Source organism: Macrococcoides caseolyticum (assembly GCF_002902665.1).
GTDB classification, from domain to species: Bacteria; Bacillota; Bacilli; order Staphylococcales; family Staphylococcaceae; genus Macrococcoides; species Macrococcoides caseolyticum.
In genome coordinates this window covers 1-48,000 of the sequence record NZ_PPRM01000002.1, presented here as the reverse complement: position 1 = coordinate 48,000, position 48,000 = coordinate 1, and the positions used below count along the sequence as shown (strand labels likewise).

The following is a 48,000-nucleotide window of genomic DNA, read 5'->3' as shown; positions in this document are numbered from 1 at the left end:
ATAAAATATAGAGTAAAAATTGAACTTTGAAAAACTGCAGTAATTTAAAAATGGTATAGAAATCTATATAATTTTTTAAAAACTGAGCAAAATATAATAAAAAATATCTTAAAATTAACGTAATTATTTAAATATTGTAATTTGAAAAATTTATTCAAAGAATTATAATAGATAATGGAGGGATATACATGAAAACGTTCAAAGCAGTTCGATTTCAGCTCGTTGAAGATGAAGCAATTAAGGAATATATGTTATATGACGGCGTAATAATAAACAAAGAGAATAGCGGTACAGGCTGGCTACTTGAAATATTGATAGATGAAATTCATCTGGAGACGATGGAAACGTATATGCATAACGAAACCATTCTTGATACACGTGTAGTTATTACTCGTGCCTCCAATGACCCTGCGATGTTCGAGTCTACAATTAAGGACATCCAGAAGTTGAATGATAAGATTTCTGTAATTTTCGAATGCCATATTTACACGTTAAGACAGACATATGCAGAAAAGCTATTAGAGCAATTAGTAAACGAAGGTCTATCTGGTCAGGCTCTAATCACTGCATTTAATAGAAAGATGCAGTCAAAACCAAAATTAAAAGATGAAAATGAATAATAAATAAACAAAAAATAACACCCAAACGATACAGAAAAACTATCGCTCAGGTGTTTTTATTTTGCTGTTCTAATTTACTTACTTCTCGATGATTGCAAAGCTGATTTCACAGCTACAAGCGAGCTTGTCTCCGACTTTCGCCGTAGCAGTACCTTTACCGATAGGACCTTTAACACGAGTCATCTCAACGGATAAAGTTAACGTATCTCCAGGCGTGACTTGAGATTTAAAGCGACACTTATCAATCCCTGTAAACATCGCAAGTTTTCCCTGGTTCTCTTCTAGTTTCAGCATTGCAACTGCACCGACTTGTGCCAGTGATTCTACTATAAGTACACCAGGCATTACTGCGTATTCAGGAAAATGTCCTTGGAAGAAAGGTTCATTACCACTTACTTGTTTAATTCCCGTACAACGTTTACCCTCTTCCAGTTCGGTAATACGATCAATCAATAAAAACGGATAACGATGGGGGATAATCTTCTTAATTTCATCAAAAGACAATAAAGTTTCCATTAGCTGTCACTCCCAGTAAGTTCTTTAAGATGTTGCCATGTAGAAGGTTTAAATATATCAGTCGGTGAATGGAGAAAGCCATATCCAATCATCATTCCAACAATAAATAATACAATCATGAATGCAAATATAATGAATAGTGTAATATAAATTGGAACTGTGCGATGAACAACTTCTGTTTCTCCGATTTTACTGACCTTTTGTTTATAAATAGGCTGTTCAAACTTCATAATGCATACGCTCCTAGGCTTTGATTAATTGTTTTGTATCACCTGTGCGTTCGATTTCTGCGCCAAGATTGCGAAGCTTCTTATGGAAATCAACATAGCCTCGGTCCAGGTGATGCAGTGCAGTTACTTTAGTATAGCCTTTTGCAATAAGACCTGCAAGAACAAGTGCAGCGCCACTTCGTAAATCTGTAGCAGCAACATCTGCACCTTGTAATGTACTGTTGCTAATATAAGCAAATCGCTTATCCACTTTAATTTGAGCATTCATTTTCTGGAACTCTGTCGCATGCATAAAGCGATTTTCAAATACAGTCTCGTTAACGCTACTATTACCTTCTAATGATAACATAAGCGCCATCATCTGAGCTTGCATATCCGTGGGAAAGCCGGGGTGCGGCATTGTCTTAATATCAATTGCTTTAAGATTCTGTTCTGCAGACAGATGAATTCCTCTCGTATCAATCTCAATATGGCATCCAGCTTCTTTCAGTTTTGCAATAAGCGCATGCATATGCTCATAAATTGCACCTTCAACATACACATCACCACGTGTGATTGCAGCAGCTACTAGAAAAGTTCCTGCCTCAATGCGGTCCGGAATAATCTCGTGCTTCGCTCCAGTCAATGTCTCTACACCATATACGGTAATCGTATCTGTACCAGCACCTTGAATATTAGCACCCATTTGGTTCAAGAAGTTTGCGAGATCTACAATCTCTGGTTCACGTGCAACATTTCCAAGGACTGTCTTTCCTTCTGCTAAAACAGCAGCCATTAAAATATTTTGTGTCGCTCCGACACTCGGAAAATCCAGGTAGATATCGGCACCTTTCAGTCTGTCTTTAACAGTACCGACTAAATAACCATTTTTCTGCTCAATAACTGCTCCTAATGCTTCTAAACCCTTAAGATGTAACTCAATAGGTCTTGAACCAATCGCACACCCTCCAGGCATCGCAACTTCAGCATAACCAAACCTTGCAAGCAATGGTCCAAGCACAAGTACACTAGCACGCATCTTACTTACAAATTCATATGCAGCTTGTGTCGAAAGTTCACCACGTGCATCAACTACTACTTTATTTTGTTCAATATTTTTTTCTACTTTTGCATTTAATCCTTCTAATACTGCTGAGATTGTATCTACATCAGACAAAGCAGGTACATTCGTAAATTCACTAACACCTTCAGACGCTAACAATGATGCAGTCATGATAGGCAATACAGCATTTTTCGCTCCTTCGATTTTTACACGCCCTGATAATCTATTTCCACCTTTTACTATAATTGTATCCATTATTTCCTCCGAATTTCTTAACTTATCTATACAAGTATTTTATAACATTTACCCTACAATTACATTATTTATACATTAAAATAATATAAATATCTGATTTGTATATTTAATCAAGTCAATGAGAAAATTAGTAATAAGATAACCTAAAGACATGCTGATGCCGATAAAGAGAATCTGAATCTCTTTAGTACGATTCTCTTTAAACCACTGCTCTGTTCTTATTGCCTGCAAACTATTAAATACAACTCCTGTAATGCCAATATAAAGCACGATATATGTTAAAGCATAAACATTCATAAGCTACTCCTATGTAAAAAAGGAGCAAGACAATTGTCTCACTCCTTTATTTATTATCTAAATTTCGCGACTTCAATACGGTTAATCGCGCGATGCAATGCACGTTCTGCACGATGGAAATCAACATGGGCTGCTTTATCTTCATTAAGACGTGCTTCTGCACGCTTTAATGATTCCTTTGCACGCTCAATATCAATTCCTTCTGCTTGTTCTGCAGCTTGCACTAACACCGATACTTGTTGTGGACGAATCTCAGCAAATCCTTCAGTTACAGCAATGTAGTCTTTATCATTGCCTGGCTTCGTCACACGAACAGCACCAATCTTAAGTGGTGCGACTGTAGGAATATGTCCAGCCATCACACCCATTTCACCTGACTCAGTCTGTAGAACAATTAATTCAGCTTCAGTTTCTGAGTATATTGATCCATTAGGAGTGACTATTTCAATTGCTAATTTGTTCATAGTTTCTTCCTCCTATGTTTATACTTCTACACCCATGCCTTTAGCTTGTTCTAAAACTGCTTCAATGCCGCCTACTAAACGGAAAGCATCTTCAGGAATATGGTCATATTTACCTTCTAGAATTGCTTTGAAGTCTTGAACCGTTTGTTTAACTGGTACGTAAGATCCTTTTTGTCCCGTAAACTGTTCAGCAACATGGAAGTTTTGTGATAAGAAGAACTGTATACGACGTGCACGTGAAACAGTCTTTTTATCTTCGTCAGATAATTCATCCATACCTAAGATTGCAATGATATCTTGTAGTTCACGATACTTCTGTAAAGTTGCTTGAACTTGACGTGCAACTTCGTAATGCTCCTCACCAACTACGGCAGGCGTTAATGCACGAGATGTTGACGCTAATGGGTCAACGGCTGGATAAATACCCATCTCAGTTAATTTACGTTCTAAGTTCGTTGTTGCATCTAAGTGAGCGAAAGCAGTTGCCGGCGCCGGGTCAGTATAGTCATCTGCTGGTACGAATACCGCTTGAATCGATGTAACTGATCCTACGTTTGTTGAAGTGATACGCTCTTGTAATTGTCCCATTTCAGTTGCAAGTGTTGGTTGGTAACCAACGGCTGATGGCATACGTCCTAAAAGGGCAGATACCTCTGAACCTGCTTGCGTGAAACGGAAGATGTTATCGATGAATAATAATACGTCCTGACCTTGCTCGTCACGGAAGTATTCAGCCATTGTTAAACCAGATAATGCAACACGCATACGTGCACCTGGTGGCTCGTTCATTTGTCCGAACACCATGGCTGTTTTCTTAATAACACCTGAATCGCTCATTTCGTGAAATAAATCATTCCCTTCACGTGTTCTCTCACCAACTCCAGCGAATACTGAAATACCACCGTGCTCCTGAGCGATGTTGTTGATTAATTCTTGAATTAATACTGTTTTACCTACACCGGCACCACCGAATAGACCGATTTTACCACCCTTGATATATGGTGCTAATAAGTCTACTACCTTAATACCAGTTTCTAAAATTTCAACTTTTGTTGATAACTCTTCGAATTTAGGTGCTTGTCTATGAATTGGATCACGACGTACAGTACCATCTAATTCAGGTTCTAAGTCAATCTTCTCTCCTAATACGTTAAATACGCGACCTAATGTTGCGTTACCAACTGGTACAGAAATCGGTGCGCCAGTATCAGTGACTTGCGCTCCACGTTGTACACCGTCAGTAGAGCTCATTGCGATTGTACGTACTACATCATCACCTAAATGAAGGGCAACTTCTAATGTTAACTTTGTAGTGTTACCTTCTCCACGTTCGATATCTAAAGTTAAGGCATTGTTTAATGCTGGTAATTGACCATGTTCAAAGCGAACGTCAATAACCGGACCCATAACTTGGATTACGTGACCTACTGCCATGTTTATTCCTCCTAAGTGTTATTCTAATGCGGCTGCTCCACCAACAATTTCAGTAATTTGCTGAGTAATCGCGGCTTGTCTCGCACGGTTATATTGTAATGATAAATCATCGATTAATTCTTTTGCGTTATCTGTTGCATTCTTCATTGCAGTCATACGTGAAGCATGTTCACTTGCTTTACCATCTAAGATAGCACCGTAAATCAGACTTTCTGCATATTGCGGAAGAATGACTTCTAAAATTGCATCTTTATCTGGTTCAAATTCATAGTTAGAGAGTTTCGATTCTCCTGAAACCTCTTCCTTAGATATTGGTAAGATTTTTCGTTCATGAACTTCTTGCTCAAGTACGCTGATAAAATGACTATAATGCATGTAAAGTTCGTCATATTCCCCAGTTTCAAAACGTGATACTGCTGTGTGACTAATATCTTTAATAGATTTGAAAGATGGTTGATCTGATAATCCAATAATTTGCCCTTCAACGTTATAGTCTCTAGCACGTAAGAAATCATAACCTACTCGACCGATAACTAAGATACCGTATTCAGCTGGATTATTATTATGACGTTCCTGAATTTTTTGCGTTACACTTTTTAAAATGTTTGCATTGTATGGACCTGCAAGACCTTTATCACAAGTTATGACTAAGTAACCTGTCTTTTTCACCGGACGTTTTTGAAGCATCGGATGGTTTGCATCTGAATTACTTCCACCAATAGCGGTAACTGCATCCTGCATCTTCTCCATATATGGATAGAAGCTTTTTGCATTCTCTTCAGCGCGACGTAATTTAGAGTTTGAAACCATATGCATTGCCTTAGTGATTTGACTTGTTTTTTTAGTCGAATTAATACGGCCTTTTATGTCTCTTAATGAAGCCATTTTGTCACCACCTTATGATTAATTTCCCGTTCTATACTTCAGACTTGTTGAAGATTTTCTTGAATGCATTAATTGCTTCTACGAATACTTCATCAGCCGGTAAGCCTTTCGTTTCGCGAATTTCCTGGTAAATATGTGGTGCGTTTGAACCCACCCATCCTAGGAATTCATCTTCAAAGCGTGTAATATCCTGAACCGGAATATCATCTAAGTGACCTTTAGTTAATGCATACAGAATTGTAACTTGTTTATCTACTGTCAATGGTTTGTTCTGATCTTGTTTTAAAACTTCAACCGTACGTTTACCACGTTCTAATTTCGCTTTTGTTGCTGGATCTAAGTCAGAACCAAATTGCGCGAATGACTCTAGTTCACGGTAAGATGCTAAGTCAAGACGTAATGTTCCGGCTACTTTCTTCATCGCTTTAATTTGTGCAGAACCACCTACACGTGATACTGAAAGTCCGGCATTGATTGCTGGACGCACACCTGAGAAGAATAAATCTGATTGTAAGAAGATTTGTCCGTCAGTAATTGAAATTACATTCGTAGGTACATATGCTGAGATATCCCCTGCTTGTGTTTCAACGAATGGTAATGCAGTAATAGAACCGCCACCTAAACTATCGTTTAATTTCGCTGCACGCTCTAACAGACGGCTATGTAAGTAGAATACATCCCCTGGATATGCTTCACGACCTGGCGGACGACGTAATAATAAAGATAATTCACGGTAAGCTGCTGCTTGTTTTGTTAAATCATCATATACGATTAATACGTGTTTACCATTGAACATGAATTCTTCAGCCATCGCTACACCCGCATAAGGTGCAATGTATAATAATGGTGCTGGTTGTGATGCAGATGCAGATACAACGATTGTGTAATCTAATGCACCGTGTGCACGTAATGTTTCAACAGCAGTACGTACTGTAGATTCTTTTTGGCCAATTGCAACGTATACACAGATCATGTCTTCGTCTTTTTGGTTAAGGATTGTATCGATTGCTACTGTAGTTTTACCTGTTTGACGGTCACCGATAATTAACTCACGTTGACCACGACCGATTGGTACCAATGCATCAATCGCTTTAATACCTGTTTGTAAAGGCTCATCTACTGATTTACGATCCATTACACCAGTTGCTGGTGATTCGATTGGACGTGTTTTCGTTGTGTTAAGTGGTCCTCGACCATCGATTGGTTGACCTAATGGGTTAACAACGCGACCGATTAATTCTTCACCGACAGGTACTTCCATAATACGACCTGTACGTTTAACTTCGTCGCCTTCTTTAATATCTGTGAAAGGTCCTAAAATTACGACCCCTACATTGTTTTCTTCTAAATTTTGTGCAAGGCCTAATACACCGTTATGGAACTCAACAAGTTCTCCAGCCATAACGTTGTTTAAACCATGTACTAATGCGATACCGTCACCGACCTGGATAACTGTACCTACATCCGTTACTGTCATACCAGACTCGTAATTTTCAATCTGTGATTTAAGTAACGCACTGATTTCTTCAGCTTTGATGGCCATTTATGTCACTCCTCTTAAGAAATTATTGTTTGTGAAACGATTTTTCAAGTTGTGTTAGTTCATTTGCTACAGAGCCATCATAAACAGTCGTACCAATTGTTGCACGTATACCACCAATTAAAGTGCTATTTACTATGTTTTCAATTAGTAATTTTTTATAGCCTGTACGTTTAATGAACGCTTTTCCGATTTCATCAAGCTCTTCACTTGATAAAGCATATACTGACTCAACTTTCATATATTGCTGATTGTTGAACTTGTTATAGTGCTCAGTGTAATAGTCAGCAATTGATGGTAACAAAGCAAGCTGTTTCTTATCAGCAAGTATGCTTAATAAGTTACGTAACGGTTTATCAACACCACTAAATGTTGCTTCAACAAAAGCATGACGTTTCTCACTTGATACTTTTGGATCTTCTGCAAATGCAAAAAATGCTTTATTTCCAGCTAATCCTTCTTTAATTTCAACAAGATCTTGACGTACACTTTCATGTACACCTTGTGCTTGTGCTACTTCAAAAAGACTTTGTGCGTATTTATCCTGGACGATAGCCATTATTTATCGCCTGCCTCTTCGATAAACTCTCTTACTAATTGTTTTTGATCTTGTTCATTGATTTCTTTGTTAATAACTTTTTGAGCAATGAGTACTGATAATTCAGCAACACGATCATTGATGTCTGCAATTGCACGTTGTTTTTCATTTTCAATTTCTACTTGTGCATCGCTAACAATTTTGTTTGCACGCATATTTGCTTCATGAATAATTTCTTCTTGCTGTGTTTTAGCTTGTTTCTTAGCATCTTCCATAATGACAGATACTTCTTGTTGTGTTTTAGCTAATAACGCTTTATTTTCTTCAGCGTAATGCTTAGCTTCTTCGTTTTGACGTTTCGCATTGTCAAGGTCAGCTGTAATACCTGCTTGACGTTCGTCCATAATGTTCTTTAATGGTCCCCATGCGAATTTGCTTAATAAGAATAGCAATAGTGCAAATAATACTAATGTATATGCCGCTGTTCCCCACTGTACGCCAGTATGTTCAGCTGCTTGACCTAATAATAAGAAATTCAAGTATAACGCTCCTTTCATCGCACTTTTCATAAATGAATGGCGAAATCAGAACGACTTCGCCTTTAACGAGTTATATTTTATAATTAACGGTTCATTACCATGAATGCTACTACTACTGCGATGATAGGAAGGGCCTCAACTAAACCTACACCGATGAACATGATAGTCATTAATGGACCACGTGCTTCTGGTTGACGTGCTACACCTTCAACTGTACGAGATACGATTAATCCGTTACCAATACCTGCTCCTAATGCTGCTAAACCAATTGCGATTGCTGCTGCTAATAAATTCATTAATAATTTCCTCCTAAAGAAATATGATAGTTTTTAAAATTTTTATATTAATGGTCGTCTGACACTTTGTGTGACATATAAACCATTGATAACATTACAAAAATATAGGCTTGAATTGAACCTACAAAAATTGAGAAACCTTGCCAGATAAGAGTTGGGATTGCTGCACCTAGCATACCAGCTGCACCAGCTGTACCTAACGTTGCAAGTAATCCGAGCAATACTTCACCTGCGAAAATGTTACCGTAAAGACGCAGACCAAGCGTTAAAGTTGATGAAAATTCTTCGATGATTTTAAATGGCACCATAAACCATACTGGTTGAGCAAAACTCTTTAAGTAATTACCCGTACCGCGCATCTTAACACCATAGAAATGTGTTAATAGTACCATCAATGTAGAAAGTGTTAATGTAACTGTCGGGTCTGCTGTTGGAGATTTCCACCATAATGTGTGACCATTAATAATTGCAAATGGTAATCCCAGCATATTTGCAACAAAGATAAATAATAACAATGTTACAGCCAGGAAATGAAAACGCCCACCTTTATTCCACGCCATGTTACTGTTGATAATTCCTCTTGTAAAGTCAAAAATCCATTCAATAAAGTTCTGTTTACCGTGAGGTCTTACACTTAAATTTCGTGTAAAGAGCATCGCTATCAAAAACACGATTGCTGCTGTCACCGTAAGCATCAACATCGATGAAAGATCAAATATCATTTCATGACCGAATAAATCAAGACTATAGAGGGGTGATTCGTGTCCCATTACTTCACCTCTTCCATATATGTATTATTTTTTCAAACTGTTAACAGAATGTATGATAATCATGACATACGTCAACATCAGGCCGAGTGCGATTCCAAGTAAGTTTATGCTTTCCGGAAATCTTACCCAGAAGAGGCATGCCATGACCGCTATTAAAAAGCGAATCCCCATACCACTCGAAACATAGAGTGCATCACTATTGATTGCTCGCAATAAATTGTGATGCCAGACAAAACTACTAATTGCCGAAGCAGTTGTACCGATGATCAATCCTAATATGAAGCTATTTCTATAGAAAATATAAATAATAGCAAGTAGAATTATCAAGCATAAAAAATACTTTAGATACAAGTTGAAAAATGTCTTAAATTCTGACATATCAGGATAAACTCCTTAGAAAAAGTTTTCACATGAATGAAAACAGTTTCATTCCTAATTTATGATAATATAGGGTAAAATATGTGTCAATGCTATGTGAAAAACTTGAAAATTAAAATTTCACTAAATGTTCACATTTTAGACACATTTAAGCGTTTGATAAAAAGTCTGATAATTGCAAACGCACTTACCTGCTTTCAACTTTAAATGGCGCAGGTTTTTCTTCTGTCAAGCTGAAATAATATTTAATATGTTCACAAATACGTTGTGAAGTTTCACCATCACCATAAGGATTGCTCGCTTTAGACATTGACTGATATAATGCCTCATCAGTTAATAAAGATTTTGTCAATTGATAAATATCTTCTTCTTCAACACCCGCTAACTTTAATGTCCCTGCTTTAACACCTTCAGGACGTTCAGTTGTGTCACGTAGCACAAGCACTGGCTTTCCTAATGATGGTGCTTCTTCTTGCACACCACCTGAATCTGTCAAAATAAAATGACTGCGACTTGCGAAATTATGGAAGTCGATAACATCTAAAGGTTCAATCAATTGAATACGATCGTGATCACTTAAGTGTTCTGCAGCAATTTCACGCACTTTCGGATTTTTATGCATCGGGTAGACAACTTCAACATCTTCAAACTCGTCTACAATTCTTCTGATTGCACTGAAGATATTATGCATTGGCTGACCAATATTTTCTCTTCGATGTGCAGTTAATAGAATCACTCTACGCTCACCCGCATTGTCTAATATATCAGAACGATAATCCGACTTTACCGTTGTCTTTAAAGCATCAATCGCAGTATTACCAGTGATAACAATTCTATCTTCAGGCTTATTTTCATTACGAAGATTCTGTGCTGCATCATCAGTCGGTGCAAAGTGAAGGTCTGCCAAAGTACCTGTCATTTGTCTGTTCATTTCTTCTGGGAATGGAGAGTATTTCTGCCAAGTTCTGAGCCCCGCTTCAACATGTCCAATCGCTACTTCATTATAAAAAGCAGCAAGGCTTCCAGCAAATGTCGTTGTTGTGTCTCCATGTACCAAAATCATATCAGGACGTGCTTCTTTGATTACTTCTTCTAATCCTAAAATGACACGGCTTGTCACTTCAGACAGTGTCTGACCTGCCTTCATAATGTTCAAATCATAATCCGGAGTAATTCCAAATATCTCAAGTACTTGATCCAGCATTTCACGATGTTGTGCAGTCACAACAACAATCGGTTCTAATTCTGGATCATTCTTTAAAGCTAATACAAGAGGGGCCATCTTAATCGCTTCTGGTCGTGTACCAAAGATTGTCATTATCTTCTTCATATCAAGTCTCCTAATTATTTAGTTCCGAACAATCGATCGCCTGCATCACCCAATCCTGGAACAATGTAGCCATGATCATTAAGTTTTTCATCTAGTCCTGCAATATAAATATCTACATCTGGATGTGCTTTTTGTAATGCTTCTACACCTTCTGGAGCAGCAACCAGGCACATGAATCTAATCTTGACAGCCCCACGTTTTTTCAATGAGTTAATTGCTTCTATTGCCGAACCGCCTGTTGCAAGCATTGGATCCACTACAATAAAGTCGCGCTCTTCAATGTCCTGTGGCATCTTTGCAAAATATTCCACAGGTTGAAGTGTCTCGGGATCACGATACAGACCAATGTGACCGACACGCGCTGCAGGAATCATCTTCAACACACCTTCAGTCATACCTAGTCCAGCACGCAATATTGGAACAACCGCAATCTTTTTCCCAGACAGACGTTTGGCTGTCATCTCAGTAACCGGTGTCTTAATCTGTACATCATCCAGCTCAAGATCACGTGTTACTTCGTATGCCATCAGCATACCAACTTCATCTACAAGCTCACGAAACTCTTTCGTGCCCGTTGACTCCTCTCGAATATAACTTAATTTGTGTTGAATAAGTGGGTGATCAAATACATGAACTTTCGCCATACTATACCTCTTTCCTAATCATTATTTATATAATGGATATTTTTCTGTTATTGCACGTACACGAACCTTTGCATCATGCTTCACATTTTCATCTTCTGGATGAGCGAGTACATCCGCAATAATCGATGCAATTTCTTTCATGTCTTCTTCATTAAATCCACGTGTCGTCACAGCCGGTGTTCCGATTCTAATACCGCTTGTAACGAATGGACTTTCTTTATCAAATGGAATTGTATTTTTATTTGTAGTAATGCCGACATCGTCCAGTGCACGCTCTGCGACTTTACCCGTAATGTTAAAGCTCGTTACATCTATACTCATCACGTGATTGTCTGTGCCCCCAGAAACAATACGCAATCCTTTTTCAGTTAAAGCATCCGCTAATGTCTTCGCATTAAGTACTACTTGCTGTTGATATGCTTTAAAATCTGCTGTCAATGCTTCACCAAATGCGACAGCTTTTGCTGCAATAACATGCATCAATGGTCCGCCCTGAATTCCAGGAAATATCATCTTATCAATTGCTTTTGCATACTCTTCCTTACAAATGATCATACCACCACGAGGTCCACGTAATGTCTTATGTGTCGTCGTCGTAACAAAGTCTGCATAAGGGACTGGATTTGGATGAAGGCCAGCCGCTACAAGCCCTGCAATATGTGCCATGTCGACCATCAGTTTTGCACCGACTTCATCTGCAATCGCTTTAAACTCTTCAAAATCAATAATTCTTGAATATGCTGATGCGCCTGCAATAATAAGTGTTGGTTTATGTTCACGTGCAAGCTCTCGAACAACATCATAATCAATTTTTTCTGTTTTCTTGTCTACACCGTATGCAACGAAATTATAATCTACGCCACTAAAGTTCACTGATGAACCATGTGTAAGATGACCTCCGTGGCTTAAATTCATCCCTAGAACTGTATCTCCAGGTTTCAAGGCGACACGATAAACGGCCATATTAGCCTGCGAACCTGAATGTGGTTGTACGTTGACATGCTCCGCTCCAAAAAGTTCTTTAATACGATCACGGGCTAGGTCTTCAACGATATCTACAAACTCACATCCACCATAATAACGACGATGCGGGTAGCCTTCAGCGTATTTATTTGTCAGAACCGATCCTTGTGCTTCCATCACGGCTTTTGATACAAAATTCTCAGATGCAATTAATTCAATATGATGATCTTGTCTCTCAAATTCTTTCATGATTGCTTCAAATACTTGATTATCTTGCTGCTTAATTTCTAACATAATACCCTCCTATTTATATTGAGCGCGTGGCCCACCAATTAATTTCGGACGATGTGTTGCTATCGTCACCACTGCTTCACCAACTTTTTTCGTTGTGGTTCTTATCGGAATCTGTACATGCTTAATATGCATCCCTATAAGCGTCTGACCAATATCAATACCACAGTCTGCCTGTATATGCTCAACTACCACAGCGTCCTTAAAGTGACGATAGGCTGCTGCTGACATGCTACCACCGGCTTGCTTTACAGGAACAACTGTAACCTCATCCAGTCGGTAACGCAGCATAACGTCTCGTTCCATTGTCAATGCGCGATTAATGTGTTCACATCCTTGGAAACAAAAATTTACACCGGTTCTATTATGAACATCATCAAATATTTCGATGAACTGTGCCGCCACTTCGTCAGAGCTATGTGTTCCGATTTTTTCGCCGATGACCTCAGATGTAGAACAACCGATTACACATAATTGGCCCTCTTTAAAGAAATCTTTTGCTTCTAGCTCTGTCATTAACTGTTTAAGACTATCCATTGCAAGACTCCAGGGCTGATACTTTATCAATTCTCTTCTGGTGACGACCACCTTCAAATTCAGCTTCTAACCATGTCTTAACAATTAACAACATTAACCCTTCGCCTATCACACGTTGTCCCATTGCTAATATATTAGAGTTGTTATGTTCACGCGTCACTTGTGCTGTAAATACATCGTGCACTAAGGCACAGCGAACACCTGGCACTTTATTCGCTGCAATACTCATTCCAATACCTGTGCCGCAAATCAAGATTCCACGGTCACACGCTCCATTCACAACACTCTCAGCAACTGGCTTAGCATAATCAGGATAATCTACAGATGTTTCATCTAGTGGGCCAAAATCCATATATTCAATATTTTGGGACTGTAATAGTTCAATGATTTTCTCTTTATACTGAAATCCACCATGATCACTTGCGATTGCAATCTTCAAATAAACAACCTCCCTTAAATATATATATCACTCTATATTATACCGTAATTCATGTATGAGTAAATCAATTATTGGTCTAGCTTTTGCAGCATTTCACGAATATAATAAGAAAGTTCGTTATAAGTTTCTAAATACACCGAGAGATCCCCTCCATAAGGGTCTGATATATCTCCCTTCTCATTCAACGCATATTCCTTTAAAGTATATACATTACTTTCCGGATACATTAACTTAATTTGCATTTTATGACTATTTGTCATCGTCAATATTAAATCCTTTTCACTATCTATCACATCGAACTGATGACTCTCTGTTACAGGTACCAAGTTTTCCTGTTCAATGATTGATGCTGCGTGCTTTGAAATGGGCTGTCCTTCTTGTGCATACAGCCCAGCTGAAGAAAATAAATGGTTAGAATTAAGTGATTTTGCGATACTTTCTGCCATCGGACTACGACAAGTATTCCCTGTACAAACAAATACGATTTCCATATGCCACCTACTTTCTTGTAACCGCTTTATTGATACGATTCATTAACGCATCACTACCATTATAAGACGTAAAGTCAGTAATATATATCTTTTCGATTCCCTCTATACTATCTGCACTGCGCAGTGCATCATATAAATCATACATTGCACCACCACTATCTTCATAAGTAGTACCAAGTTTAAAAAACCTTCCACCATTCACTTTATGCCTTTCACTTAGTGGTGCAATGACCGCTTCATTTGCAGTCAGTTCCAAACTTTCAAAGCGCTCCACTAATTCTAATGGGCTGTCCGGCGCATAATGTCGATATTTCATACCTGGAGCAATTGGTTTGTCTCCCATAATACGTTCATCGCTTATACATCCAGGTACCACCATTTCCAGATCATTGTGTGTAATCGCTCCTGGTCTTGCAATTCTGAATGGATACTGACTGCAGTCAACAACCGTACTTTCTATTCCGACTTCAACTTGTTCACTTTGAACAATGCCAAATATTTTCCCTTTCATATCATGAATCACGTGTTCTGCTTTCGTAGGTGACGGTTTGCCGCTCGTATTAGCAGACGGTGCCGCGAGCAACAAATCAGTCATCTCGATAAGTTGATGCGCAACCTTATGTGCAGGCATACGTACTGCTACCGTGTTTAGTCCCGCAGTAACACTTTCCGCAAGAATGCCTTGCTTTACTGGAACGATAAATGATATCGGCCCCGGCCAGAAATAATCCATCAACTTATAAGCCGCAGCGTGAATATCATGAGTAAACCATTCAAGCTGCGACAGATGATGAATATGTACAATCAACGGATTATCTTGCGGTCTGCCTTTCGCTTTGAATATCGCTGCTACTGCCTCTCTATTTGTAGCATCAGCTGCTAAACCATATACTGTTTCAGTAGGAATTGCAATCGTCTCTCCTGCTTTGAAGCCTGCAATGATTTCCTGTACGTGTGGATATGTGGACAAATCTTCCACATAGTTACGCACATCCCAAACATTTGTTCTCACTTAGTTCACTCCTTTATTTAAAGCTCTTTCATGTAAAAATAAAAAGTTATGCACAAAATGTGTATAACTTTTTAGAATTGTGCATAACTTATTAACACCATTTAAACCATAGCACTCGATCATTGCCATTCATGTCTTTATGTATATTGACGCGTAAATGACTAAAATGTTCGTGAATATACTGTGTGAGTGCCTCCGCCTGACGGTGCCCGATTTCAAATGCAATAAAGGCACCCTGATTCATAACTTCCGGCAGACTTTGAATCATACGTTTATAAAGTACAAGCCCTGCATCTTCTGCAAATAGCGCAAGTTCAGGATCAAAGAGCGCAGTCAAGTTCATCTCTGTCACTTCATCTCGACTAATATAAGGGGGATTAGATAGCAGTGCATCTAGCTTTATCCCTCTTTCAATAATAGGTCGCAGTAAATCACCTTCAAAACATGTCACTTGTGCATCTAAGAGCGCTATATTATGCAGTGCTACTTGCAGCGCTTCCCGACTAATATCTGAAGCATACATCGTACATCCGCTTTCTAGTTGAACCGTTGTTGCGATTGCACCACTTCCGGTTCCTATATCTGCAACAACGTCTGATTGTGATACATGCGCTAAAGCGAGCGCTACAAGTTCTTCTGTTTCAGGTCTGGGAACGAGTACACGTTCATCCACCATAAATTTGCGCTCATAAAACATTTGAAAACCAGTAATATGGGCAAGCGGCTCATGTCGAACAAGCCGCGCAATCCCCTCTTTATATTGCGCACATTCTTCATCACTCAACTGACGTTCACCTAGCATAATATCCATTCTCGAAAGATCAAACAGGTCCATCATTAGAAAGGTCGCTCCAATAGCTGGCTCTTGTGCATTAATAAGCGCTATTTCACCTTCTTTAATGAGATTTCTTAAATTAGAGTACGCCATCATTTAATGCTTCTAGCTTAGACGTTTGTTCTGCAATTGTTAATGCATCGATGATTTCTCCTAATTTACCCTCAACAATTTGATCTAGTTTTTGAATCGTTAAACCGATACGATGATCAGTCACACGATTTTGAGGATAGTTATATGTTCTAATACGTTCAGAGCGATCACCTGTCCCTACCGCTGATTTACGTTGTTCAGAATACTTCGCTTGTTCTTCTTGTAATTTCGCATCAAATACACGTGTTTTAAGTAATTTCAATGCTTTTTCACGGTTTTTAATTTGAGATTTTTCAGAAGATGTTGCCACAATCCCTGTTGGAATATGCGTAATACGTACTGCTGAGTCAGTTGTATTTACGTGCTGACCGCCAGAACCTGACGAACGGTACGTTTCAATACGCAAATCTTCTTGACGAATTTCAATTTCCACATCTTCTACTTCAGGTAATACAGCAACTGTTGCTGTAGACGTATGTATTCGTCCACCACTTTCAGTTGTTGGGATACGTTGTACACGGTGTGCCCCATTTTCAAATTTCAACTTACTGTATGCACCTTTACCGATAATTGTAAAACTGATTTCTTTAAATCCACCATGATCAGCTTCATTCGTTTCCATCACTTCAATCTTCCAGCCTTGTTCTTCTGAAAATCTTGAATACATACGGAATAAATCTCCAGCAAAGATATTTGCTTCATCCCCACCTGCTGCACCACGAATCTCCATAACCACGTTTTTGTCATCCATCGGGTCTTTAGGGATTAATAATAATTTCATCCTTTCTTCTAGTTCAGGAATTTGAGGTTTTAATGTATTGATTTCCTCTTTGATCATTTCTTGCTCATCAGCATCACTTGCTTCACCCATCATTTCTAATGCTTCTTCAAGTTGCTGTTTTACTTCTTTATATCCTCTATACACTTCGACCGTTTCCTGAAGGTCAGCCTGTTCTTTTGAGTATTCTCTTAATTTATCGGTATCACTTACGATATCCGGATCACTTAATAATTCATTTAACTGTTCATAACGCTGTTCTACAATTTCTAACTGATCAAACATAATATTCTCCTTTAAATTTTATTTAGGTACGACATGATGTTCCCTACATCTTGGTTCATAACTTTCCTTTGCGCCAACAAGTATAATTGGATCATCAAACTTGGCAGGCACCCCATCTATTAATCGCTGCGTACGGGAGCTTGGTGCCCCACACACACTGCAAACGGCCTGAAGTTTCGTCACATGTTCGCTAACTGCCATGAGTTCTGGTACTGGCTCAAACGGAACTCCCCTAAAGTCCATATCCAGTCCGGCTACAATCACTCTATATCCTTCTTCTGCAAGCTGTGTTGCAACACCTACGATATCATTATCAAAGAACTGCACTTCATCTATCGCTATAATATCATGCGCCTCTTTCACATGTTCTAATATTTCTGATGAATGATGTACATTTACAGCCTCTACTTTATTGCCGTTGTGTGATACAACTTCTAGCTCACTATATCTATCATCTATAGACGGTTTAAATACAATCACTTTTTGTTTCGCAAAAAGCCCACGTCGCACGCGGCGAATCAACTCTTCACTTTTCCCACTAAACATGCTTCCTGTAACACATTCTATCCAACCTGAATGGTAATGCTCATACATTTGAATGCCACCTTTATAAACAATAATCGATTAATTATATCATAAATTGTTTATAAAAAATAAAAAATCCCACAACCAAAACTGGCCATGGGATCATTTGAATTATTGGTTGCTTGATTTGAATCCGAACTTTTTGTTGAAACGTTCCACACGACCATCCGCAGATGCGAATTTTTGACGTCCTGTGTAGAATGGGTGTGAATCAGATGAGATATCTAAACGAATAACTGGATATTCGTTTCCATCTTCCCATGTCATTGTTTCACTTGAAGTACGTGTAGACCCACTTAAGAATTTAAAATCTGTAGTAGAATCTAAGAAAATTACTTTGTGATAATCAGGATGAATTCCTTGTTTCATTATTTTTCAGCTCCTTTGCCCTGAACCATCCGGAACAGAGTTTATTCGTGAATAATTTTCACGTCAATACTTACATATTATATATGGATTGTGTGTAGAATGCAACTATAAATTTATATGATCGGCTTACCTGTCTTCGCACTTTCAACCATACGTTCTCCTAATTGCTTAAAGAAATCTTCATTAGATTCACTTTGTTTTAAGCGTCTTAAGAAACGTTCAGTGAAGTCCGGACTCTCAGTAAACAAATTACGAAGTTGCCATATCATATCAAGCTCATTTTTATCGAGTAACAACTCTTCCTTACGCGTTGAACTGCGTCGAATATCGATTGCTGGATATACACGTTTTTCAGCTAGCTTTCTATCGAGCATCAACTCCATGTTACCCGTTCCTTTAAATTCTTCATAGATCATATCATCCATGCGGCTACCTGTTTCTACAAGTGCTGTTGATAGTATCGTCAAACTTCCTCCTGCTTCGATATTACGCGCTGCACCGAAGAATGCTTTCGGCTTATGAAGGCTTGCAGGATCAAGACCACCTGACAACGTTCTACCGCTCGGTGGAATAACAAGATTATACGCTCGCGCAAGACGTGTTATAGAGTCCATAAGAATAATAACATTTTCACCAATTTCAACAAGACGCTTTGCACGTTCAAGGAGTAATTCAGCAACTTTCACATGGTGTTCAGGAGGTTCGTCAAACGTTGAATGCACTACTTCGGCCGCTTCAACTGAACGTTCAAGGTCTGTAACTTCTTCTGGACGTTCCCCAATTAATAATATAAAAAGTTTTGCATCTGGATGGTTAACTGAAATAGCATTCGCAATTTCTTTGAGCAACGACGTCTTACCTGCTTTAGGTGGCGCTACAATCATTCCACGCTGGCCGAATCCGATAGGTGTAACCAAGTCCATTATACGCGTAGAGTACGCCGTTTTAGTTGTCTCCAGGCGAATGCGTTCATCAGGATAGAGTGGCGTTAATGCCTGGAAATGTGGACGTTTCTTAACCTCTTCAGCGTTCTGATCGTTAACGAAGTCTACTTGCAATAAACCATAGTACTTCTCATTTTCTTTAGGTTTACGCACTTTTCCAGTAACTTTATCCCCTTTTTTTATTTCAAAACGACGAATCTGACTTGCACTGATATAAATATCCTTTTCACCCTTAGAATAGTTAACGGTTCTCAAGAAACCATATCCGTCCGGCTGAATATCGTCAAGGATACCTTCCATATAATAGTTCCCGTCTTTTTCCATCTGTTTTTCCATAATGGCAAGCACGAGTTCCTTTTTATTGAGTTTACTGTAATTTACAAGACCTAATTCTTTTGCACGTTGTGTTAGAGCTTTCGTTGTCTGATTTTTATAGAGTTCATGAAAAGATTCATATTGTGGACTTGTTCTCATTTTTTCTGGCATAATGACACCCATTTCTATTAAAAATTGTTTTATATATTTATAAGGATTTATTTAGTGGAATTGAAGGAGTTTATAGGGGCAAACAAATTAATTTTAACACGATTTCTATTTATTACAAAAGAATATTACTTATTGTTATATAACAACTTATATACAATATTACATATAAAAACCGAATATTACAGTAAACGAAAAACTTCTCCTGTAATATTCGGACTTCACTTAAATTCTGTCGCTATCTTTAATTACTAATCCTGGTTTTTTCTCTAAGCTATGTCGCCCTTGAATAAAGCGGACCGTTCCTGATTTCGCGCGCATAACAAGTGAATATGTTTCAGCAAATCCACCTTTAAATTGTACACCCTTCATCAGTTCACCATCCGTCACAGCAGTTGCTGCAAAGATTGCGTCGTCACCTTTAACCATATCATCAAGCTTCAGTACAGTATTCGGTTCGATACCCATAGCACGACAACGCGCTTCTTGCTCTTCATCTTCTGGTAATAATATCCCTTGAAAATCGCCGCCTAACGCCTTAATACCTACAGCAGCGATAACACCTTCTGGGGCACCACCAGAACCGAACAATACATCTACACCAGTAAAATCAAACGCTGTATTGATTGCACCAGCTACATCACCGTGTTCAATCAATTTTATACGTGCACCTGCTTCACGAATTTCTTTAATGATACCTTCATGACGTTTACGATTCAATAATGTTGCCGTAACTTCTGAGACATCTTTGCCTTTAGCTTTTGCTACCGCCTGTAAGTTTTCTGTTACAGATTTAGAAATATCAACAACACCTTTACATTCAGGTCCAACCGCAATTTTCTCCATATACATATCAGGAGCATGTAGTAACGTCCCACGATCACCTACAGCAAGTACTGTCATGGCATTCCAGCTACCTTCAGCTACTAAAGTAGTACCTTCTAAAGGATCTACTGCAATATCAATTGCTGGTCCTTCTTTTGTTCCTAGCTCTTCCCCGATGTAAAGCATCGGCGCTTCATCCATTTCACCTTCACCGATTACTACAACTCCGTCCATCGGAATTGTATCAAACACTTCTCGCATTGCCGTTGTCGCTGCATCATCCGCTTCATTCTTAAGACCTTTACCTACCCATTTTGCACTCTTCAATGCTGCCGCTTCAGTTACTCTGACTAATTCCATCGATAAACTACGTTCCATCATCATTCTCCTATCACCATTAATTTTCTTAATTAGTATAACATAATTCGCCATTTTACATACTATTAGTTTGTAATTATATACAGGTGATAAAACCAACAAAAAAGACGAGGCCTAAGCCTCATCTTTCTTTGGAATTTCTAATTCTAGATGTTCCTGCGCCCAGGATTCTATAGGATGCATTGCTTCCGACAGCGAGATACCTTTGTCAGTTAAAACGTATTTAATAGACAAAGGGGTTGTGGAAATGACTTTCTTCTCTACAAGACCCCACTCAGAGAGTTCTGTAAGCTTCAAACTCAAAGCTCTCGGTGTAATGGTTTTTAAATCACGTTTAATATCCGAGAAATGTGCTGCATTATTCTCAGAACGTGATAAATAATTGATCAATAATCCATTCCAACTTCTACCGAGGATTTTAAACGTCTCTTCTAAATATGGACATACTTCCATAATATCACCTCTTTATTTCTCAATTATAACACGATATAAAAAATATATCTAGTATAGAAAGTACAATATTATACTATGGTATATTTTTTATATCAATAATGTACAATAAAGACGGTCAATTGACCGTCTTAATCTTCAATAGATTCTCTCCAAATATCCGCACCTAATTTTTTCAGCTTTTCTACAATACCACTATAGCCTCTATCAATATGACGGACGTTATATACTGTAGTTACACCATCAGCATATAAGCCTGCGATTACAAGACATGCGCCAGCACGTAGATCACTTGCTGCAACTTCAGCTCCAGAAAGATTTGATTTTTGAACAGTTGCTGTCCCGTCAGATTCTTTAATATCACCATTCATTCTCATTAGTTCTTCAACATGCTTAAAGCGCGCTGGATATATCGTATCAGTAACGATACTTTGACCATCTGCTCTAAATAATAACGGCGTAAATGGCTGCTGTAAATCCGTAGCAAATCCTGGGTATACGTTTGTAGTAATGGTTACAGGTTTGTATGTATCTGGTTTCTTAATACGCGCGGAATCTTCACCGATTTCGACAGTAACGCCCATCTCTCTCAACTTTGCAGTTAAAGGCTCCATATGTAGTGGGATGATGTTTTCTACAAGTACATCCTCACCCATCATAGCAGCTGCACACATATATGTACCCGCTTCTATTCTATCGGGGATGATTGTGTGTGTTGTACCATTCAGCGCTTCAACACCTTCAATCTTCAATGTATCCGTTCCCGCACCACGAATTTTAGCACCCATATTGTTAAGGAGCGTCGCAACATCTACGATTTCAGGTTCTTTTGCTGCATTTTCAATCACTGTTTTCCCTTTTGCCATTGAAGCCGCGAGCATAATATTTATTGTAGCACCTACTGATACCACATCCATGAAAATTTTAGCACCCTTCAACTCTTCAGCTTCAAGATACATGCCACCTGCTTCATTCGTAATCCTAGCACCTAGCGCTTCAAATCCTTTAATATGCTGGTCAATAGGACGTGGCCCTAACGGACATCCACCTGGCAGTCCGATGATACACTTCTTAAATTTCCCTAACATTGCACCCATCATATAGTAAGACGCACGTAAGGACTGTACTTTATGGTTCGGTAGAGGCATATTAATCGCTTCTGAAGGATCAATCGTTAAAGTATCTCCATCTAAATCCGTCTTTATATTTAAATCTTCTAGTAAGCTCATCAATGTAACAACATCTGAAATTTCAGGCAATCCTTCTAATTTCACAATATCATTCGCCATTAATGTAGCCGGTATAAGTGCAACTGCACTATTTTTTGCACCACTTATCTGAACAGAGCCATTTAACGGTTTACCGCCTCTGATTTTAATTACTTCCTGTGACATATTCGGGACTCCTTTAATTGTAATCACAAATTATTTATCTTTAATTTTTCATTATTTTATATTATTATAAACTAATTTTACATTTGTATGCAAAGCAAAGCCATAGAAATTTAATATAAGATACATTACAATGTAAAGTCAAGAAAAAGAGCACTCTGAAATCTCAGAGTGCTCTTTTTCTTGACATATATAACTATGCTTTATTAGAAGTTCCAAATTCTTTAATTTTACCAATTACAGTCGCTTTAATCGCTTCACGTGCTGGACCTAAATATTTACGAGGGTCATATACGTTTGGGTCATTATTTAATGTATCACGAACTGCTTTCGCTGAAGCAATTTGGTTTTCGGTATTTACGTTAATCTTAGCAGTTCCTAATGAAATTGAACGCTCGATATCTTTAGTTGGGATACCAGTACCGCCGTGTAATACTAATGGTAAACCAGTAGCATTACCGATTTCTTCCATTTCTTTAAATCCTAAATTCGGTTCACCTTTGTAAGGTCCGTGAACTGAACCTAATGCAGGAGCTAGGCAATCAATACCAGTTTTCTCAACTAATTCCTGACATTCTTTAGCATCAGCATATACAACACCATCAGATACGACATCGTCTTCCTGACCACCAACACGACCTAATTCCGCTTCAACAGATACACCTTTAGAATGCGCATATTCTACAACTTTCTTAGTGATTTCAACGTTCTCTTCGAAAGAATGATGAGAAGCATCGATCATTACTGAAGTGAATCCAGCATCGATTGCTGCTTTACAATTTTCAAAGCTTGAACCGTGGTCTAAATGAATTGCAACTGGAACAGTGATGTTCATATCGTGCATTAATCCTTCAACCATCTTAACTACTGTGTAGAAACCACCCATATATTTCGCTGCACCTTCAGATACACCTAAAATAACTGGTGCATTTTCTTCTTGTGAAGCACCTAAAATTGCTTGAGTGAATTCAAGGTTGTTAAGGTTGTATTGACCAACTGCATAACCACCTTCTTTAGCTTTGATTAACATCTCTTTCATTGAAACTAATGGCATGGATAATATCCTCCTTGTGTGCGTTAGGCACTAATTTTATAGATTTAGTATAGCACTATCGTCCTATATTTGCATTTATAAAGGTAGCTACTTTGTGTATTTTTGCACAATATTCACAACTTCTTCAATAGTAAACGGTTTCATCAGTATTCCTGATGCGCCACGACTTTTAAGTCTTTTAATTTGTTCATCCGTCCGGAAAGCAGAGATTAGGTAAATTGGTCTATCAGTATATTTCCTCATTTCTCTCAAAGTTTCTTCTCCAGACATCACAGGCATCCGTCGATCTAAAAAAATAATGTCATAATCATTTACTATCACCATTTCAAGTCCCTTTTTACCATGCTCTGCTTCATCAGCTTCTATACCTTGAATAGAAAGTATTTCTTTAAATAACAATCGAATATTCATTTCGTCATCAATGATAAGTATTTTCATTACATTTCTCCTAATATGTTATGATAGAGTCAATCATTACTTGAAAGCAGGGTTTATATGTTTAAAATTTTTAATACACAACTTAATGGTATCTTTAAAAAAATAGAAGCGCAAGAAGTAGAAATTGATATTGCAGCACGACTGCTTGCACAAGCTGTTGTCGGCCAAGGAAAAATATACGTTAAAGGATTCGGTGACCTTAAACACTTCGAAGACTTTGCTGTAGAAAGTAAAGAAAAATTATTCGACACAGAAAAATTTATTATTGAATCTCTAATCGATCAGACAGATCGCATTTTAGTGATGAGCGACAGTTATGATGAAGATTGTCATGAATTTATTACGATGCTGAAGCAAAAAGATATCGATTTCGTTCTTGTATGTAATAAAGATGACCGTATAGATGTGATGAACTTTATTGATTTAAGTACACCACGCGCCCTCGTACCAACCGAAAACTTCAGCCGAATTATTACGCCCCATATGATGGCGATGAACTTTATTTATTACGGCATTTATAATGTCATGTATGAAATGTTAGTTGAAGAAGAGGAAGCATAGAATAAATGCCCGAACAGTTGTCTGTTCGGGCATTTTCCTATGAATCTGCATTTATAAGCGTTCGTAAGAGCTTAGACAAAATAATCTTATTGAATCGCCGCTTCAATAAATCCTCTGAATAACTTTTGAGGTTTCATTGGGCGTGATAAAAATTCTGGGTGGAATTGACATGCCACGAACCATTTATGTTCAGGAATTTCAACGATTTCTACTAAACGCCCGTCCGGAGATAAACCTGAGAACACTAATCCTTTTTCTTCTAAGCGCTCACGGAACTCATTATTAAACTCATAACGGTGACGGTGACGCTCATCCACATGTGTCGTTCCATATGCTGCATGTGCTTTTGTACCTTCTTTAAGTTCACATGGATATAAACCTAAACGTAAAGTACCACCTAAATCAACAACATCTTTCTGATCTGGTAATAATGCGATAACCGGGTAAGGAGTGTTCGGGTCAAGTTCTGATGAATGCGCGTCTTTAAGCCCTACAACGTTACGTGCAAACTCAACTGTTGCCAGCTGCATTCCTAAACAAATACCTAAGAATGGCACGTTGTTTTCACGCGCATATTGCGTCGCAAGAATTTTACCTTCAATACCACGTTCACCAAATCCACCCGGCACTAATATACCCTCAGCATCTTGTAAACGTTCTTTATAGTTTGTTACATCTAAATCTTCTGAGTTAATCCAATCGATTTCAATGTCTTTTCCAAATTCGTACCCCGCATGTTTCAATGCTTCAGCAACAGAAAGATATGCATCCTGAAGTGCCACATATTTACCTACTAATGCAATTTTGACTTTGCCTTCTAGGTTACGCACAGTGTCCAAAAGTTTATTCCATTCTGTAAGATCTGCTTCTCCACTTGCTTCAAGTCCTAGACGCTCGATTACAAGATCATCCATATGCTGTGCTTGTAATGCTACAGGAATTTGATATAGCGTATCTGCGTCACGACATTCAATTACTGATTTTTTATCAATGTCACAGAATAACGCAACTTTATCGCGTAGATCTTCTGTCATTTCGTATTCCGTACGCACGACAATCATATCCGGCTGAATTCCCAGTCCACGAAGTTCTTTCACACTATGTTGAGTTGGCTTCGTCTTCATTTCACCAGCCGCTTTAATGTAAGGCAATAACGTACAGTGAATGTACATGACATTCTCACGTCCTAAGTCACTTTTTATCTGTCTGATAGATTCGATAAATGGTAATGACTCGATATCTCCTGTCGTACCACCGATTTCAGTAATAACAACATCCGCTTTCGTAGATTCTCCCGCAAGCAGTAAACGTGACTTAATTTCATTTGTAATATGAGGGATAACCTGAACAGTACCACCTAAATAATCTCCACGACGTTCTTTCTTTAATACCTGAGAATACACACGCCCTGCAGTTACGTTAGAATACTGGTTTAAATTGATATCGATAAAACGCTCGTAATGCCCTAAATCAAGGTCAGTCTCAGCCCCATCATCTGTTACGAATACTTCTCCATGTTGATAAGGACTCATCGTACCTGGATCAACATTTAAATATGGATCAAATTTCTGAATCGTGACTTTCAGTCCTCTATTCTTTAATAAACGCCCTAAACTTGCTGCCGTAATCCCTTTACCTAATGATGAAACAACGCCACCTGTTACAAATATAAATTTTGTCATGTTTACCTCCTGGAAATTAAAATAATAAAAAACGCTCCCATGCACAGTAAGTACATTGGGAGCGTATGTTTTATACGTTCGTCCTTAAATTAAGGAGCCCAAGTAAAATAATAATCATTTTTAAGAAGATTGTCAACTATGATTATTCTTCTTCCTCATCATCGAATTCGTCTTCTTCATCTTCAAATTCTTCATCCGGTTCAACAACAAGGCCTGCCTCATCTAATTCATCTTCCACTTCTTCGTCTTCAGTATCAACATTCTCCTCGTCACCATCAGATGGTAATAGATCAAGTTCGTCTTCCACTTCATCCTCACCTAATAAGGCAATCTTCGTCTTCCTCATCTAAGATATCAAACTTCTGAACTGTTGGTGCGATCTTTTCTTCGATATCATCCACAGAATACCAGTCACGCAGACCCCACATATATTCACCTGTAGATAAGAATCTGCCGTCTGTATTCAAGTCTGTATAGAATTGTACAACACGCGTTTCTACTTCTTCATCAGAATAATTCCCAATCGCTTTAAATTCATCGATTAATTCGTATAAGTTTACTTCTTTACCTTTTTCGCTTAAAGCCATGTAAGCTAAGTCGATAAAAGAATTTTCGTCCATCATTTCTTTAGTATATTCAGAGATTTTCATTATATTCGTCCTTTCAGAACTCTAAAGTGTTTATACTACATCATAACAAATTACTTCCAAAAAGCGCAATAATTATTCAAAATTTCTCTATTAATATTTAATTAACTTTGTTAATACATGTTTATTTGCTGCATCCATCGCTACAAAGTTATTACTTAAATAAAGCGCCGCATCATCATCTGACACATCGACCTCAATTCTATCTACTGATTCAAAATTACGACGAAGGAAAGTAGCGATTTGTCTCAACACATTTTGTTTAATAACATCTACATCTTGATGAATGTTAAACGATACAAGGTGTGCTGTAGTATCTTCAATTGTATATTCAATTTCTCCAACAAACTGACCATCTCTTTCAAGACGAATAACCTCTTCGTCTTTAATAAGTCGCAGCTTTGAAACATAATCGGCACCTAAATCTAGATAATAGAGACGTTCTTTTCCAATCGGACCTTCAGGATTCGTTGCTAAATGAAGAAAACCGGCACGTTCATATAAGTTCCATGCAGCCTGATTCTCTGCATCAACTACTAGGAAGAGTTGGTCGAAATCCGGAAATACACTCTGCACAAATTCAGGAATATTCATCATAATTTCAGTGCCGTAGCCATGACCTTGCAGTTTATTATTAATTGATAAGCTGCGGACATATACTGCATTAATCGGCGTGTCATATCCTTCATGCTGATAGTGCTGATGCAGCACAAAGAACCCTACAACCTCCTCGTCACGATTAAGCACGACACACGGCCTACGATTCGGATCCATCAACCCTTCATCTAATACCTCTTTCGGTAAAGAAGAATAAATCATTTGACGCTCTGTTAATTCGAACTGGTCTAATGCCTCACGATAGTCCTCTTTATACTGTACAATTTTAATTTTAGAACCTAAGAATTCCATTATCTCTTTGCCTCCGTACATTGCAATTTATTTGTTAAATATATTTTACCCATTTTTTAAATATTAGAACATGAAAGTTTATTTTTGACTGCTAAACATCACCCTATATGATAAGATAAAATAAAAAAATGTGAGGTTTATGATGAAAATAGGAATCGATGCAGGTGGTACCTTAATCAAAATTGCCATCCTTGAAAACGATATATTTACATATAAAAAAGAAAAATCTACAGATATCGAACGCGTTGCAGCATGGCTCAACACTGTGCCAGACGCACAAGTAGCTCTAACAGGCGGAAAAGCTACCTATTTAAATAGTCTTATTTCACAGGATGCATTTCAATCAATCGAGTTTGATGCGACATTTAAAGGAATTCAATCCTTTTTAGACGAAAATAACATGCATCTCGATAAATTTGTATTCAGCAATGTAGGTACAGGAACTTCCATCCACTTTGTTGATGAGAATAAACAAATTCGTGCAGGCGGAACAGGTGCAGGTGGCGGTATGATGATGGGACTTTCATACTTACTGACCGGGAAAGAAGATTTTGCAGATATCGTTGCAACAGCTAAAGCAGGTAACCGCGACATTATCGATCTTAAAGTAAAACATATTTATAAAGGTGATAAAACACCGATTCCAGGTGAACTTACAGCCGCTAACTTCGGGAACGTACTTCACAATAAAGATACCGAAAGCTTTACAGATGCAGATAAGATTGCTTCTGTCCTCGGAATCGTCGGAGAAACAGTGACGACAGTGTCTATCCATGCGGCTAGAGAGTTTGGAGCAGAATACGTAGTTTATATCGGTTCTAGCTTTCTAGACAACAAATTATTACAGGATATCGTCGTAAATTATACTAAATTACGTAACTTCAAACCTTACTTTATCGAAAACGGAGAATATTCAGGTGCTGTGGGCACACTTAGATTAATGGATGAAAAATAACGTAAAGGCTGAGCCTTTACGTTATTTTTTAAGCATCTTTATTAAACTTACAAGCATCGGCAACAATGTCGCACTCATTACCGATGCTGCAAATATATTACTTTTCCTAGTCTTCATGAACTTCACTTTTTAAACGTTGTTCAAATCGTTTTGCTTTTTGATCGATGAATGCTTCGTCTTCACCATACCATATACAAATAAAGCGTGACGGAAAACCATTTTTATCTCTATAATCCCCATCATAATAGGCTAGTGGGAATAGGTTACCACTCTTTACTTCGTTTAAAATTGTTTCATAGAATGCTGCATTATCACCATCAGAGTAATAGGCAAGGGACTTTTTATAGTCCCCTTTTAGTACATCATCCAGCAACAATAATGAACTTGATCCATTTTGTCTGAAGTTTAAATCAATCACAAATAGATTATCATCTTTATCTATCAATATATCAAATCCCGCAATCCCTTTATAACCAGCATCTACTCCATTTTCCATAATCTTTCTACCGGCTTCAATTACAGATTCAGGTACATTTCTATCTGTTGTATTACCTCGGTATTTACCGTATTTTTCTACCATCTGAAGCGATGCACCCAAAAATGTGATGCCCTTCTCTTCACTATATGTATATTGTACGCAGTAATTTTTAACAGGTTCAACAAATTGTTCGATAATCAACTGCTTAGTACCATTTGCTGCCTGCACACGTTTTATCGAATTTTCTACATCATCTTCTGTATAACACAGCATCACACCATATCCACCTGCTGTCGGATGTTCATCACCTGACTTAACAACAAAAGGAAGCTTCCATTCACGTACATGTGTTTGAAAATCATCAATTTTTACAATTTCACGTTTTGGAAGATACTCTCCACCAGTCCAGCGATCGATGAGTGATTTGTTATTTAAATCTAGAAATATATCTCGTGGTACAACATAATCATCATCGTCCACAATATCAGTCTCGTGCGCATATTGGAAGAATATCTTTCCTGTCTCGGCATATTCTTTTAAAGCTGTTTCATACTCTTCACGTGTTTCGTAAGTGATGTATGTTTTGGGCATCGCTACTCCAGCTGCGCCAAACAATTCACATGTCTTCTCAGTCACAGTTGCTTTATGAACAATAACAGGCATCTCTGCAATAATTAATTCTCTGGCACTTAATAAATTCGACTGATGTTCTTCAGGCTGTAGCCACGGATTAAAACCATAGCTTGGTCGTGATGTATAAAGTACATTATCACCATATAAATCACGCATCGTAAGTGAAACATTTAATTTATTGATAGTCATAGACTTTCCCCTTCAACACTGTATGTAAATTTTTTATCGCTTTTAATTCATCCGGATTATCAATGAGTTCTAAAGCCATCGTCGCCATAATTTTAGCACCTTGAATCAGTGCATGATCCCCATGTGCACTACCAGCAGCATCTTTAAATTCAACAGTATGCCCTACCAAGCTTGAAGGCCCAATTTTTATATGCGGATGAATTGTTGGGATAACATGACTCACATTCCCTGTATCTGTTGATCCAAAACCAAAATCATCATGTAATATTGTCTCATTATGTTTTTTAGCATGACGTTCAAATAGATCATCTAACAAATCATTTTGAATAAACTCATTTACTCCGTTTTGAATGTGACTCAGTTTATACTCTGCACCCGCAGTAAGTGCAGCACCTTTAGCTACACGCTCAACCTTGCCTGTTAACACATCTAGTTCCTTGCGACTCATCGCGCGCGTGTAGAACCTTGCCTTCGTATAATCCGGAATAATATTCGCGCTCTTACCGCCATCCAGTATTACACCATGTACTTTATCAGATTTTCGAATATGCTGACGAAGCTGTGCAATTCCGTTAAAGAAACTGATCATTGCATCCAATGCATTAATCCCATTGTGAGCATTCTCAGAAGCATGTGCAGTCTTACCGAAGAACTCGACTTCAAATACATCTACCGCTAGTGTAGGCACTGTGCGATATGACTCATGCCCTGGATGTATCATCAATGCAACATCGCAATCAGAGAATAATCCTGCTTTAACATACGACGCCTTTGCACTACCATTCACACCACCTTCTTCAGCTGGTGTACCAAATACTTTAATCGTACCGCCGTGCGTTTCCACATATTCTTTAATGCTCACGCCTGCGAGTACACTTGATGTTCCGATGATATTATGTCCGCACGCATGACCAAGGCCAGGCAGAGCATCATATTCCGCTAAGAATGCAATCGTCGGCCCATCATGTTCACTTTCAAATGTCGCAATGAATCCTGTCTCATGACCTGCGATATCATGCTCAATTGTAAATCCTTCGTTATATAAAGTCTTGATGAGTAAACTAGATGCAAAATACTCTTCATTTCCAAGTTCCGGGCGTTCGTGAATCTGGTGGCTTATTTTAATAAATTCCTCTTTATTATATTCAATATAGTTCAGTACATTCTGTTCGTTCATCTTCATTGCTCCTTAATTAAATTCAATTAAGTCTACTTAGTAAAAAAGACACCCTCAGATAAGGATGTCTTTACGTCTTATCTGTCAGCATAAGCTGCAGGAATTAGCACCTTACATATTGCAGGTTGCTGGACATCAGTGGGCCTGTCCCTCCGTCCGTCTTGATAAGTGTTTAATTGTTATCAATTATATTAGAACTTAAAAGGAGGATTGTCAACAAGATAACTTATTTTTCATGTATCATCCTAGTTTCTGAATCTCACTCAATTCATTCCAGTTCATGGCTTTAACTTCAACTACAGTCAAGAAGATGTCGCGCGCTCTTTTATAGGAAGAGAAATCAAAAGGATAAATTCTTGCAAGCTCCCATTTGAACGTACTATAACGATCCCTCTCACTTGAAAATGTCCGAAAATAATCTCTTAACTTAATACTCTTCAATAATTCTTCATCCGCCTCATTATACACAAAAAGATGAAATTGATGATCCTTTGTGGCATATACTTTATAGCGTTGTTCTTGACAGATTAAATAATATCCAAGTTCTGCTAACTCTAGTGCTTCGATATCACGCTTCACCTCTACTGCAATATCTATCGTCGCACGCGCGTCCATACCTGGTACAGCAGTAGACCCAATATGATGGATTCCACTAATATTTTTTAACTTCTGAAGCACTCTTTTCTTTTCGCCTATGTAAAGGTGCTGCCATATACTATCGTAAGGTACAATCATCACTTGTTTCATCCTTTCCCCTCCTTCTTTAGGTGCATTTTAGAACATTATACTTCTTTGCGCACAAATTCACAAACTATTATATTGAGTAAATAATAAATTCATGCTATTATTAATCCCGAGTTATCTGATAAGAATAATAATATTAGGAGTGTACCGATGAGTTTACCTTTTATGGATATTTTTAAAGAATGGGCATCAGATTATGATGATGCTGTAACAGGACGTAACCCCGAATACAAAGATGTATTCTCAAACTATGATTTCATGATAGAAGAAGCGACAAAATACGTCGGAAAGCGCGTAACAGAATTTGGTCCTGGAACAGGGAATTTAACAAATATGCTATTACAGCGCGGATTGGACGTACAAGCTGTAGAACCAAGTATTGATATGGCAAAGTTAGGTGAAGCTAAGACAGGTATTACGTTCGAACGTGGCGATTTCCTGAACTTCAATGCTAGAGAAACTGATACATTTATTTCTTCTTTTGCTTTTCACCACCTTACGGACAAAGAAAAGAAAGAAGCGATTGCACTTTATAAGCCGCTTCTCTCTGAAGATGGAAATATCATTATATTGGACACAATGTTCAATTCCTTAGATGAAAAAGAACAGATTAAATCACATTATGACGCACGAGGTTATCATAATCTTGTTGAAGATCTGGAAAGAGAATATTATCCATTAAAGGAGACAATGAAAGAGATTGCCAACGACTTGGGATTTGATTATCAGTCCACTCAAATGAATCGTTTCGCTCATCTTCAAATATTAACTAAAAAAAAAATAAAAACTCCTGCTGATTTAATCGGTAATACACCGCTAGTGGAACTTAAGCATTTTCCACTGAATAAAGGAAACCGTCTATTTGCAAAACTTGAGTTCTATAATCTGGGCGGCTCTGTAAAAGACAGACTGGGTGTCAACATTTTAGAACAGGCTTTACTTCGTGGCGATATTCAAAACGGTACAGTTGTTGAAGCTACAGCTGGTAATACAGGTATTGGTCTTGCACTCATCTGTCAGCAACATGGGCTAAATTTACGCGTCTATGTGCCCGAGAAATTTAGTACTGAAAAGCAAAGTATCATGCGTGCATTAGGGGCTGAAATCGTAAACACCCCTACAGAGAAAGGAATGCTCTTTGCACGTGAAGCAGCGCTGAAATTCGCTCAAGAAACCGGCGCATTCTATACAAATCAATTTGAATCAGCAGATAACCCTTCAAGCTATGATAAGCTGGCAGAGGAGATAAAAAGAGATGCTGGCAAGGTTGATGTAATCGTTGCTGGTGCAGGCAGTGGCGGTACGTTCACCGGTCTTGCAAAACATTTCAAAGAGAGTCATCGCGTTATCGTAGAGCCTGAAGGTTCGATATTAAATGGTGGAGAATCTGGTAGTCATCGCACAGAAGGCATCGGTGTTGAAAAGTGGCCCGTATTCTTAGAAAAAGATTTAATCGATGCCGTTGAAACAATTTCTGATATCGATGCCTTTACACGTGTCTCAGAACTGGCACAAAAAGAAGGCCTGCTTGTCGGTTCTTCAAGCGGGGCCGCGCTACATGCCGCACTTAAAACCCAAGAAAATATGACTGATAGCAATATCGTCGTAATATTCCCTGATGCAGCAGAGCGATACTTATCACAACAAATATTTGATATTAAAGGAGAATAGATTATGCAAAAGAAAACAATGATGATCCATGGAGGAAATACAATAGATGAATACACTGGAGCTGTGAATCCTCCAATTTACCAAACAAGCACGTACAAACAAGATGGCATCGGGAATATGCGTCAAGGCTATGAATATTCTCGTTCCGCAAATCCAACACGTACAGCATTAGAATCACTAATCAGAGACCTGGAATCAGGTGATGCTGGCTTTGCATTTGGTTCTGGTATGGCTGCAATATCTTCTGTAATCATGTTACTCAATGCTGGTGACCATATTGTTGTTGGTAGCGATGTATACGGCGGAACTTATCGTGTATTCACAAAAGTCTTCGAACGCATCGGTATTAAATCAACATTCGTTGACACAACCGATATTGAAGCGGTTGAAGCGGCAATCAGCGAGAATACTAAGATGCTTTATATTGAAACCCCTACGAATCCATTACTTAATGTAACGGATATTCGTAAAATGGTCGAAATTTCTAAAGCACACAACTTAATTTCTGTTGTAGACAACACATTTATGACACCTTACTTCCAGAATCCGCTTGAACTTGGTGCAGATATCGTGTTACATTCAGCAACGAAATATATTGGTGGACACAGTGACGTTGTTGCCGGACTTGTTGTTACTCGTACACCTGAGCTTTCTGAAGCAGTTGGTTTTATTCAGAATTCAGTAGGTGGTGTACTTGGACCTCAAGATAGTTTCTTACTCGTGCGTGGTATTAAGACGCTTGCAATTCGAATGGAACAAACCGAACAAACAACATTAAAAATTATCGAATTTCTCAAAAAACAAAATGTCGTAACAAACATCTTCCATCCTTCATTACTTGATGAAGGTAACAAGAAAATTCACGAATCACAAAGCAAAGGTTACGGCGGAATGATATCATTTGATGTAGGATCTAAAGAAAATGCCGAAAACTTAGTAAAATCAACGAAATATTTCACTTTAGCAGAATCATTGGGTGCAGTAGAAAGTTTAATTTCTGTGCCTAGCCAGATGACTCATGCTTCAATCCCTAGAGAACGCCGCCTGGAACTTGGTATCACTGACGGTTTAGTTCGAATCTCTGTGGGTATTGAAGATAGTGAAGATTTAATCGCAGACTTAGAACAAGCATTTAAACAATTAAACTAGGAGTGACACTTATGACTAAAAAAATGAACGTTGAAAGTTTCAACTTAGACCACACAATCGTAGATGCACCATTTGTACGATTAGCTGGTATCAAAGAAGGTATCAATGGTGATGTTATTCATAAATACGATATCCGTTTTAAACAACCGAATAAAGAACATATGGAGATGCCTGCACTTCATTCTTTAGAACATCTGATGGCTGAAAACATCCGCAATCATACAGATAAAGTGGTAGACATCTCTCCTATGGGATGTCAGACTGGCTTCTACGTTTCACTTATCAACCATGATAATTACGAAGACGTATTAACGATATTAGAAAAGACTTTAAATGACGTATTAGCAGCTGATGAAGTTCCTGCTTGTAATGAAGTTCAATGTGGATGGGCAGCGAGTCATTCTTTAGAAGGTGCAAAAGCAATCGCACAGGAAATGTTATCTAAAAAAGACAGCTGGCATGTCATTTATCAGCCTGGAAAAGAACCACAAGCTTAATTCATAAACAAAGAAGTGTCGATTCTAAATATCGACACTTCTTTTTAAAATCTTATTAAATTTGTAGCTGCATATACATCATCATATTCATTTAAAACTTTAAGCTGTTCATCTACAATATCTAAGTGATATGGACCAGTTGTTTCATTAATCTCATCTATCTTATCATGAGAAATATCATCGTTCTTCTTAAAATTAAATGTTACGCTATAGTCTAATTTTTCTCCTGTTCCATAAACAAGTTCACCTAAAACCTTCTCTGTTCCATTCCCTTCAAATAAAGGCTTCAGCTTATTTGGTAATGTAAATCTAAAGCGATAGTGTGGCGTATTATGCATTAAATAATTATATAGTATTCGGTCAATTTTATAATCTAATCTAAATGAAATCCCATGTTCATTATGCGTCGCGACTAGATTCTTTATCATAAAATGCGGCATCATAAAAACTTTATCTGCTACATCAGCAGGTATAGGTTCAGGTTTAATCAGCTCAATATTCTTACTTTGTTTCTTATCCATAGTATCTTGACCCTTCGTTAAAAAATAATAGAGCGCACTGCTTGCTGCAACAAAAACAACAGCACCAATTGTTTGTTTATATTTCATATATACTAGCTCCTTTATGCTTTTTATTCTTATACCCCATATCACTTATGTAATGCATAACAAATGTAAATTTTTACACCTTCATACTAATGTTATTTTACGTTAAATTAATATTGCCTCAATAAATAATGGGTATTATAGTCATAATTGGAGATGATAATATGTTTACGGAGAAAGAACGTATAAATTTGATACTCTCATATGGACTTGAAGACGCAATTGAATTATATAATAAATATAATGATCACGCTTATAAGCATCTGAATCAATATAAAAATTTCAATAAACAACTTAAACAGAAATATCAACTACCAGAAAAGCTATCACTAGCAATCAGTTATATCGAATTATGCTATTGCAATCATCTTCCTAATCACGAAGAAATTTTAGATTTCTTTTACACACTACGCGCTATCGAAAGACAGGTGGTTCAATAATAAAAGGAGTAGGTATCTGAGATACCTACTCCTTTTCCATCTTCTAATTCTTACTTCAATTCTTCCAAATAACTCTTACCAAACTCTGGCAATTCAACACCAAAATTATCTGCAATCGTCGCACCAATTGAAGCGAATGTAGTATGTGATTCTAATTCACGACCACTATCAAACTGTTTACTATACATGAGTAACGGCACATATTCTCTTGTATGATCTGTTCCCGGCATTGTAGGGTCGTTACCATGGTCTGCCGTAATAATAAGTAAATCATCTTCTCTTAATGCTTCTAATAATTCACCCAGCCTATCATCAAATGCTTTAATTGCATTCATATAACCTTCTTTATCACGACGATGTCCATACAATGCATCAAAGTCTACTAAGTTCAGGAAGCTTAGTCCATCAAAGTCAGACTTCACAACTTCTAATAATTTATCCATACCATCCATATTATCTTTTGTTCGGATGGATTTCGTTACACCTTCACCATCATAGATATCATTAATCTTACCGATTGCGATAACATCACGCCCAGCATCTTGAAGTTCATTCATCACTGTACGTCCAAATGGTTTTAATGCATAGTCATGACGATTTGATGTTCTAGTGAAATTCCCTGGTTCACCTACATATGGTCTTGCGATAATACGTCCAATTAAATATTTCGGGTCTTTCGTATATTCGCGAACTTTCTCACAAATTTCATAGAGTTCTTCAAGCGGAATAATCTCTTCATGCGCTGCAATTTGCAGTACTGGGTCAGCTGAAGTATAGACGATTAAGTCACCTGTTTCCATCTGGTGCGCGCCCCACTCATCAATAATCGCTGTTCCTGATGCTGGTTTATTAGCTACGACTTTTCGCCCTGTCATTTCTTCAATAGCTGTAACAAGTTCTTCAGGGAAGCCATCCGGATATACTTTGAATGGCTGATCGATATTCAGCCCCATTATCTCCCAATGACCTGTCATCGTATCTTTTCCGACAGATGCTTCCGATAATTTCGTATAGTATGCTTCTGGTTTGTCGACTTTATTTACGACCGGAAGTGGTGCGATATTCCCTAATCCTAACTTTTCTAAATTCGGTAGTTTGCCTTCAAATCCTTCCAACGTATGTTTTAAAGTATGGCTCCCAGCATCACCAAATTTCTCTGCGTCTGGTGCCTCACCAATCCCAACAGAATCCATTACAATGAGATGTACTCTTTTAAATGTCATGATATCTCTCCTATTCAGTTATGACTTTATGAATTAACACTGGCGCTTCTGCGTGGTCAGAGATTTCAATATTGTCATAAATTTTATTCATTACATCCTCTACATTATCACGGTTTGCATAAATTGTTACAAGTGATTCGCCTTCTTCAACTTTGTCGCCGACTTTCTTGCGTAACATCAGTCCTACTGCAAGATCAATCGTATCTTCTTTCGTCGCACGGCCTGCTCCAAGTAGCATAGAAGCAATGCCTAATTCATCAGCAACAATTTTACTTACTACACCTGTGCGTTTCGCCGGTACTTCAATGACATATTTCGCTTGTGGCAACTTCGTTACATCATCAACTACTGATGAATCTCCGCCTTGATTTTGAAGGAATGTTTTAAATTTATCCAGTGCTTTACCGTTGTTAATTACTTCTTGTAACTGTCCACGTGCATCTTCAAGTGTGTTTGCTTTACCTGCAAGCACGACCATCTGGCTACCTAGTGTTAAAACCAGTTCTGTTAAATCTTCAGGACCTTCTCCACGTAAAGTTTCAATTGCTTCTTTCACTTCAAGCGCATTACCAATCGCATATCCTAACGGCTGACTCATATCAGAAATAATCGCCATCGTATTACGTCCAACATTATTACCGATTTTAACCATCGCAGTTGCTAACATTTCTGCATCTTTATCTGTTTTCATAAATGCGCCCGCACCTGTCTTAACATCAAGTACAATCGCATCTGCACCAGCTGCAATCTTCTTACTCATAATACTTGATGCAATAAGTGGAATACTATTTACTGTTCCTGTAACATCACGTAATGCATAAAGTTTCTTATCTGCAGGTGTTAAGTTGCCTGTCTGTCCGATAACTGCAAGTTTATCTTCGTTTACAAGTTTCATGAAATCATCTTCCGAAATTTCTACATGGAAACCTTCCACCGCTTCCAGTTTATCGATCGTACCACCTGTATGTCCCAGTCCACGACCACTCATCTTCGCAACTGGAATATCAAGCGCAGCAACTAAAGGTCCAAGTACTAAAGTTGTCGTATCACCTACACCGCCTGTTGAGTGTTTATCAACTTTAATCCCTTCAATAGCTGATAAGTCGATTTGATCGCCACTTTCAACCATTGCCATCGTTAAGTGCGCACGCTCTTCATCGTTCATATCCTGGAAGAAAATCGCCATCGCTAAACTTGATGCTTGATAATCTGGAATTTCACCATTCGTATAGCCTTTGATGAAGAACTCAATTTCTTCTTTCGTAAGCGCGTGTCCATCTCGTTTCTTTGCAATAATGTCTACCATTCTCATTATTATTTCCTCCTTTTTGTAAACGCTTTCTTAAAATCTATAAGGGAAAGGGAATTAATAATCCCCTTTAACTTCTTCACCTTTTAAAATTTGTACACCCGCACTTGCACCAATACGTGTTGCGCCTGCTTCAATCATCGTCATAACGTCTTCATAAGAACGCACGCCACCTGAAGCTTTCACACCCATATCCGGACCAACCGTTTTGCGCATTAATGCGACATCTTCTTTCGTTGCTCCACCCGTTGAAAAACCAGTAGATGTCTTCACGAAATCTGCGCCTTGTGCTTGTGCAATTTCACATGCTTTTACTTTCTCTTCATCTGTTAATAAAGCTGTTTCGATGATTACCTTCGTCGTAACATCTCCTGCAGCATCAACTACCGCTTTAATATCTTCAGCTACTAAATCATAGTTCTTATCTTTAAGCGCGCCTATGTTGATAACCATATCAACTTCACCAGCACCATCTGCAATCGCATCTTTCGTCTCAAACGCTTTTACAGCAGGTGTATTCGCACCTAATGGGAAGCCGATAACTGTACATACTAATACATCTGTTCCTTCTAATAAAGATTTTGCATACTTTACGTGTGCAGGGTTGACGCATACACTCATAAATTCATATTCGCGTGCTTCCTGTGCTAATTGAGCTATCTGCGCTTTCGTCGTTTCAGGCTTTAATGCTGTATGATCAATATACTTTGCTAAGTTCATGATTCATCCTCCTTTAATTTCAATTCTATTATATCAGATACTGAACAAAAGTAAAAATTATAAATGAACTTATGTTCAAATTAAAGTAATTTCCTAGCTGTAATACTATCTGTAATGAGCACATTAGGAATATTTCCATTTAATGCACCACGTATTGCTTCAACTTTATGGTTTCCTCCAGCAACAAGTATACTCGTTGGTATTTTACGCAACGTATCGAGCGTAACGCCCATTGTACGATCATCTACCCATCTGTCTGCTATCTTACCATCTTTCGCATAGAATCTCGAACAAATATCGCCTACAGCGCTCTTTTTCAATCGTTTTACTTCATCTTCAGAGAAAAAACCAAGCTTAAAAAGTAACGCCTCATCTCTAACTGTCCCTGTTGTATAAATGGCAACATTACATTTCGGTGCCATCTTTAATATACTTTTAATATGACGATCTGCACTAACCAGCCTCTTTACTTCCTTATTATCAAATATGACTGGAACCGGTAAGTCTCTCGGAATGGAATTAAAGCTACGCGCAAACAAAGACAATGTTTCATGTGAATTAGTCACAACATCAGAATATGAAATTCCACCTTTAAGCTGGATCGTTTCTACACCATTTAAATTCAATGGTTGCATAAGTTCAGCAACGCGAAACATCGTCTTTCCCCAACTGATACCTACAATATCATTATTCTTCACAGTTCGAGATAAATATTCCGCTGCACTTTCAGCTATTGCTTTTATCACTGTTTCATTACGATCATTTGTTACGTCTTTAATGATCACTTCCTTCAGACCATATTTCTCCCGAATTAAATGTGCTAATTCATCACTTTTCTCATACGGATCATGAATGATGATTTCAACAATGCCCATATCTCTAGCATGGTTCAATTGCCTTGATACAGTAGGTCTTGATATATCCAGCTCATTCGCAATTTCTTTTTGTCCAAGATTTTCCTCATAATACATCTTTGCAATCTTTATACATTGCTTCATCTTATCTTCCATTCTCTTCACCTCTACTTCTCAATTCTATATAAAAACACAAAAAAATACACTCCAAACTAATTGGAGTGTACAAATTTAATATATTATTTCAAGAATGATTTAAGCATCCAATTATGTTTCTCAAGGTTAGTAATCATACCTAAGAACATATCTGCCGTCATCTCATCTCCTGCTTCTTCGGCTGCTGCTTTACCTTCTTCTAATTGTTTAATGATCTTATCGAAGTCTTTCGATAAATCTTTAACCATATCCTCAGCCGCTAGATCTTTCTTCGCTTCTTTAACTACAGATAATTCAAGCGATTCTTTCAATGTCGCAATCGGATGCCCTTGAATTGCTAAAATACGTTCAGCTAATTCATCGATATATGTACTAGCTTCATTATAAAATTCTTCAAATTTCATATGTAAGCTAAAGAAGTGAGGACCTTTAACATACCAGTGATAATTATGAATTTTAGTATATAATACTGTCCAGTTTGCTACTTGCTGGTTTAAAGCTGTTACTACTTTGTTATCATTTGATTTTTTTTCCATTATAAATCTCTCCCTTACATTATTTATATTAATTATTATATTATAATTATTATAATTAATAAAGCATTATGTCTTATTTTAATTTATTTGGGTATACTAATTAAAAAAGGAGGACATCATGCTAAAAAAATACATATTGCCGACCATCATAGCAGTTATTGTCTTTTTCATCTTGTTCACAATTGATTATTGGAAAGTACCACTAATAGGTATACTTACTTCTACCCCTTTTATTATACTTTTATGCATTTGCGCATTATTTGCTGCTGTACTAGCTTATATCTTCAGCAAACTTGCCTATAAAGTTGATAATGATCCATCACTCGAACATTATGAACAAGATCGTGCAAGCTTCAAAAAATTCTCAGAAATGAATATATTCTTAATCATTTCTTTTTATTTTGCACTTGGCTCAATTATGTTAATCAGTTTAAACCATGCACCTTTTTATTTAGGGATTATCAGTATCGTAACACTTATTATTGCAATTGCAATGCGCTATTATGGTTATAGTATGATTAACAAACTTTATCCAGAACGTAACCTTCCAGAAAACTTCGAATCAGACTTTGATGATAAACTCATCGACTCCTTAAACAAAGAGGAAATGATTACAATATTTACTGGTCTTTATAACGCATTTAAACTGACAAATATCACGTTACCTGCTGCAATGTTACTTATCACAATTTATGGATATTCAACTGGTATTCCACAACATTTTGCATTAAGTGTTATTGCCGGATGTGCAATTGCAATTAATATTATGTATCAAGTAACGGTAAGAAAATTGATTTAAAAAAATAGCAGTTATCCATTCAAGGATAGCTGCTATTTATTAACTCTTATTTTCCTTCTACTATTAATGGTTGGTCAGGCTTAACAAAGAACCATAGTACAATTGCGAGAACAGCTGGAATAATCATCAAATAGAAAGTTGTATCCCATCCATAATGCTGTACAAGATATCCACCAAGCATTGGACTTAAGAAAGCACCCACGTTACCCCATAAGTTCATCCATCCTGATACAGTTCCAGAGAAGTTTCGGCCAAGGTCCGTTGCTGAAGCCCAGCTCATTCCCATCGATAGACCGACACCACCAAGACATAATGATAAGTAAATTAAGTTCATCATCATATCATTTGTTTGAACAGATAAGAATAATGAAACTGCAAATACGATAAATCCAAAGATTGCAATTAACGCACGTGCTCTAAAGCGTGAGTAGCCTCTAGATATAATCGCATCTGAAATCGTCCCCCCAGCCATAATTAATATAAACATCATTAACCAAGGCGCAGCTGCCAAGAACTTCATATCCTTTAATACGACGTGATATTCCTCTTGTAAATATGTCGGTAACCAAATTAAGAATAAAGTAATGACAAATTGAACAACAAAGTATTGTCCAGCAATCGCGAAGAAACTGAAGCGCTTGAAGAATATTCCCCAAGGCGCGGATTTTTTATCCGTTTGAACAACGTCACGATTTTCGATAATATATGCTTTTTCTGCTTCATTAACCATCTTATGATGCTCTGGTAAGTCTTTAGCGATGATTGCCCAGATTGCAGCAATAACGATACCAATCACACCGAAAATAAAGAATACTGCTTCCCAACCGAAGGCTTGATAAATAGCAATTGTTACAAACGGTGCAATAACAGGACCGAAGTATGATCCTGCTAACAATGCACTTGACGCACGACCTTTTTCACTTTTAGCAAACCAGTATGTATTAAATACTGCATTCGAAGGATACATTGGTCCTTCACCTATACCAAACAAGAAACGCATCGTGTATAGTAATCCATGATTTTTGATAACCCCAGTCAGAATTGTAAAGGCACTCCACCAAACAAGTGCAAATGTTAACATCTTCTTAGGGCCGAACTTCTCAGCCATGATACCTGCCGGCACCTGCATTAATGCATAACCTGCTGCAAATACTGAAGCTAACATACCAAACTGCGTCTTATTCATATTCAGATCTTCCATCATGGGTTGTGCGATATATGAGATATTGGCTCTATCCATATATGCAATAACACCAATAAGGAAGAATATTAGTGCAAACATCCACCTTACTTTAGTAGCTTTTTGACTCATTTAATTCACCTCATTAATTTGTATAGTCATCCTATGACCAATTGACTAGATTAAAAATAACATATCATGAAATCGATTACAATGCCTTTGTGAAATTTTAGATTAAAAATTAGATATTTGTTATATAACAATGAGGAAAAATAGCAAAAAACATTGTTTTGAAAGAAAGTTTCTAATATATATCAGCTTTATTACAAAGTATTTTTCACGAAAAATTACATCTTAAAAATTCACATACTTTTTCTAGAATATATAGTTTGTGAATTTAGTATCAAAGTTGTATACTAATATTGTAAATAAATATCTGGAGGGATCATTACATGAAAGCAGCAGTATGGCATGGTAAAAAAGACATTCGAGTTGAAGACAGAGAAATCCGTGAAATGCGTGATAATGAGGTGCGCGTCAAAGTCGGATATGCTGGAATTTGCGGTAGTGACTTACATGAGTATCAAGAAGGACCAGTATTCATTCCCGTAGACAAAGAGGATGACCTTACTGGGGGTAAGGCACCTTTAATTATGGGTCATGAGTTTTCAGGCATAGTTGTTGAAGTAGGCAAAGATGTTAAAGATTTCAAAGTTGGCGATCGTGTTTCAGTAAATCCAACTGTGACATATGGTAAAAATACAGACGAATTAGATGTTTATGACGGTTTCAGCTTCCTCGGTCTACATACAGATGGAGGTTTTACTGACTTAGTTAATGTACCAGAAACTAATCTTTATCATTTACCAGATTCATTATCTTTACGTGTAGCAGCAACTATCGAGCCATTAGCGGTGGGGGTTCAAGCTGTTAAAGAAAGCGGCTTAGAGTTCGGAGATACTGTGGCTATCTTTGGTGCAGGTCCTATCGGTATCTATATAACCCTTGCAGCTCGTGCAGCTGGTGCAAGTAAAATTATTGTACTCGATCTTTCTAAAGAACGTCTAGAAAAAGCAAAGGAATGTGGCGCAACGCATATCATTAACTCAGGTGAGGTAGATGCGGTAAAAGCAATCAAAGAAATCGTTCCAGGTGGAGTAGATCGCTCATTTGAAGTAGCCGGTGTAACACCTACATTTGTACAAGCGATCGATGCTACACGTCCTCGTGGTACAATGGTAATCGTTTCTATTTTTGCTGGTGACATTAGCTGGCCACCGTTACAATTGACTAACACTGGTGTGAAAATTACCTCAACAATCGCTTATTCAAGAGCATCTTATCAACAAACAATTGATTTAATGGGCAGTGGTCAAATTGATACAGAGAGCACTATTACCGGGGAAATTGAGCTTGATGATATCGTAGAACATGGATTTGAAAAATTAACAAACGATAAATCCCAAGTTAAAATCTTAGTTAAGCTTAACGGCGAAGACTAAAAATAAAAAGTGCTGAGACAAGGTGTCTCAGCACTTTTTATATTAACTTTTCTCTAAAATCCTTTGTATAATCGTTTAGTTCATAGTCTTCAGGTACTTGTTCTGTTCTGACCACAAGTACGTCACACTTTGCATATCTAACAATCGCTTCAGACACACTCCCTATAACGAAACGCTCAAAAGCATTGTAGCCACTTGAGCCGCACATTATTAAATCTGCATCGTAATCTACTGCAATGTGTTTCGGAATAATATTTTTAGCTGCACCATGAGCTATAACAATCTCAATTTCCTTCACACCTCGGTCTAATGCAATTGCTTTGTAGCCTTCTAGCAATTCTCGTGCATAGACATCAGCCTTCTCAGCAAGTGATCCACCTTTGGCATCAATGTTAGCATAAGTTCTAATATCCACAATATGTGTAAGCACAAGTTTCGCATCATTCCTTACGGCCACGTCAATACCTTTTTCAAACGCATACTCACTGACCTTAGAACCATCTAACGGGATTAATATTGTATTATATTTCATAGTATTCCCTCCGAATCATATTTTCTTATACTTATTGTAACATCGAAGTGTTTTATAATCCTAGATTCTTCATATATTGTTCGCGAACATCTGATTTAAGACTTTCATTCGGAATAAAATACCAAAGTCCATCCTCTAATATCGCACCATCTCCTTGAAGCTGAACTTTCTTCACATTGCGAACTGCGCCATTATAACCAGTGGCTAATCCTTTTAAATCATCAAATGATAAATCAGTTACAACATTTCCTTCGATACTCTTCAATAAAGAATCTAATTTCGTTACAGAATCTACACTTAATACTTTTGTTGCTAAAGCCTGAATCACAAGTTGCTGTCTTTCTTGACGACCGAAGTCACCTCCAGCACCTTCTTGTTTACGACTTCTAATAAATGCCATAGCTCCATCACCATCTAGATGAATTTCCTGTCCTTTTACGAAGTTGAATCCATCATAACTGAAAGTAGAATTGCTGACAACATTGATACCACCGACTTTATCTACCATTTCATGCATACCATCCATATTAATCGTCGCATAATAATCAATAGGAACATTCATTAATCTCTCTACAGATGCTACCGCCATCTTTGCCCCACCGTATGCGTATGCATGTGCGATTTTCTCATTCGTTCCTTTACCTACCATCTCACTGTATGTATCACGAGGGATACTTACCATTTGTGATTTGTTCGTCTTTGGATTAATGCTCATCAGAATAATCGAGTCACTACGCCCAGCATCCCCAGTTGCAAGTCTTTGCTGATTTGAATCAACCCCGAATAATGCAACACTGATTGCATCCTTATTACTGATGTCTACTTTGTCACTACGCAGTTCTGACTTGTCTCGGCCGTCTATTTTGTGCTGAATATGCTCTGCCGTTTGTTTTACCTTAAAATATGACCCCCCTACAAACCATGCAGCTATTAATAACATGAGTACAAATACGATTAAAAATATTGAAAGACATCCTAGTCTTCTCTTTCTTCTTTTTCTTCTTTTTTCCATAAATCCACCTCTTTTAATTAATAATACACAAATACAAGCCAATATTCATAAGGCTTAAGTATGACTTATTCGTTTTCGTATGCACTTAAAAGTATACTAATAAAATTTTGATTACACAAAATTTATTTAGTAAAAATAAGTAAATTTTCTCTTAACTGGATTCCTTTATATCCCTCACTTAGTAAGCGTCTGATTTCCATATCATCAGTCATTTCCACAGCAACTTCTTCTTCATATATGCAATCCCTATCACGGAATAACGCAAAGATATAGCGAATTTTATCATTATACACGTTATCCAGCGCTACAATCTTCATGCCATGATGAAACTTATCTTTGATGCTCGCGATATTGTCCGGATGTACTGTAGCCATTATTATCTTAAATTTATCATCGATTGCTTGAAATAACCATTCTCCCAATATTTTCTGCAACCCTCTTCCACGATAATCTGGGTGTACAACTGTAATATCAGAATAGATAAGCTGATCTCTATCAGATGGATCAAGTGCTATATATTTTCCTAGATAATCGTCTACTGGTATATGCATTGAACGAAATGCTACAATCCTTTCGTCAATCTGACAAACACATAACACACCATCATCCACGTTTTGAGCAATCTCTTCTTCAGATAAAGTTACAAGCATATCTTTATTGCCAATTTCCTTTATAGCAGCTTTTTGAACATTCAGTATAGCTTTAATATTAGTATTATTAGCGAATTTTATTTCCATTTCATTCTCCTTTTAAGTTAAATTTTACTTGCATATTACATAGATATCATACAAAATATTATACATTGACCGTAATTATTTCGTTCTATCGTCTCAATCAGTCATAATTTTAATATACGTCAAAAAAAAAGGGAGTTAAAATGATAAAATTAGAACAGTCAATATTTAAAACAGCAAGCCAAGTTGAGCATGTTTTAAATGCTATACTTTTAAAACGATTCGGGATTACATTTGCTGAATTTCTTATTTTATACAAAGTATATAAAGATAGTAATAGCTCAGTGACAGCCATACAAGATGATATTCAATATAAGATGGATTCTGCAAGCAAAAAGACTAAGAAACTTAGGGATTTAGGGCTTGTCGTGAAAGAACGCCGTAAAGATGATGAACGTAAAGTATGTGTGAAAATTACAGATAGTGGTTGTGAAATCGTCAAACTAGTCATGGAGCATCAACAACGTATTTATGATAGTGAAGAAAATACTTTCACAAAAGAGGACGGCGAAACCCTATTTATCCTTCTTGATAAATACAGAAAAGCTTTCCATCAATATACTGATACGATTAACTAAAAAACTGGGTGCACTTCAATGCGCTAACCCCATGATGTGGGATTAAAATAAAAACACTTTCGTTGAATTCATATTAAAATGAATTTATACGGAGGTGTTTTTTCTATGA

The 48,000-nt window shown here is 37.5% G+C and carries 55 protein-coding genes, 2 pseudogenes and 1 riboswitch; of the genes and pseudogenes, 11 read left to right on the top strand and 46 right to left on the bottom strand.

The annotated features are described in order from the left end of the window. The first annotated feature begins 188 nt into the window (after positions 1-188). Positions 189-620, top strand: a complete 432-nt coding sequence (locus CD152_RS00580; protein ID WP_015912252.1) for a YwpF-like family protein — start codon at positions 189-191, stop codon at positions 618-620. A gap of 78 nt (positions 621-698) precedes the next feature. Here CD152_RS00580 and fabZ read toward each other — a convergent pair whose 3' ends face one another. From fabZ to CD152_RS00430, 30 genes are all read right to left on the bottom strand, one after another. Further along, the gene (gene fabZ / locus CD152_RS00575) at positions 699-1,136 is read right to left on the bottom strand and encodes a 3-hydroxyacyl-ACP dehydratase FabZ (protein WP_101141515.1); all 438 of its coding nucleotides are present in this window, start codon (positions 1,134-1,136) and stop codon (positions 699-701) included. Beyond that, the gene (locus CD152_RS00570; protein WP_050742453.1) at positions 1,136-1,366 is read right to left on the bottom strand and encodes a DNA-directed RNA polymerase subunit beta; all 231 of its coding nucleotides are present in this window, start codon (positions 1,364-1,366) and stop codon (positions 1,136-1,138) included. The genes fabZ and CD152_RS00570 overlap by 1 nt, the downstream gene beginning before the upstream one ends. A gap of 13 nt (positions 1,367-1,379) precedes the next feature. Then, positions 1,380-2,663, bottom strand: coding sequence for a UDP-N-acetylglucosamine 1-carboxyvinyltransferase (gene murA, locus CD152_RS00565; protein WP_101141517.1), 1,284 nt, complete (start codon positions 2,661-2,663; stop codon positions 1,380-1,382). Positions 2,664-2,738: 75 nt separating this feature from the next. Continuing rightward, positions 2,739-2,960, bottom strand: a complete 222-nt coding sequence (locus tag CD152_RS00560; RefSeq protein WP_101141519.1) for a DUF1146 family protein — start codon at positions 2,958-2,960, stop codon at positions 2,739-2,741. A gap of 53 nt (positions 2,961-3,013) precedes the next feature. Then, positions 3,014-3,424 carry a F0F1 ATP synthase subunit epsilon gene (locus CD152_RS00555; protein WP_015912255.1) on the bottom strand — a complete coding sequence of 137 codons (411 nt, stop codon included), beginning with the start codon at positions 3,422-3,424 and terminating at the stop codon, positions 3,014-3,016. 18 nt (positions 3,425-3,442) lie between these two features. Beyond that, on the bottom strand, positions 3,443-4,858 hold the full coding sequence (gene atpD, locus CD152_RS00550) for a F0F1 ATP synthase subunit beta (RefSeq protein ID WP_103214208.1): 1,416 nt from the start codon (positions 4,856-4,858) through the stop codon (positions 3,443-3,445). Positions 4,859-4,876: 18 nt separating this feature from the next. Continuing rightward, complete coding sequence (gene atpG / locus CD152_RS00545; RefSeq protein ID WP_015912257.1) at positions 4,877-5,743, bottom strand: ATP synthase F1 subunit gamma; 867 nt, start codon at positions 5,741-5,743, stop codon at positions 4,877-4,879. Between the two features lie 31 nt (positions 5,744-5,774). Next, positions 5,775-7,286: a F0F1 ATP synthase subunit alpha gene (gene atpA / locus CD152_RS00540; RefSeq protein WP_015912258.1), complete on the bottom strand. Its 1,512-nt coding sequence runs from the start codon at positions 7,284-7,286 to the stop codon at positions 5,775-5,777. Positions 7,287-7,308: 22 nt separating this feature from the next. Further along, a complete protein-coding gene (atpH, locus tag CD152_RS00535; RefSeq protein WP_103214207.1) occupies positions 7,309-7,842 on the bottom strand; it encodes an ATP synthase F1 subunit delta in 534 nt (177 codons plus the stop codon). Then, positions 7,842-8,378 (bottom strand): F0F1 ATP synthase subunit B, encoded by a 537-nt coding sequence (locus CD152_RS00530; RefSeq protein ID WP_101141526.1) that lies wholly within the window; start codon positions 8,376-8,378, stop codon positions 7,842-7,844. The genes atpH and CD152_RS00530 overlap by 1 nt, the downstream gene beginning before the upstream one ends. Positions 8,379-8,443: 65 nt before the next feature. Beyond that, positions 8,444-8,656 carry a F0F1 ATP synthase subunit C gene (atpE, locus tag CD152_RS00525; RefSeq protein WP_041636195.1) on the bottom strand — a complete coding sequence of 71 codons (213 nt, stop codon included), beginning with the start codon at positions 8,654-8,656 and terminating at the stop codon, positions 8,444-8,446. 47 nt (positions 8,657-8,703) lie between these two features. Continuing rightward, a complete protein-coding gene (gene atpB, locus CD152_RS00520; RefSeq protein WP_015912261.1) occupies positions 8,704-9,426 on the bottom strand; it encodes a F0F1 ATP synthase subunit A in 723 nt (240 codons plus the stop codon). Positions 9,427-9,450: 24 nt separating this feature from the next. Continuing rightward, positions 9,451-9,804 carry an ATP synthase subunit I gene (locus tag CD152_RS12215; protein ID WP_015912262.1) on the bottom strand — a complete coding sequence of 118 codons (354 nt, stop codon included), beginning with the start codon at positions 9,802-9,804 and terminating at the stop codon, positions 9,451-9,453. A gap of 187 nt (positions 9,805-9,991) precedes the next feature. Further along, positions 9,992-11,134, bottom strand: coding sequence for a non-hydrolyzing UDP-N-acetylglucosamine 2-epimerase (gene wecB, locus CD152_RS00510; protein WP_101143468.1), 1,143 nt, complete (start codon positions 11,132-11,134; stop codon positions 9,992-9,994). Between the two features lie 14 nt (positions 11,135-11,148). Next, the gene (gene upp / locus CD152_RS00505) at positions 11,149-11,778 is read right to left on the bottom strand and encodes a uracil phosphoribosyltransferase (RefSeq protein WP_015912264.1); all 630 of its coding nucleotides are present in this window, start codon (positions 11,776-11,778) and stop codon (positions 11,149-11,151) included. A gap of 21 nt (positions 11,779-11,799) precedes the next feature. After that, positions 11,800-13,035 carry a serine hydroxymethyltransferase gene (locus CD152_RS00500; protein ID WP_103214206.1) on the bottom strand — a complete coding sequence of 412 codons (1,236 nt, stop codon included), beginning with the start codon at positions 13,033-13,035 and terminating at the stop codon, positions 11,800-11,802. A gap of 9 nt (positions 13,036-13,044) precedes the next feature. Further along, positions 13,045-13,569, bottom strand: coding sequence for a TIGR01440 family protein (locus tag CD152_RS00495; protein WP_101038027.1), 525 nt, complete (start codon positions 13,567-13,569; stop codon positions 13,045-13,047). Continuing rightward, a complete protein-coding gene (rpiB, locus tag CD152_RS00490) occupies positions 13,562-14,008 on the bottom strand; it encodes a ribose 5-phosphate isomerase B (protein ID WP_101038029.1) in 447 nt (148 codons plus the stop codon). Before rpiB ends, CD152_RS00495 begins: the two co-directional genes overlap by 8 nt. Before the next feature lie 68 nt (positions 14,009-14,076). Next, positions 14,077-14,499 carry a low molecular weight protein arginine phosphatase gene (locus CD152_RS00485; RefSeq protein ID WP_103214205.1) on the bottom strand — a complete coding sequence of 141 codons (423 nt, stop codon included), beginning with the start codon at positions 14,497-14,499 and terminating at the stop codon, positions 14,077-14,079. Between the two features lie 7 nt (positions 14,500-14,506). Continuing rightward, positions 14,507-15,511 carry an L-threonylcarbamoyladenylate synthase gene (locus tag CD152_RS00480; protein ID WP_101038033.1) on the bottom strand — a complete coding sequence of 335 codons (1,005 nt, stop codon included), beginning with the start codon at positions 15,509-15,511 and terminating at the stop codon, positions 14,507-14,509. Positions 15,512-15,602: 91 nt separating this feature from the next. Next, a complete protein-coding gene (prmC, locus tag CD152_RS00475; RefSeq protein WP_101035456.1) occupies positions 15,603-16,442 on the bottom strand; it encodes a peptide chain release factor N(5)-glutamine methyltransferase in 840 nt (279 codons plus the stop codon). Further along, on the bottom strand, positions 16,426-17,502 hold the full coding sequence (prfA, locus tag CD152_RS00470) for a peptide chain release factor 1 (protein WP_086039246.1): 1,077 nt from the start codon (positions 17,500-17,502) through the stop codon (positions 16,426-16,428). The genes prmC and prfA overlap by 17 nt, the downstream gene beginning before the upstream one ends. Before the next feature lie 18 nt (positions 17,503-17,520). Further along, positions 17,521-18,096, bottom strand: a complete 576-nt coding sequence (locus tag CD152_RS00465; RefSeq protein WP_015912272.1) for a thymidine kinase — start codon at positions 18,094-18,096, stop codon at positions 17,521-17,523. A 102-nt stretch (positions 18,097-18,198) separates the two neighbouring features. Then, complete coding sequence (locus tag CD152_RS00460) at positions 18,199-18,456, bottom strand: type B 50S ribosomal protein L31 (protein ID WP_086039247.1); 258 nt, start codon at positions 18,454-18,456, stop codon at positions 18,199-18,201. A 113-nt stretch (positions 18,457-18,569) separates the two neighbouring features. Further along, positions 18,570-19,886: a transcription termination factor Rho gene (gene rho, locus CD152_RS00455; RefSeq protein WP_099482256.1), complete on the bottom strand. Its 1,317-nt coding sequence runs from the start codon at positions 19,884-19,886 to the stop codon at positions 18,570-18,572. A gap of 222 nt (positions 19,887-20,108) precedes the next feature. Then, positions 20,109-21,086 (bottom strand): class II fructose-bisphosphatase, encoded by a 978-nt coding sequence (glpX, locus tag CD152_RS00450; protein WP_015912275.1) that lies wholly within the window; start codon positions 21,084-21,086, stop codon positions 20,109-20,111. 114 nt (positions 21,087-21,200) lie between these two features. Beyond that, the gene (locus CD152_RS00445; protein WP_015912276.1) at positions 21,201-21,539 is read right to left on the bottom strand and encodes a winged helix-turn-helix transcriptional regulator; all 339 of its coding nucleotides are present in this window, start codon (positions 21,537-21,539) and stop codon (positions 21,201-21,203) included. A gap of 128 nt (positions 21,540-21,667) precedes the next feature. Then, positions 21,668-22,930: a UDP-N-acetylglucosamine 1-carboxyvinyltransferase gene (locus tag CD152_RS00440; RefSeq protein ID WP_101141466.1), complete on the bottom strand. Its 1,263-nt coding sequence runs from the start codon at positions 22,928-22,930 to the stop codon at positions 21,668-21,670. A gap of 193 nt (positions 22,931-23,123) precedes the next feature. Next, positions 23,124-23,981, bottom strand: a complete 858-nt coding sequence (gene fdaB / locus CD152_RS00435; protein WP_015912278.1) for a class IIb fructose-bisphosphate aldolase FdaB — start codon at positions 23,979-23,981, stop codon at positions 23,124-23,126. An 87-nt stretch (positions 23,982-24,068) separates the two neighbouring features. Next, positions 24,069-24,419: a response regulator gene (locus tag CD152_RS00430; protein WP_101141463.1), complete on the bottom strand. Its 351-nt coding sequence runs from the start codon at positions 24,417-24,419 to the stop codon at positions 24,069-24,071. A 57-nt stretch (positions 24,420-24,476) separates the two neighbouring features. On the opposite strand from CD152_RS00430, the gene CD152_RS00425 reads away from it, so the two are divergent. After that, complete coding sequence (locus CD152_RS00425) at positions 24,477-24,980, top strand: DUF2529 domain-containing protein (RefSeq protein ID WP_101141461.1); 504 nt, start codon at positions 24,477-24,479, stop codon at positions 24,978-24,980. An 86-nt stretch (positions 24,981-25,066) separates the two neighbouring features. Here CD152_RS00425 and CD152_RS00420 read toward each other — a convergent pair whose 3' ends face one another. The 3 genes and pseudogenes from CD152_RS00420 to CD152_RS00410 all read right to left on the bottom strand — a co-directional run bounded on the left by CD152_RS00420 (position 25,067) and on the right by CD152_RS00410 (position 28,218). Continuing rightward, positions 25,067-26,662, bottom strand: coding sequence for a CTP synthase (locus tag CD152_RS00420; RefSeq protein ID WP_103214204.1), 1,596 nt, complete (start codon positions 26,660-26,662; stop codon positions 25,067-25,069). Positions 26,663-26,804: 142 nt separating this feature from the next. After that, positions 26,805-27,312: pseudogene (rpoE, locus tag CD152_RS00415) on the bottom strand (DNA-directed RNA polymerase subunit delta). 90 nt (positions 27,313-27,402) lie between these two features. Beyond that, positions 27,403-28,218 (bottom strand): GNAT family N-acetyltransferase, encoded by an 816-nt coding sequence (locus CD152_RS00410; RefSeq protein WP_103214203.1) that lies wholly within the window; start codon positions 28,216-28,218, stop codon positions 27,403-27,405. Between the two features lie 142 nt (positions 28,219-28,360). On the opposite strand from CD152_RS00410, the gene coaW reads away from it, so the two are divergent. Beyond that, positions 28,361-29,173 (top strand): type II pantothenate kinase, encoded by an 813-nt coding sequence (coaW, locus tag CD152_RS00405; protein WP_099482248.1) that lies wholly within the window; start codon positions 28,361-28,363, stop codon positions 29,171-29,173. Between the two features lie 106 nt (positions 29,174-29,279). On the opposite strand, the gene ldmS is transcribed toward coaW, so the two are convergent. The 3 genes from ldmS to CD152_RS00390 all read right to left on the bottom strand — a co-directional run bounded on the left by ldmS (position 29,280) and on the right by CD152_RS00390 (position 32,397). Continuing rightward, on the bottom strand, positions 29,280-30,473 hold the full coding sequence (ldmS, locus tag CD152_RS00400) for an L-aspartate--L-methionine ligase LdmS (protein ID WP_103214202.1): 1,194 nt from the start codon (positions 30,471-30,473) through the stop codon (positions 29,280-29,282). Continuing rightward, complete coding sequence (locus CD152_RS00395) at positions 30,460-31,656, bottom strand: M20 family metallopeptidase (RefSeq protein WP_086039257.1); 1,197 nt, start codon at positions 31,654-31,656, stop codon at positions 30,460-30,462. Before CD152_RS00395 ends, ldmS begins: the two co-directional genes overlap by 14 nt. A 68-nt stretch (positions 31,657-31,724) precedes the next feature. Further along, a riboswitch (SAM riboswitch) is annotated at positions 31,725-31,821 on the bottom strand. 69 nt (positions 31,822-31,890) lie between these two features. Next, the gene (locus tag CD152_RS00390; RefSeq protein ID WP_103214201.1) at positions 31,891-32,397 is read right to left on the bottom strand and encodes a GrpB family protein; all 507 of its coding nucleotides are present in this window, start codon (positions 32,395-32,397) and stop codon (positions 31,891-31,893) included. Positions 32,398-32,544: 147 nt separating this feature from the next. On the opposite strand from CD152_RS00390, the pseudogene CD152_RS12100 reads away from it, so the two are divergent. The 4 genes and pseudogenes from CD152_RS12100 to CD152_RS00375 all read left to right on the top strand — a co-directional run. Beyond that, positions 32,545-32,949 (top strand): annotated as a pseudogene (locus tag CD152_RS12100) (class I SAM-dependent methyltransferase); the annotation flags it as partial. Between the two features lie 183 nt (positions 32,950-33,132). Beyond that, positions 33,133-34,065 carry a PLP-dependent cysteine synthase family protein gene (locus tag CD152_RS12095; protein WP_232237521.1) on the top strand — a complete coding sequence of 311 codons (933 nt, stop codon included), beginning with the start codon at positions 33,133-33,135 and terminating at the stop codon, positions 34,063-34,065. 3 nt (positions 34,066-34,068) lie between these two features. Beyond that, the gene (locus tag CD152_RS00380) at positions 34,069-35,214 is read left to right on the top strand and encodes a bifunctional cystathionine gamma-lyase/homocysteine desulfhydrase (RefSeq protein ID WP_103214200.1); all 1,146 of its coding nucleotides are present in this window, start codon (positions 34,069-34,071) and stop codon (positions 35,212-35,214) included. An 11-nt stretch (positions 35,215-35,225) separates the two neighbouring features. Next, positions 35,226-35,711: an S-ribosylhomocysteine lyase gene (locus CD152_RS00375; RefSeq protein ID WP_103214199.1), complete on the top strand. Its 486-nt coding sequence runs from the start codon at positions 35,226-35,228 to the stop codon at positions 35,709-35,711. A gap of 44 nt (positions 35,712-35,755) precedes the next feature. On the opposite strand, the gene CD152_RS00370 is transcribed toward CD152_RS00375, so the two are convergent. Then, positions 35,756-36,319 carry a hypothetical protein gene (locus CD152_RS00370; RefSeq protein ID WP_103214198.1) on the bottom strand — a complete coding sequence of 188 codons (564 nt, stop codon included), beginning with the start codon at positions 36,317-36,319 and terminating at the stop codon, positions 35,756-35,758. 161 nt (positions 36,320-36,480) lie between these two features. Here CD152_RS00370 and CD152_RS00365 point away from each other — a divergent pair, with 161 nt between their 5' ends. After that, the gene (locus CD152_RS00365) at positions 36,481-36,756 is read left to right on the top strand and encodes a hypothetical protein (RefSeq protein ID WP_101141447.1); all 276 of its coding nucleotides are present in this window, start codon (positions 36,481-36,483) and stop codon (positions 36,754-36,756) included. Positions 36,757-36,806: 50 nt separating this feature from the next. Here CD152_RS00365 and deoB read toward each other — a convergent pair whose 3' ends face one another. The 5 genes from deoB to CD152_RS00340 all read right to left on the bottom strand — a co-directional run bounded on the left by deoB (position 36,807) and on the right by CD152_RS00340 (position 41,554). After that, a complete protein-coding gene (deoB, locus tag CD152_RS00360) occupies positions 36,807-37,979 on the bottom strand; it encodes a phosphopentomutase (RefSeq protein ID WP_015912293.1) in 1,173 nt (390 codons plus the stop codon). Between the two features lie 10 nt (positions 37,980-37,989). After that, positions 37,990-39,291, bottom strand: coding sequence for a pyrimidine-nucleoside phosphorylase (locus tag CD152_RS00355; protein WP_015912294.1), 1,302 nt, complete (start codon positions 39,289-39,291; stop codon positions 37,990-37,992). 54 nt (positions 39,292-39,345) lie between these two features. Next, positions 39,346-40,008, bottom strand: coding sequence for a deoxyribose-phosphate aldolase (deoC, locus tag CD152_RS00350; RefSeq protein ID WP_103214197.1), 663 nt, complete (start codon positions 40,006-40,008; stop codon positions 39,346-39,348). An 80-nt stretch (positions 40,009-40,088) separates the two neighbouring features. Beyond that, on the bottom strand, positions 40,089-41,018 hold the full coding sequence (locus tag CD152_RS00345) for a sugar-binding transcriptional regulator (RefSeq protein WP_165980804.1): 930 nt from the start codon (positions 41,016-41,018) through the stop codon (positions 40,089-40,091). 83 nt (positions 41,019-41,101) lie between these two features. After that, positions 41,102-41,554 carry a Dps family protein gene (locus CD152_RS00340; RefSeq protein WP_101141440.1) on the bottom strand — a complete coding sequence of 151 codons (453 nt, stop codon included), beginning with the start codon at positions 41,552-41,554 and terminating at the stop codon, positions 41,102-41,104. 118 nt (positions 41,555-41,672) lie between these two features. Here CD152_RS00340 and CD152_RS00335 point away from each other — a divergent pair, with 118 nt between their 5' ends. Beyond that, the gene (locus CD152_RS00335) at positions 41,673-42,353 is read left to right on the top strand and encodes a hypothetical protein (RefSeq protein WP_101141439.1); all 681 of its coding nucleotides are present in this window, start codon (positions 41,673-41,675) and stop codon (positions 42,351-42,353) included. 46 nt (positions 42,354-42,399) lie between these two features. Here CD152_RS00335 and CD152_RS00330 read toward each other — a convergent pair whose 3' ends face one another. Next, positions 42,400-43,665 carry an MFS transporter gene (locus CD152_RS00330; protein ID WP_101141437.1) on the bottom strand — a complete coding sequence of 422 codons (1,266 nt, stop codon included), beginning with the start codon at positions 43,663-43,665 and terminating at the stop codon, positions 42,400-42,402. A 320-nt stretch (positions 43,666-43,985) separates the two neighbouring features. Here CD152_RS00330 and CD152_RS00325 point away from each other — a divergent pair, with 320 nt between their 5' ends. Then, positions 43,986-45,035, top strand: coding sequence for a 2,3-butanediol dehydrogenase (locus CD152_RS00325; protein WP_103214196.1), 1,050 nt, complete (start codon positions 43,986-43,988; stop codon positions 45,033-45,035). 37 nt (positions 45,036-45,072) lie between these two features. Here CD152_RS00325 and CD152_RS00320 read toward each other — a convergent pair whose 3' ends face one another. The 3 genes from CD152_RS00320 to CD152_RS00310 form a co-directional block, all read right to left on the bottom strand. After that, on the bottom strand, positions 45,073-45,567 hold the full coding sequence (locus tag CD152_RS00320) for a universal stress protein (RefSeq protein WP_101141434.1): 495 nt from the start codon (positions 45,565-45,567) through the stop codon (positions 45,073-45,075). Between the two features lie 52 nt (positions 45,568-45,619). Next, positions 45,620-46,579, bottom strand: a complete 960-nt coding sequence (locus tag CD152_RS00315) for an LCP family glycopolymer transferase (protein WP_015912303.1) — start codon at positions 46,577-46,579, stop codon at positions 45,620-45,622. Positions 46,580-46,701: 122 nt separating this feature from the next. Continuing rightward, entirely contained in the window at positions 46,702-47,316 is a 615-nt protein-coding gene (locus tag CD152_RS00310) for a GNAT family N-acetyltransferase (RefSeq protein WP_103214195.1), read from the bottom strand. Between the two features lie 140 nt (positions 47,317-47,456). Between CD152_RS00310 and CD152_RS00305 the strand changes: the two genes are divergently transcribed. Beyond that, positions 47,457-47,891, top strand: coding sequence for a MarR family winged helix-turn-helix transcriptional regulator (locus tag CD152_RS00305; RefSeq protein ID WP_101141431.1), 435 nt, complete (start codon positions 47,457-47,459; stop codon positions 47,889-47,891). The last annotated feature ends 109 nt before the right edge of the window (positions 47,892-48,000 follow it).

Excerpts from the sequence above, each read along its gene's own strand:
- CD152_RS00580 (WP_015912252.1), top strand. The coding sequence starts at position 189 with ATGAAAACGTTCAAAGCAGTTCGATTTCAGCTCGTTGAAGATGAAGCA.
- fabZ (WP_101141515.1), bottom strand. The coding sequence starts at position 1,136 with ATGGAAACTTTATTGTCTTTTGATGAAATTAAGAAGATTATCCCCCAT.
- CD152_RS00570 (WP_050742453.1), bottom strand. The coding sequence starts at position 1,366 with ATGAAGTTTGAACAGCCTATTTATAAACAAAAGGTCAGTAAAATCGGA.
- murA (WP_101141517.1), bottom strand. The coding sequence starts at position 2,663 with ATGGATACAATTATAGTAAAAGGTGGAAATAGATTATCAGGGCGTGTA.
- CD152_RS00560 (WP_101141519.1), bottom strand. The coding sequence starts at position 2,960 with ATGAATGTTTATGCTTTAACATATATCGTGCTTTATATTGGCATTACA.
- CD152_RS00555 (WP_015912255.1), bottom strand. The coding sequence starts at position 3,424 with ATGAACAAATTAGCAATTGAAATAGTCACTCCTAATGGATCAATATAC.
- atpD (WP_103214208.1), bottom strand. The coding sequence starts at position 4,858 with ATGGCAGTAGGTCACGTAATCCAAGTTATGGGTCCGGTTATTGACGTT.
- atpG (WP_015912257.1), bottom strand. The coding sequence starts at position 5,743 with ATGGCTTCATTAAGAGACATAAAAGGCCGTATTAATTCGACTAAAAAA.
- atpA (WP_015912258.1), bottom strand. The coding sequence starts at position 7,286 with ATGGCCATCAAAGCTGAAGAAATCAGTGCGTTACTTAAATCACAGATT.
- atpH (WP_103214207.1), bottom strand. The coding sequence starts at position 7,842 with ATGGCTATCGTCCAGGATAAATACGCACAAAGTCTTTTTGAAGTAGCA.
- CD152_RS00530 (WP_101141526.1), bottom strand. The coding sequence starts at position 8,378 with ATGAAAGGAGCGTTATACTTGAATTTCTTATTATTAGGTCAAGCAGCT.
- atpE (WP_041636195.1), bottom strand. The coding sequence starts at position 8,656 with ATGAATTTATTAGCAGCAGCAATCGCAATTGGTTTAGCAGCATTAGGA.
- atpB (WP_015912261.1), bottom strand. The coding sequence starts at position 9,426 with ATGGGACACGAATCACCCCTCTATAGTCTTGATTTATTCGGTCATGAA.
- CD152_RS12215 (WP_015912262.1), bottom strand. The coding sequence starts at position 9,804 with ATGTCAGAATTTAAGACATTTTTCAACTTGTATCTAAAGTATTTTTTA.
- wecB (WP_101143468.1), bottom strand. The coding sequence starts at position 11,134 with ATGAAGAAGATAATGACAATCTTTGGTACACGACCAGAAGCGATTAAG.
- upp (WP_015912264.1), bottom strand. The coding sequence starts at position 11,778 with ATGGCGAAAGTTCATGTATTTGATCACCCACTTATTCAACACAAATTA.
- CD152_RS00500 (WP_103214206.1), bottom strand. The coding sequence starts at position 13,035 with ATGTTAGAAATTAAGCAGCAAGATAATCAAGTATTTGAAGCAATCATG.
- CD152_RS00495 (WP_101038027.1), bottom strand. The coding sequence starts at position 13,569 with ATGGATAGTCTTAAACAGTTAATGACAGAGCTAGAAGCAAAAGATTTC.
- CD152_RS00485 (WP_103214205.1), bottom strand. The coding sequence starts at position 14,499 with ATGGAAATCGTATTTGTTTGTACAGGGAATACTTGTCGTAGTCCGATG.
- prmC (WP_101035456.1), bottom strand. The coding sequence starts at position 16,442 with ATGATGGCGTACTCTAATTTAAGAAATCTCATTAAAGAAGGTGAAATA.
- prfA (WP_086039246.1), bottom strand. The coding sequence starts at position 17,502 with ATGTTTGATCAGTTAGAAATTGTAGAACAGCGTTATGAACAGTTAAAT.
- CD152_RS00465 (WP_015912272.1), bottom strand. The coding sequence starts at position 18,096 with ATGTATGAGCATTACCATTCAGGTTGGATAGAATGTGTTACAGGAAGC.
- CD152_RS00460 (WP_086039247.1), bottom strand. The coding sequence starts at position 18,456 with ATGAAACAAGGAATTCATCCTGATTATCACAAAGTAATTTTCTTAGAT.
- rho (WP_099482256.1), bottom strand. The coding sequence starts at position 19,886 with ATGCCAGAAAAAATGAGAACAAGTCCACAATATGAATCTTTTCATGAA.
- glpX (WP_015912275.1), bottom strand. The coding sequence starts at position 21,086 with ATGGAACGTAGTTTATCGATGGAATTAGTCAGAGTAACTGAAGCGGCA.
- CD152_RS00445 (WP_015912276.1), bottom strand. The coding sequence starts at position 21,539 with ATGGAAGTATGTCCATATTTAGAAGAGACGTTTAAAATCCTCGGTAGA.
- CD152_RS00440 (WP_101141466.1), bottom strand. The coding sequence starts at position 22,930 with ATGTCACAGGAAGTAATTAAAATCAGAGGCGGTAAACCGTTAAATGGC.
- fdaB (WP_015912278.1), bottom strand. The coding sequence starts at position 23,981 with ATGCCATTAGTTTCAATGAAAGAGATGTTAATCAAAGCTAAAGAAGGT.
- CD152_RS00430 (WP_101141463.1), bottom strand. The coding sequence starts at position 24,419 with ATGAAAATACTTATCATTGATGACGAAATGAATATTCGATTGTTATTT.
- CD152_RS00425 (WP_101141461.1), top strand. The coding sequence starts at position 24,477 with ATGTTTAAAATTTTTAATACACAACTTAATGGTATCTTTAAAAAAATA.
- CD152_RS00420 (WP_103214204.1), bottom strand. The coding sequence starts at position 26,662 with ATGACAAAATTTATATTTGTAACAGGTGGCGTTGTTTCATCATTAGGT.
- CD152_RS00410 (WP_103214203.1), bottom strand. The coding sequence starts at position 28,218 with ATGGAATTCTTAGGTTCTAAAATTAAAATTGTACAGTATAAAGAGGAC.
- coaW (WP_099482248.1), top strand. The coding sequence starts at position 28,361 with ATGAAAATAGGAATCGATGCAGGTGGTACCTTAATCAAAATTGCCATC.
- ldmS (WP_103214202.1), bottom strand. The coding sequence starts at position 30,473 with ATGACTATCAATAAATTAAATGTTTCACTTACGATGCGTGATTTATAT.
- CD152_RS00395 (WP_086039257.1), bottom strand. The coding sequence starts at position 31,656 with ATGAAGATGAACGAACAGAATGTACTGAACTATATTGAATATAATAAA.
- CD152_RS00390 (WP_103214201.1), bottom strand. The coding sequence starts at position 32,397 with ATGAAACAAGTGATGATTGTACCTTACGATAGTATATGGCAGCACCTT.
- CD152_RS12095 (WP_232237521.1), top strand. The coding sequence starts at position 33,133 with ATGAATCGTTTCGCTCATCTTCAAATATTAACTAAAAAAAAAATAAAA.
- CD152_RS00380 (WP_103214200.1), top strand. The coding sequence starts at position 34,069 with ATGCAAAAGAAAACAATGATGATCCATGGAGGAAATACAATAGATGAA.
- CD152_RS00375 (WP_103214199.1), top strand. The coding sequence starts at position 35,226 with ATGACTAAAAAAATGAACGTTGAAAGTTTCAACTTAGACCACACAATC.
- CD152_RS00370 (WP_103214198.1), bottom strand. The coding sequence starts at position 36,319 with ATGAAATATAAACAAACAATTGGTGCTGTTGTTTTTGTTGCAGCAAGC.
- CD152_RS00365 (WP_101141447.1), top strand. The coding sequence starts at position 36,481 with ATGTTTACGGAGAAAGAACGTATAAATTTGATACTCTCATATGGACTT.
- deoB (WP_015912293.1), bottom strand. The coding sequence starts at position 37,979 with ATGACATTTAAAAGAGTACATCTCATTGTAATGGATTCTGTTGGGATT.
- CD152_RS00355 (WP_015912294.1), bottom strand. The coding sequence starts at position 39,291 with ATGAGAATGGTAGACATTATTGCAAAGAAACGAGATGGACACGCGCTT.
- deoC (WP_103214197.1), bottom strand. The coding sequence starts at position 40,008 with ATGAACTTAGCAAAGTATATTGATCATACAGCATTAAAGCCTGAAACG.
- CD152_RS00345 (WP_165980804.1), bottom strand. The coding sequence starts at position 41,018 with ATGGAAGATAAGATGAAGCAATGTATAAAGATTGCAAAGATGTATTAT.
- CD152_RS00340 (WP_101141440.1), bottom strand. The coding sequence starts at position 41,554 with ATGGAAAAAAAATCAAATGATAACAAAGTAGTAACAGCTTTAAACCAG.
- CD152_RS00335 (WP_101141439.1), top strand. The coding sequence starts at position 41,673 with ATGCTAAAAAAATACATATTGCCGACCATCATAGCAGTTATTGTCTTT.
- CD152_RS00330 (WP_101141437.1), bottom strand. The coding sequence starts at position 43,665 with ATGAGTCAAAAAGCTACTAAAGTAAGGTGGATGTTTGCACTAATATTC.
- CD152_RS00325 (WP_103214196.1), top strand. The coding sequence starts at position 43,986 with ATGAAAGCAGCAGTATGGCATGGTAAAAAAGACATTCGAGTTGAAGAC.
- CD152_RS00320 (WP_101141434.1), bottom strand. The coding sequence starts at position 45,567 with ATGAAATATAATACAATATTAATCCCGTTAGATGGTTCTAAGGTCAGT.
- CD152_RS00315 (WP_015912303.1), bottom strand. The coding sequence starts at position 46,579 with ATGGAAAAAAGAAGAAAAAGAAGAAAGAGAAGACTAGGATGTCTTTCA.
- CD152_RS00310 (WP_103214195.1), bottom strand. The coding sequence starts at position 47,316 with ATGGAAATAAAATTCGCTAATAATACTAATATTAAAGCTATACTGAAT.
- CD152_RS00305 (WP_101141431.1), top strand. The coding sequence starts at position 47,457 with ATGATAAAATTAGAACAGTCAATATTTAAAACAGCAAGCCAAGTTGAG.